Origin of the sequence: Mycobacterium gordonae (assembly GCF_001417955.2) — a bacterium.
In the GTDB taxonomy this organism is placed as follows: domain Bacteria; phylum Actinomycetota; class Actinomycetes; order Mycobacteriales; family Mycobacteriaceae; genus Mycobacterium; species Mycobacterium gordonae_B.
Map to the genome: position 1 here is coordinate 1 of NZ_LKTM01000113.1, position 57,671 is coordinate 57,671.

The 57,671-nt window shown below is 67.4% G+C and carries 51 protein-coding genes and 1 pseudogene (1 of these 52 running past the window's edge); 25 read left to right on the forward strand and 27 right to left on the reverse strand.

Features of this window, described 5'->3' with window-relative positions; genetic code table 11:
- A pseudogene (locus tag AO501_RS12020) lies at positions 1 to 657 on the reverse strand (hypothetical protein); the annotation flags it as partial.
- A 53-nt stretch (positions 658 to 710) separates the two neighbouring features.
- Positions 711 to 1,493 carry a hypothetical protein gene (locus tag AO501_RS12025; RefSeq protein ID WP_055577945.1) on the reverse strand — a complete coding sequence of 261 codons (783 nt, stop codon included), beginning with the start codon at positions 1,491 to 1,493 and terminating at the stop codon, positions 711 to 713.
- A 149-nt stretch (positions 1,494 to 1,642) separates the two neighbouring features.
- Here AO501_RS12025 and AO501_RS12030 point away from each other — a divergent pair, with 149 nt between their 5' ends.
- The gene (locus tag AO501_RS12030; protein ID WP_063892861.1) at positions 1,643 to 2,944 is read left to right on the forward strand and encodes a mannosyltransferase; all 1,302 of its coding nucleotides are present in this window, start codon (positions 1,643 to 1,645) and stop codon (positions 2,942 to 2,944) included.
- On the opposite strand, the gene AO501_RS12035 is transcribed toward AO501_RS12030, so the two are convergent.
- Positions 2,910 to 3,200, reverse strand: a complete 291-nt coding sequence (locus AO501_RS12035; RefSeq protein WP_055577946.1) for a 4a-hydroxytetrahydrobiopterin dehydratase — start codon at positions 3,198 to 3,200, stop codon at positions 2,910 to 2,912. The two genes, AO501_RS12030 and AO501_RS12035, sit on opposite strands and share 35 nt — an antisense overlap.
- A 27-nt stretch (positions 3,201 to 3,227) precedes the next feature.
- Between AO501_RS12035 and AO501_RS12040 the strand changes: the two genes are divergently transcribed.
- Positions 3,228 to 3,623: a (deoxy)nucleoside triphosphate pyrophosphohydrolase gene (locus tag AO501_RS12040; protein ID WP_055578005.1), complete on the forward strand. Its 396-nt coding sequence runs from the start codon at positions 3,228 to 3,230 to the stop codon at positions 3,621 to 3,623.
- A 249-nt stretch (positions 3,624 to 3,872) separates the two neighbouring features.
- On the opposite strand, the gene AO501_RS12045 is transcribed toward AO501_RS12040, so the two are convergent.
- Positions 3,873 to 4,238, reverse strand: coding sequence for a protein kinase domain-containing protein (locus AO501_RS12045; RefSeq protein WP_055577947.1), 366 nt, complete (start codon positions 4,236 to 4,238; stop codon positions 3,873 to 3,875).
- A gap of 68 nt (positions 4,239 to 4,306) precedes the next feature.
- Here AO501_RS12045 and typA point away from each other — a divergent pair, with 68 nt between their 5' ends.
- The 4 genes from typA to AO501_RS12065 all read left to right on the forward strand — a co-directional run bounded on the left by typA (position 4,307) and on the right by AO501_RS12065 (position 11,953).
- Positions 4,307 to 6,196 (forward strand): translational GTPase TypA, encoded by a 1,890-nt coding sequence (gene typA / locus AO501_RS12050; protein WP_055578006.1) that lies wholly within the window; start codon positions 4,307 to 4,309, stop codon positions 6,194 to 6,196.
- A gap of 23 nt (positions 6,197 to 6,219) precedes the next feature.
- Entirely contained in the window at positions 6,220 to 8,124 is a 1,905-nt protein-coding gene (locus tag AO501_RS12055; protein ID WP_055578007.1) for an ABC transporter family substrate-binding protein, read from the forward strand.
- Positions 8,125 to 8,350: 226 nt separating this feature from the next.
- Complete coding sequence (locus AO501_RS40175) at positions 8,351 to 10,582, forward strand: PE domain-containing protein (protein ID WP_055577948.1); 2,232 nt, start codon at positions 8,351 to 8,353, stop codon at positions 10,580 to 10,582.
- Positions 10,583 to 10,837: 255 nt separating this feature from the next.
- On the forward strand, positions 10,838 to 11,953 hold the full coding sequence (locus tag AO501_RS12065; protein WP_055577949.1) for a PE family protein: 1,116 nt from the start codon (positions 10,838 to 10,840) through the stop codon (positions 11,951 to 11,953).
- A gap of 25 nt (positions 11,954 to 11,978) precedes the next feature.
- On the opposite strand, the gene AO501_RS12070 is transcribed toward AO501_RS12065, so the two are convergent.
- The gene (locus AO501_RS12070; protein WP_055577950.1) at positions 11,979 to 12,593 is read right to left on the reverse strand and encodes a TetR/AcrR family transcriptional regulator; all 615 of its coding nucleotides are present in this window, start codon (positions 12,591 to 12,593) and stop codon (positions 11,979 to 11,981) included.
- 83 nt (positions 12,594 to 12,676) lie between these two features.
- On the opposite strand from AO501_RS12070, the gene mshB reads away from it, so the two are divergent.
- Positions 12,677 to 13,576 (forward strand): N-acetyl-1-D-myo-inositol-2-amino-2-deoxy-alpha-D-glucopyranoside deacetylase, encoded by a 900-nt coding sequence (gene mshB / locus AO501_RS12075; RefSeq protein ID WP_055577951.1) that lies wholly within the window; start codon positions 12,677 to 12,679, stop codon positions 13,574 to 13,576.
- Between the two features lie 103 nt (positions 13,577 to 13,679).
- Entirely contained in the window at positions 13,680 to 14,141 is a 462-nt protein-coding gene (locus tag AO501_RS12080) for a hypothetical protein (protein ID WP_055577952.1), read from the forward strand.
- 4 nt (positions 14,142 to 14,145) lie between these two features.
- Here the strand turns inward: AO501_RS12080 and AO501_RS40180 are convergent, their stop codons facing one another.
- Positions 14,146 to 15,024 (reverse strand): PE family protein, encoded by an 879-nt coding sequence (locus AO501_RS40180; protein WP_055577953.1) that lies wholly within the window; start codon positions 15,022 to 15,024, stop codon positions 14,146 to 14,148.
- A gap of 275 nt (positions 15,025 to 15,299) precedes the next feature.
- Between AO501_RS40180 and AO501_RS12090 the strand changes: the two genes are divergently transcribed.
- Entirely contained in the window at positions 15,300 to 17,873 is a 2,574-nt protein-coding gene (locus tag AO501_RS12090) for a bifunctional FO biosynthesis protein CofGH (protein WP_055578008.1), read from the forward strand.
- A gap of 197 nt (positions 17,874 to 18,070) precedes the next feature.
- On the opposite strand, the gene AO501_RS12095 is transcribed toward AO501_RS12090, so the two are convergent.
- From AO501_RS12095 to AO501_RS12105, 3 genes are all read right to left on the reverse strand, one after another.
- Positions 18,071 to 18,403 (reverse strand): hemophore-related protein, encoded by a 333-nt coding sequence (locus AO501_RS12095; protein WP_055577954.1) that lies wholly within the window; start codon positions 18,401 to 18,403, stop codon positions 18,071 to 18,073.
- A gap of 214 nt (positions 18,404 to 18,617) precedes the next feature.
- On the reverse strand, positions 18,618 to 20,642 hold the full coding sequence (locus AO501_RS12100) for an NADPH-dependent 2,4-dienoyl-CoA reductase (protein ID WP_055577955.1): 2,025 nt from the start codon (positions 20,640 to 20,642) through the stop codon (positions 18,618 to 18,620).
- Positions 20,639 to 21,208, reverse strand: a complete 570-nt coding sequence (locus AO501_RS12105) for a PadR family transcriptional regulator (protein ID WP_055577956.1) — start codon at positions 21,206 to 21,208, stop codon at positions 20,639 to 20,641. Before AO501_RS12105 ends, AO501_RS12100 begins: the two co-directional genes overlap by 4 nt.
- Before the next feature lie 189 nt (positions 21,209 to 21,397).
- Here AO501_RS12105 and fdxA point away from each other — a divergent pair, with 189 nt between their 5' ends.
- From fdxA to AO501_RS12125, 4 genes are all read left to right on the forward strand, one after another.
- Positions 21,398 to 21,724, forward strand: a complete 327-nt coding sequence (fdxA, locus tag AO501_RS12110; RefSeq protein WP_055577957.1) for a ferredoxin — start codon at positions 21,398 to 21,400, stop codon at positions 21,722 to 21,724.
- A 20-nt stretch (positions 21,725 to 21,744) separates the two neighbouring features.
- Entirely contained in the window at positions 21,745 to 22,830 is a 1,086-nt protein-coding gene (gene dapC / locus AO501_RS12115; RefSeq protein WP_055577958.1) for a succinyldiaminopimelate transaminase, read from the forward strand.
- 75 nt (positions 22,831 to 22,905) lie between these two features.
- Positions 22,906 to 25,299: an APC family permease gene (locus AO501_RS12120; RefSeq protein WP_055577959.1), complete on the forward strand. Its 2,394-nt coding sequence runs from the start codon at positions 22,906 to 22,908 to the stop codon at positions 25,297 to 25,299.
- Between the two features lie 79 nt (positions 25,300 to 25,378).
- On the forward strand, positions 25,379 to 26,644 hold the full coding sequence (locus AO501_RS12125) for an alpha/beta hydrolase (protein ID WP_055577960.1): 1,266 nt from the start codon (positions 25,379 to 25,381) through the stop codon (positions 26,642 to 26,644).
- Positions 26,645 to 26,656: 12 nt separating this feature from the next.
- Here AO501_RS12125 and AO501_RS12130 read toward each other — a convergent pair whose 3' ends face one another.
- The 7 genes from AO501_RS12130 to AO501_RS12160 form a co-directional block, all read right to left on the reverse strand.
- Positions 26,657 to 26,947 (reverse strand): CDGP domain-containing protein, encoded by a 291-nt coding sequence (locus AO501_RS12130; protein ID WP_055577961.1) that lies wholly within the window; start codon positions 26,945 to 26,947, stop codon positions 26,657 to 26,659.
- Positions 26,948 to 27,026: 79 nt separating this feature from the next.
- Positions 27,027 to 28,136 carry a YeiH family protein gene (locus AO501_RS12135; RefSeq protein WP_055578009.1) on the reverse strand — a complete coding sequence of 370 codons (1,110 nt, stop codon included), beginning with the start codon at positions 28,134 to 28,136 and terminating at the stop codon, positions 27,027 to 27,029.
- 169 nt (positions 28,137 to 28,305) lie between these two features.
- The gene (gene cysC, locus AO501_RS12140) at positions 28,306 to 30,213 is read right to left on the reverse strand and encodes an adenylyl-sulfate kinase (RefSeq protein ID WP_055577962.1); all 1,908 of its coding nucleotides are present in this window, start codon (positions 30,211 to 30,213) and stop codon (positions 28,306 to 28,308) included.
- Positions 30,213 to 31,130: a sulfate adenylyltransferase subunit CysD gene (gene cysD, locus AO501_RS12145; protein ID WP_055577963.1), complete on the reverse strand. Its 918-nt coding sequence runs from the start codon at positions 31,128 to 31,130 to the stop codon at positions 30,213 to 30,215. Before cysD ends, cysC begins: the two co-directional genes overlap by 1 nt.
- A gap of 49 nt (positions 31,131 to 31,179) precedes the next feature.
- A complete protein-coding gene (gene stf0 / locus AO501_RS12150; protein ID WP_055577964.1) occupies positions 31,180 to 31,983 on the reverse strand; it encodes a trehalose 2-sulfotransferase in 804 nt (267 codons plus the stop codon).
- Positions 31,984 to 32,047: 64 nt separating this feature from the next.
- The gene (locus tag AO501_RS12155) at positions 32,048 to 32,449 is read right to left on the reverse strand and encodes a DUF4190 domain-containing protein (protein WP_231752459.1); all 402 of its coding nucleotides are present in this window, start codon (positions 32,447 to 32,449) and stop codon (positions 32,048 to 32,050) included.
- Positions 32,450 to 32,502: 53 nt separating this feature from the next.
- On the reverse strand, positions 32,503 to 34,116 hold the full coding sequence (locus AO501_RS12160; RefSeq protein ID WP_055577966.1) for a PucR family transcriptional regulator: 1,614 nt from the start codon (positions 34,114 to 34,116) through the stop codon (positions 32,503 to 32,505).
- Between the two features lie 82 nt (positions 34,117 to 34,198).
- On the opposite strand from AO501_RS12160, the gene pruA reads away from it, so the two are divergent.
- Positions 34,199 to 35,830 carry an L-glutamate gamma-semialdehyde dehydrogenase gene (gene pruA, locus AO501_RS12165; protein ID WP_055577967.1) on the forward strand — a complete coding sequence of 544 codons (1,632 nt, stop codon included), beginning with the start codon at positions 34,199 to 34,201 and terminating at the stop codon, positions 35,828 to 35,830.
- Positions 35,830 to 36,786 carry a proline dehydrogenase family protein gene (locus AO501_RS12170; protein ID WP_055577968.1) on the forward strand — a complete coding sequence of 319 codons (957 nt, stop codon included), beginning with the start codon at positions 35,830 to 35,832 and terminating at the stop codon, positions 36,784 to 36,786. Before pruA ends, AO501_RS12170 begins: the two co-directional genes overlap by 1 nt.
- A 110-nt stretch (positions 36,787 to 36,896) precedes the next feature.
- Here AO501_RS12170 and AO501_RS12175 read toward each other — a convergent pair whose 3' ends face one another.
- From AO501_RS12175 to AO501_RS12210, 8 genes are read right to left on the reverse strand one after another with little or no spacing between them, the layout of a single operon-like run.
- A complete protein-coding gene (locus AO501_RS12175) occupies positions 36,897 to 37,511 on the reverse strand; it encodes a TetR/AcrR family transcriptional regulator (RefSeq protein ID WP_055577969.1) in 615 nt (204 codons plus the stop codon).
- Positions 37,512 to 37,519: 8 nt separating this feature from the next.
- Positions 37,520 to 38,689 carry a lipid-transfer protein gene (locus AO501_RS12180; protein WP_055577970.1) on the reverse strand — a complete coding sequence of 390 codons (1,170 nt, stop codon included), beginning with the start codon at positions 38,687 to 38,689 and terminating at the stop codon, positions 37,520 to 37,522.
- On the reverse strand, positions 38,689 to 39,141 hold the full coding sequence (locus AO501_RS12185; RefSeq protein ID WP_055577971.1) for a MaoC family dehydratase: 453 nt from the start codon (positions 39,139 to 39,141) through the stop codon (positions 38,689 to 38,691). The genes AO501_RS12180 and AO501_RS12185 overlap by 1 nt, the downstream gene beginning before the upstream one ends.
- On the reverse strand, positions 39,138 to 40,253 hold the full coding sequence (locus AO501_RS12190; RefSeq protein WP_055577972.1) for an acyl-CoA dehydrogenase family protein: 1,116 nt from the start codon (positions 40,251 to 40,253) through the stop codon (positions 39,138 to 39,140). Before AO501_RS12190 ends, AO501_RS12185 begins: the two co-directional genes overlap by 4 nt.
- Before the next feature lie 2 nt (positions 40,254 to 40,255).
- The gene (locus AO501_RS12195; protein WP_055577973.1) at positions 40,256 to 40,654 is read right to left on the reverse strand and encodes a Zn-ribbon domain-containing OB-fold protein; all 399 of its coding nucleotides are present in this window, start codon (positions 40,652 to 40,654) and stop codon (positions 40,256 to 40,258) included.
- Positions 40,654 to 41,196: an FAS1-like dehydratase domain-containing protein gene (locus tag AO501_RS12200; protein WP_055577974.1), complete on the reverse strand. Its 543-nt coding sequence runs from the start codon at positions 41,194 to 41,196 to the stop codon at positions 40,654 to 40,656. The genes AO501_RS12195 and AO501_RS12200 overlap by 1 nt, the downstream gene beginning before the upstream one ends.
- Positions 41,193 to 42,395, reverse strand: a complete 1,203-nt coding sequence (locus AO501_RS12205) for an acyl-CoA dehydrogenase family protein (protein ID WP_082658578.1) — start codon at positions 42,393 to 42,395, stop codon at positions 41,193 to 41,195. The genes AO501_RS12200 and AO501_RS12205 overlap by 4 nt, the downstream gene beginning before the upstream one ends.
- A gap of 4 nt (positions 42,396 to 42,399) precedes the next feature.
- A complete protein-coding gene (locus tag AO501_RS12210) occupies positions 42,400 to 43,602 on the reverse strand; it encodes a cytochrome P450 (RefSeq protein ID WP_055578011.1) in 1,203 nt (400 codons plus the stop codon).
- 170 nt (positions 43,603 to 43,772) lie between these two features.
- Between AO501_RS12210 and AO501_RS12215 the strand changes: the two genes are divergently transcribed.
- The 6 genes from AO501_RS12215 (at position 43,773) to AO501_RS12240 (ending at position 51,054) form a co-directional block, all read left to right on the forward strand.
- Positions 43,773 to 45,239 (forward strand): aldehyde dehydrogenase family protein, encoded by a 1,467-nt coding sequence (locus AO501_RS12215; RefSeq protein ID WP_055577975.1) that lies wholly within the window; start codon positions 43,773 to 43,775, stop codon positions 45,237 to 45,239.
- On the forward strand, positions 45,236 to 47,491 hold the full coding sequence (locus AO501_RS12220; RefSeq protein WP_055577976.1) for a CaiB/BaiF CoA transferase family protein: 2,256 nt from the start codon (positions 45,236 to 45,238) through the stop codon (positions 47,489 to 47,491). The genes AO501_RS12215 and AO501_RS12220 overlap by 4 nt, the downstream gene beginning before the upstream one ends.
- A gap of 100 nt (positions 47,492 to 47,591) precedes the next feature.
- Positions 47,592 to 47,801 (forward strand): hypothetical protein, encoded by a 210-nt coding sequence (locus AO501_RS12225; RefSeq protein WP_055577977.1) that lies wholly within the window; start codon positions 47,592 to 47,594, stop codon positions 47,799 to 47,801.
- A gap of 115 nt (positions 47,802 to 47,916) precedes the next feature.
- Positions 47,917 to 48,825 (forward strand): alpha/beta fold hydrolase, encoded by a 909-nt coding sequence (locus AO501_RS12230; protein WP_055577978.1) that lies wholly within the window; start codon positions 47,917 to 47,919, stop codon positions 48,823 to 48,825.
- Positions 48,826 to 48,827: 2 nt separating this feature from the next.
- Entirely contained in the window at positions 48,828 to 49,640 is an 813-nt protein-coding gene (locus tag AO501_RS12235; protein WP_231752461.1) for an esterase/lipase family protein, read from the forward strand.
- A 10-nt stretch (positions 49,641 to 49,650) separates the two neighbouring features.
- Positions 49,651 to 51,054: an acyl-CoA synthetase gene (locus tag AO501_RS12240; RefSeq protein WP_055577979.1), complete on the forward strand. Its 1,404-nt coding sequence runs from the start codon at positions 49,651 to 49,653 to the stop codon at positions 51,052 to 51,054.
- Between the two features lie 21 nt (positions 51,055 to 51,075).
- On the opposite strand, the gene AO501_RS12245 is transcribed toward AO501_RS12240, so the two are convergent.
- On the reverse strand, positions 51,076 to 51,321 hold the full coding sequence (locus tag AO501_RS12245) for a hypothetical protein (RefSeq protein ID WP_055577980.1): 246 nt from the start codon (positions 51,319 to 51,321) through the stop codon (positions 51,076 to 51,078).
- Positions 51,322 to 51,400: 79 nt separating this feature from the next.
- On the opposite strand from AO501_RS12245, the gene AO501_RS12250 reads away from it, so the two are divergent.
- Both AO501_RS12250 and AO501_RS12255 read left to right on the forward strand, forming a co-directional pair.
- Positions 51,401 to 51,904, forward strand: coding sequence for a MarR family winged helix-turn-helix transcriptional regulator (locus tag AO501_RS12250; protein ID WP_055577981.1), 504 nt, complete (start codon positions 51,401 to 51,403; stop codon positions 51,902 to 51,904).
- Between the two features lie 112 nt (positions 51,905 to 52,016).
- Positions 52,017 to 53,321: an MFS transporter gene (locus AO501_RS12255; protein WP_055577982.1), complete on the forward strand. Its 1,305-nt coding sequence runs from the start codon at positions 52,017 to 52,019 to the stop codon at positions 53,319 to 53,321.
- On the opposite strand, the gene dapD is transcribed toward AO501_RS12255, so the two are convergent.
- Entirely contained in the window at positions 53,282 to 54,235 is a 954-nt protein-coding gene (dapD, locus tag AO501_RS12260) for a 2,3,4,5-tetrahydropyridine-2,6-dicarboxylate N-succinyltransferase (protein ID WP_156452494.1), read from the reverse strand. The genes AO501_RS12255 and dapD overlap by 40 nt on opposite strands.
- 97 nt (positions 54,236 to 54,332) lie before the next feature.
- Here dapD and dapE point away from each other — a divergent pair, with 97 nt between their 5' ends.
- Positions 54,333 to 55,397 carry a succinyl-diaminopimelate desuccinylase gene (dapE, locus tag AO501_RS12265; RefSeq protein WP_055577983.1) on the forward strand — a complete coding sequence of 355 codons (1,065 nt, stop codon included), beginning with the start codon at positions 54,333 to 54,335 and terminating at the stop codon, positions 55,395 to 55,397.
- Here the strand turns inward: dapE and AO501_RS12270 are convergent.
- Positions 55,394 to 57,520 carry a GTPase domain-containing protein gene (locus AO501_RS12270; protein ID WP_055578014.1) on the reverse strand — a complete coding sequence of 709 codons (2,127 nt, stop codon included), beginning with the start codon at positions 57,518 to 57,520 and terminating at the stop codon, positions 55,394 to 55,396. The genes dapE and AO501_RS12270 overlap by 4 nt on opposite strands.
- Positions 57,521 to 57,583: 63 nt before the next feature.
- On the opposite strand from AO501_RS12270, the gene AO501_RS12275 reads away from it, so the two are divergent.
- A protein-coding gene (locus AO501_RS12275; RefSeq protein ID WP_055577984.1) for a TIGR00730 family Rossman fold protein crosses the window boundary here: on the forward strand, positions 57,584 to 57,671 show its beginning. 470 nt of this gene lie beyond the right edge of the window; only the first 88 of its 558 coding nucleotides appear in the window; it begins with the start codon at positions 57,584 to 57,586; the stop codon falls past the right edge of the window.

The following is a 57,671-nucleotide window of genomic DNA, read 5'->3' on the forward strand; positions in this document are numbered from 1 at the left end:
AGCCGGAGTCGCGGCCGCCGGGGCCGCGGCCGGAGCGGGTGCGGCGGCAGGCGCCGGAGCCGGTGCGGGCGCCGGAGCGGGTAGCGCCGCGGGTGCGGCGGCCGGTGCCGGCGCGGGCAGAGCGCGCGGCGCCGGTTCCGGTCCGGGAGGTGGCGGGTCGACCGGCCGGGGGGTGACCACGGAGGGGACGTCGCCCTCGGGAGCCGGGCCCGCCGCGTGATGCGGGTCGACGCCCGTCGGCAGATGCGGAAGCGTGCCGGGCTCGACGCCGGGAGGCGGGACATGCGGCACCTGGGCGCCCTCGGGCGGGGTGCCGCCGGGGGGTACCTGGCTGCTCAAATGCGGGCTTCCGCCGGGGTCGGCGACGAACTGATTGACCGACGAGGCGACGTTCTTGGCCTCGCTGGGTGCCGACGGATTGTGGGTGAATGCCTGCGCCGCGGCCATCAGAAGCTGCGTCGCCTGCGCCGGATTACCGGCCGCCTGCTGGATTATCGGACTCAACTCGGTCAACGCCGGCAGCCCCGGTAGCTGTTGAGCGGGGTTGGGCGGCGGTGTCGCCGGGTCGGCTGCCGCGCTCGGACTGAGCATGAGCGCGGCAGCCGAAGTGACGACGACTGCGGCCAAACCTTTGGACAGACTCCAAGTGCTTGCCACGGTGTTTTCTCCCGGGTTGTTGGTGTTAGGTCAGTCGTCGGTGACTACTGGTCTCAGGGCAGGGCCGCGAGCAGCGTCTGCGGCCCGCTGGCTCCCGGCGCACCGGCGCCGGACAGCCCAGGAATCCCTGAGGTGATAGCCGGCAACGCGGCCTGAGCGAGTCCCGGGATCGCCGTGGCCAGACCCGGCAACGAAGAGGCGGGAGTCGCGGGCACGGCGGGTGCCGCAGGAGCCGTGACACCCGGAATCGGCGCGGTGACCCCCGGTATCGGAAGCGACGCCGGAGCCGGTGCGGCCGGTGCGGCCGGGGCGGTGAGGCCAGGCAGCGGTGCGTTCACTCCGGGGATCGACGGGACCGATGCCGGTGCGGGTGCGGCCGGAGCGGCCGGGGCCGCCAGGCTGGGCAGCGGTGCGTTCACTCCCGGAATCGACGGAACCGACGCGGGCGCCGGCGCGGCCGGAGCGGCGGGCGCGGTGAGGCCGGGGAGCGGAGCGTTCACCCCGGGGATGGATGGAGTAGCCGCCGGCGCGGTGGCGGGAGCCGGAGCGGTCGCCCCGGGCACCACCGACGGCAGGTTCAGCCCACCGGGAGCGGCCGGCGCCGGGTCCGGAGCGCGCAGCACACCCTGGGGTGCCGGAGGCGTTGCGCCCAGAGCGGTTGCCAGGTTCTGCAGTATCTGCGGGGCGTTGGCCGCCGACGCGATGAGTTGTTGAGGGATGTTGGTCTCCGCCGGAGCGGGGGCGGGGTCGGCGTGGGCGATGCCGCCGGTCAGTAGTGCGGCAGACGAGCCGACCAGAACGGCGGCGGCTCGGACGTAAGTCCAGATGGTTGGCATGACTCTCCCTGAAGGTTCGATGACTGGTCCCAGAGCCGAAGCTAGCCTGGTACAGAAGTGACTCAAGTGACACGTGTGGCATTTATGGGATCGTTACCGATACGAGTGGCGGCGGTGACCGCCGACCTGGGAATCGTGTTCGCGCCGTTATAAAAGGCTCGCAGCGCCGGCGGGTCGGTAAAGTCGGGCCGGTAAATACGACTTCGGCCGCCGACGCGGCAGCAACTTCCCGGCGCCGTCGCAGCTTGCTGCAGACGCTGGCGCTGCCGCTGCTGATCCTCAGCATCGCCGCGCGATTCGGGTGGACCTATCTCGCGCCCAACGGAGCGAACTTCGTCGACCTGCATGTCTACGTCGGCGGTGCCGCCGCCCTGGATCACCCCGGCACCCTGTACAGCTACGTGTACGCCGACCAGACGCCGGACTTCCCGCTGCCGTTCACCTATCCGCCGTTTGCTGCAGTGATCCTCTACCCGCTGCATTTCGTGCCGTTCGGCGTGCTGGCGTTCCTCTGGCACGTCGCAATCGTGGCGGCGTTGTACGGCGTGGTGCGGGTCAGCCAACGATTGATCGGCACCGCCGCGGACCGGACGGCGGCGATGCTGTGGACCGCGGTCAGCATCTGGATCGAACCGTTGCGCAGCAACTTCGACTACGGGCAGATCAACGTGTTCCTGGTGCTCGCAGTGCTGTATGCGGTGTACACCACGCGGTGGTGGCTGTCCGGGGCGTTGGTGGGGGTGGCGGCCGCCGTCAAGCTGACCCCCGCGGTCGCCGGCATCTACCTGCTGGGCGCGCGCCGCTGGTCGGCGGCGTTGTTCTCGCTGGCGGTGTTTCTCTGCACGATCGGGGTGTCGCTGTTGGTGGTCGGCGATCAGGCCCGTTACTACTTCACCGACCTGCTGGGCGACGCGCACCGGGTGGGCCCGATCGCCACTTCGTTCAATCAGTCCTGGCGGGGCGCGATTTCGCGCATCGTCGGCCACGACGCCGGGTACGGGCCGCTGGTGCTGGCCGCTCTCGTCGTCACGGCGGTCGTCGCCGTCCTGGCATGGCGCGCTCTGGACAACTCCGACGCCCTGGGACGGCTGCTGGTGGTCGAACTGTTCGGGCTGCTGCTCTCGCCCATTTCGTGGACGCACCACTGGGTGTGGTTGGTGCCGTTGATGATCTGGCTGATCCACGGACCGCTGCGAGAACGTCTGGGGGCGAGGATCCTCGGTTGGGGCTGGCTGGTGCTCACGGTGATCGGCGTGCCGTGGCTGCTGAGCTTCGAGCAGCCGACCATCTGGGTGATCAGCCGCCCGTGGTACCTGGCCTGGGCCGGGTCGGTGTACGTGGTCGCGGCGCTGGCGACGTTGGGTTGGGTGGCAACGACACGGTCGGCGCGGCGGGTCGCGCCGGCATCAGGCCCGGCTACTGCGACGAAGCCGCTGCCACAATCCCGTTGATGTCACGCGCCATATCGATGTCCTTCTGGGTGATGCCGCCCTCAGAGTGCGTCACCAGAACGAAAGTCACTGTCCGCCAACGGATATCAATATCCGGATGATGATCCTGGGCTTCCGCGTGTTCGCCCACCCGGCGCACGGCGTCAATGCCGGCCAAGAAGGCCGGAAATTTGATGGAGCGCCGCAACGCGCCGTCGGCGCGTTCCCAGCCTTCTGGTAGTGCGGCGTCTACTTGCTCATCGGTGAGAACGGCCATAACGCCGACGGTATACCGTCAGTGGCCATGCCGACCCAGATCGTTGTCGCCGGGGCCGTCTTCCGGGGGGCGTCGGTGTTGGTGGCGCAACGTCTGCGGCCTCCGGAATTGGCCGGCCGCTGGGAACTGCCCGGCGGCAAAGTGGCCGCGGGGGAGTCCGAGAGCGCCGCACTGGCTCGCGAACTCGCCGAAGAGCTGGGCATCGACGTCACCGTCGGCGGGCGCCTCGGCGATGACGTTCACCTCACCGACACGACGGTGCTGCGGGCCTACCACGTGCACTTGGTTCGGGGTGAACCGCAGCCGAATGATCATGGGGCGCTGCGCTGGGTGAGCATCGATGAACTGCCCGATGTCGATTGGGTGCCGGCAGATCGCGGGTGGGTGGGAGCCCTCACCCAAGCTCTCTGCGGGCTAAGGTGATCGACCCTCTCGACGGGCGGTCAGCCACGTAAGCTCAGTATCGCCATCACCAGGCCCGGGAAAGCGCCATAGAGAAGAGTCGCACCGCTGAGATAGAAGTCGCCGACGACGCCTTTGAGCACCTCATCGAACATTGGCAACATCAGGATCGTAAAACCAACGGCCACAATTCCTTTGGCAGGTAAACGTGGTCGTCGCCGGTCACCAAGGCGTTGGAGGCTTGACGTCGCGGTGGACCAGCCCGTTTTTCTATAGGCCGTGTTGAGCTGCGGCGGCGAGCTGCTGGATCACCCGGACTGCTCGCGGCGGAGACAATCGTCCCTCCCGGCGCAGAACGGTTCGGAGATCAACGCCTTCGATGATCGGCATCACCAGATAGAGGTGTCCGTCGGTCTCTCCGGTGTCGTCGATGGGAACGATGTGGGGCTCGGTGAGCGGCGCCGCGATCGTCGCCTCGCGGCGAAAACGGTCCCGATAGCCGTCCAGGGCGCCCAGATGAGGAGGTAGCACCTTCACGGCCACATCGCGCCCGATGACCGTGCCGTGGGCCTTGTACACCTGGCCCATCCCGCCTTCGCCGATCAATCCGAGCAGACGGTGACGACCGAAGGCCATCTCGTCCGTACGGGGGGATGCTGGTGCTCAGTTCGCTATTAGCGGGCCCCGCTGCCACAATCACCGACGTGCCATTCCGCAATGTCGCCATCGTCGCCCACGTCGACCACGGCAAAACAACCCTGGTCGACGCGATGCTGCGACAGTCCGGTGCGCTGACCCACCGTGGTGACGACACCCAGGAACGCATCATGGACAGCGGTGACCTGGAGAAGGAAAAGGGCATCACCATCCTGGCCAAGAACACGGCCGTGCACCGTCACAACGCGGACGGAACGCTGACAGTAATAAATGTCATCGACACGCCCGGGCACGCCGACTTCGGCGGTGAGGTGGAACGCGGTCTGTCCATGGTGGACGGGGTGTTGCTGCTCGTCGACGCGTCGGAGGGTCCGCTGCCGCAGACCCGGTTCGTGCTGCGCAAGGCGCTGCAGGCACATCTGCCGGTGATCCTCGTGGTCAACAAGACTGACCGGCCCGACGCCCGGATCAGCGAGGTCGTCGACGCCAGCCACGATCTGCTCCTCGACGTCGCCTCCGACCTCGACCCCGAAGCGGCCGCGGCGGCCGAGCACGCGCTGGGCCTGCCGACGCTGTACGCCTCCGGGCGCGCCGGCATCGCCAGCACCGAGCAACCCGCCGACGGTGAGGCGCCGGCCGGCGACAACCTCGACCCACTGTTCGAGGTGCTGATGGAGCACATACCGGCGCCCTCGGGTGACCCGGAAGCGCCGTTGCAGGCCCTGGTCACCAACCTCGACGCGTCGGCCTTCCTGGGCCGGCTGGCCCTGATCCGCATCTACAACGGCAAGCTGCGCAAAGGCCAGCAGGTGGCGTGGATGCGTGAGGTGGACGGGGTGCCCGTCATCACCAACGCCAAGATCACCGAACTGCTGGCCACCGAGGGTGTCGAGCGCAGCCCGACAGAGGAGGCGACAGCAGGAGACATCGTGGCGGTCGCGGGGCTGCCCGAGATCATGATCGGCGACACCCTGGCCGACCCCGACCATGCCCACGCCCTGCCCCGAATCCACGTCGACGAACCGGCTATCTCGGTGACCATCGGCACCAACACCTCGCCGCTGGCCGGCAAGGTGTCCGGGCACAAGCTGACGGCACGCATGGTCCGCAACCGGCTGGACACCGAGCTGATCGGCAACGTCTCGATCCGGGTCGTCGACATCGGCCGGCCCGACGCCTGGGAGGTGCAGGGTCGCGGCGAGCTGGCGCTGGCAGTGCTGGTCGAGACGATGCGGCGGGAGGGTTTCGAGCTCACGGTCGGCAAGCCGCAGGTAGTCACCCGGACGATCGACGGCAAGCTGCACGAGCCGTTCGAAGCGATGACGATCGACTGCCCCGAGGAATTCGTCGGCGCGATCACGCAGCTGATGGCCGCCCGTAAGGGCCGCATGGAGGAGATGACCAACCACGCGGCCGGTTGGGTCCGGATGGACTTCATCGTGCCCAGCCGTGGCCTGATCGGCTTCCGCACCGACTTCCTCACGCTGACCCGCGGCACCGGCATCGCCAACGCGGTGTTCGACGGCTACCGGCCGTGGGCCGGCGAGATCCGAGCCCGCCACACCGGCTCACTGGTGTCCGACCGCACCGGAGTCATCACCCCGTTCGCGCTGATCGCGCTCGCCGACCGGGGCCAGTTCTTCGTCGAACCCGGTCAGGACACGTACGAGGGCATGGTCGTGGGGATCAACCCGCGGGCCGAAGACCTCGATATCAACGTCACCCGGGAGAAGAAGCTCACCAATATGCGTTCGTCGACGGCCGACGTCATCGAGACGCTGGCCAAGCCGCTCGAACTCGATCTGGAGCAGGCGATGGAGTTCTGCGCCCAGGACGAATGCGTCGAGGTGACTCCGGAGATCGTCCGGGTACGCAAGGTCGAGTTGGACGCCACCTCACGTGCCCGCAGCCGCTCGCGCGCCAAGGCTCGCGGGTAGGCCGCGTGCGCCTCGATACCCTGATTGGCGTGCTGCACCGAGCCCGTCACGTCCTGGTGGCGATCGGCGTGCTGGTAGCGGCCATCGGGCTGGTGTTGTCGGGGTGCACGGTGAGTCCGCCGCCGGCTCCGCAGAGCACCGATACCCCGCACAACACGCCGCCCCCGCCGCAGCATCCTTCCCAGATCATCATGGGAATCGACTCGATCGGGGCCGGCTTCAACCCACACCTGCTCTCGGACCTGTCTCCGGTGAACGCGGCGATCAGCGCCCTGGTGCTGCCCAGCGCGTTCCGCCCGGTGCCTGACCCCAATTCGTCGACAGGGTCGCGCTGGGAGATGGACCCCACCCTGCTGATGTCGGCGGACGTGACCAGCGAGAATCCGTTCACCGTCACCTACAAGATCCGGCCAGAGGCGCAGTGGACCGACAACGCCCCGATCGCCGCCGACGACTTCTGGTACCTGTGGCGGCAGATGGTGAGCCAGCCCGGCGTGGTGGATCCGGCCGGATATGACCTCATCACGAACGTCCAGTCCCTCGAAGGGGGCAAGCAAGCCGTCGTCACCTTCGCCCAGCCATACCCGGCGTGGCGCGAGTTGTTCAACAACCTGTTGCCGGCGCACATCGTCAAGGACGTGCCGGGCGGATTCTCCTCCGGGTTGGCGCGCGCCCTGCCGGTCACCGGCGGGCAATTCCGGGTGGAGAACATCGACCCCCAGCGCGACGAGATCCTGATCGCCCGCAACGATCGCTATTGGGGACCGCCCGCCAAACCGGCGCTCATTCAGTTCCGGCGCGCCGGCGCCCCGGCCGCTCTGGCCGACTCGGTGCGCAACGGCGACACCCAGGTGGCCCAGGTGCACGGCGGGTCGGCCGCTTTCGCCCAACTGTCGGCCATCCCCGATGTGCGGACCGCCCGGATCGTGACGCCCCGGGTGATGCAGCTGACGCTGCGGGCGAACGAACCCAAGCTGGCCGACGCACAGGTCCGCAAGGCTATTTTGGGTCTGGTCGACGTCGACCTGCTGGCTGCGGTGGGTGCCGGCAGCGACAACACCGTCACCCTGGCTCAGGCGCAGATTCGCTCGCCCAGTGACCCCGGCTATGTGCCGACCGCGCCGCCGGCCCTGAGCACCACGGCGGCGATGGGCCTTCTGGAAGCCGCCGGCTTCCAGATCGAAAGCAGCACTTCGGTTTCGCCGGCCCCGACTTCCGCGACGGCGCCGGTGAGCACCGGTCCGCCGGAAGTCATCCGGGGCCGAATCAGCAAGGACGGCAAGCAGTTGTCGTTGGTGATCGGGGTGGCTGTCAACGATCCCACGTCGGTGGCCGTTGCCAACACCGCCGCGGACCAGCTGCGCAATGTCGGTATCGCCGCGAGCGTGCTGGCCCTGGATCCCGTGACGCTCTATCGCGACGCGCTGATCAACCATCAGGTGGACGCGCTGGTGGGTTGGCATCAGGCCGGTGGAAACCTGGCCACTTCCTTGGCTTCCCGGTTCGGGTGCCCGGCGCTGGAAGCGACGGAAGTGCCCGCGCCGAATGCCCCTCCGACTACTACCAGTACGTCGTCGACGTCTCCCGTCGCGACGACTCAGGCGGCCCCGGATACCACCTCGGCGCCGACGACGCCGAGTCGCCAGCCCGAACCGGGCGCGCTGGTGAAGGCGCCGTCGAACCTCACCGGCATCTGCGACCGCAGCGTCGAGTCGAACATCGACGCCGCCCTCAACGGGTCTAAGAACATCAATGACGTGATCACCGCGGTAGAGCCGCGGCTGTGGAACATGTCGACCGTGCTGCCCATCCTGCAGGACACCACGATCGTCGGTGCCGGCCCCAGTGTGCAGAACGTCAGCCTGACCGGCGCGGTGCCGGTCGGCATCGTTGGTGACGCCGGGCAGTGGGTCAAGACCGGGCAATAGCCCGAATTCCGTGCCATACAGATCATTTCGGCATGATCTTGAAACCGGGCGCACGGCGGGCCGCTTAGTGGGCAACGGCCAATTGGGCCTGCGACAAATTGTTACAAAAATCTACGTTTAGAAAGCGCACGCTCCGGTCAACCCCCGCGATACGCTTCGGTCGGGGGTAGAGGGCACCTGATCGGGCCGGGGTAAGCCAGCAATCATTGCGGTGAGGGGTCGGTCCATGTCATTTGTCTTTGTCGAGCCACAAATAATTTCGGCGTTCGGCGCAGATCTGTCCGGTATCGGGTCGGCGCTCGGCGCTGCCAATGCCGCAGCGGCTGCGTCGACTACGGGCGTACTAGCCGCGGCCGCCGACGAAGTGTCGGTGCAAATCGCCGCACTCTTCTCGGAGAATGCGGCCGGGTATCAACAGATCAGCGCACAGGTCGCGGCGTCCTATGAACGTTTCGTGCAGGCCGTGACCGCAGGTGCCGGCGCTTATGCTGCGGCAGAGGCGAATACGGTGCAGACCTTGGTCAACGGACTCGCGGCCCCGACGGTGTCATTCGAGGGGATCGGCCAGGCGTGGGCCGGCTTCACCGCCAACGTCGTCAATGCACAGGTGTCGTTCAATCAGTCGCTGGTGGGCACCGAGGTGGCGCTGCGACAGGCCCTGTTCGGCGGCGGGAACGCCGTGTCCAACGCTGTCGACGTCGGCTTGAACGTCGCGAACTCGTTCGTTGGTGGGGGCCAGCAGGCCGTCAATCTGCTTCTCGGAGCACAGGTTCCGGCCGACTTCAACACAAGCTTGGTCATCAACAGCGCTCTTGACGCCAACGTGGGGCCGGGCCTGCTCTCCGGCGCCTTCAGCGGTGGGCTCTCGGGCCTGGGCGCTCAGCTGAATGCTGCCCTGTCGGGCAATGTCAGCGGTGGCTTGCCGGACTTCACGGCACTCGGTAATACGTTCGCGGCCAACGTGAATGCCGGACTCACGAGTCTCGCCCAGACCGGTGGGGTGTTGGCGACCAGCCTGAGCTCAGGCCTGGCCGGGCTCGCGCAGACCGGCGGTTCGTTGGCGGCGAATATCAACGCCGCGCTTTCCGGGCTGCCGAGCTTCGACGTGACGCTGCCGGCGCTGACGGGCGGGTTCACCGCGAATCTGCCTGCGCTGGTTGCCAATCTGACCGGTGGATTCCCCGCCCTGGGGGCTCAGATCAGCACCGCGCTGAACGGGGCCTTGTCAGGGAACTTCGCGCTGCCGAACTTCGCGCTGCCGAACTTCAACTTCGCGTTGCCGAACTTCAACTTCGCGCTGCCGAACTTCAACTTCGCGTTGCCGAACTTCGCGTTGCCGAACTTCAACTTCGCGCTGCCGAACCTGAACTTCACGTTGCCCAACAACTTCACGTTGCCCAACTTCAACTTCGCGCTGCCGAACTTCGCGGCACTCACGCAGGCCGGCGCGACGCTGGCCGGCAACCTGAGCGCCGGACTGGCCAACCTGAACCTCACCCTGCCGGCGCTCGGCGGTCAGATCAGTGCGGCGCTGAGCGGCGCCGTCAATGGCGATACGGCTGGGCTCAACGCGCTGATCAATGGGGTGGCTGCCCTTCCGACGACCGGACTGGCCGGCTTCGAGCAACTGCAGAGCGGCATTCTGGGTGGGTTGGTCGACAACGAGATCGCTTTCAACGAGGCGCTTGTGGCCAACCAGGTCGCGCTGTTGGGTGCACCGGCCCTGGCCGGCCCCGTCGGCTATGCCGTCAACGCAGCCAACCTGCTGGTCGGTACCGGCGAGCAATTCGTCAACGCTATCGTCGGTGCCCCGGCTACCAACCTGACCAGCAGCCTGATCGTCAACGGCGCGCTGGAGTCGCCCGGCTTCCCCATCGGCGGTGGCCTGACCGGTGTTGCCCACCAGTTGCTTTCGCTGAACACGGCGCTCGGCGGCGTACCGGGGCTGGAGACGTCTTTATTGACCCAGCTGAACCTCACCCCCGACAGCTTGGGGGCGTTGGTGGACAGCCAATTGGCCTTCAACGCCAACCTCGTCGCCAACGAGCAGTTGTTCCAGACAATGGTCTTCGGGACCGGCGGCGCCCTCAACGGCGCGGTGAACAATGCCTTCAACGGCCTGAACCTGTTGCTGGTCGGTACCCCGCAGGGGGCCATCAACGCTCTGCTCGGCGCCCCGGCGGTAGACCTGACGGGCAGCCTGCTGGTCACCGCGCCGGGAGATGTCTTCGGTGGCGTCACCGCCGGGGGCCTACTGGGCGCGTTCGAGCAGAAGTGGCTGTTCGACGCGGCAGTCCTGAGCAGCCTGTTCTCCCCGATCCAGGTGACGCTCACCGGCGGACTGCCGAGCCTGCTCGCCAACATCAACGCCACGCTGACGGGCGCACTGACCGGCACCGGCACGGTCGGCGGATCGATCGGTGGCACGATCGGCGGCAACGTCGGCGGCGGCGGCTAACCGCCGCGTTTGATTGCATCCCCTGATCGGCCCGTCATCCCTTGTGGTGACGGGCCGATCGGATTCGCCGCCGGGTTCGCTCGGCGAAGCATTGTCCCCGTTGCGAACAGGTGTGCGTTTATCCAGGCGAGTTCATAGAAAGCGCCTGAGCGACTCCTGCCGCGCAGCTACCATCGACCCATCCTGAAATTGCGCACGATCGGCCGGGGAGGGCCTTCGTAGCCAGCGTCGTATCAGGAACGGGGAGGTTTTGCGTTGTCTTATTTGAACGTTCTGCCGGAGTATCTGGCATCGGCGGCAACCGATTTGGCCGGCATCGGCTCGTCCATCGGCGCTGCCGGTTCGTCGGCGGCGGCCGCTACGACGGCGGTGTTGCCGGCCGGCGCCGATGAGATATCCGCCGCCATCTCAGCGCTATTCGGCGCGCACGGCCAGGCTTTTCAGGCTCTCAACGCCCAAGCCGTGCAGTTCCATGAGCAGTTTGTGCAGACCATGCGAAGCACAGCGGCCGCGTTCGCGAGCGCGGAAGCCGCCAATGTGTCACCGCTGCAGGCGGTTGCGGCAGCGGCATCCCCGATGGAGCAGCTGGAGCAGGCGCAGATTGCTTTCGGTTCCAATCTGGTGGCCAACGAGCTCACATTCAACAACACGCTGGTGAGCAACGAACTCGCCTTGGAGCGAACCTTTTTCGGCACCGACACCGCTCTCAACGGTGTGATCAACCGCGGCTTCAACGCCGGTAACCTGTTGGTGGGCACCGGCGAACAGGCCTTCAATGCCCTTGTGGGCGTCCAAGTTCCGCCCAACTTCACTTCGAGTCTCTTGACCGGCAGCGCGGCACAGGTCTTCAACAGCGGCGCCATCGGTGGTCCGCTGGGCGCCTTCGATCAAAGCTTGGCCGCCGGTGCGAACTTCGCCGGCTTGTTCGTGGGCAGTCCGCCCGGGCAGGCTCTGCTGAGTGCGCTTCCGGCCCCCGCGCAGTCGCTGTTGAGCTCACCGGCCAGCTTCCTGCAACAGGTACAAACGGCCCAGATCAACTTCAGCGCCAACCTGGTCAATAGTGAAATGGCCTTCAACCACAACCTGGTCGCCAACGAGATCGCCTGGGAGCAGCAGTTTTTCCACACTGACAGCGCTTTGAACGGTGCGCTGAACCGTGGCTTCAATGTCGGGAATCTGTTGGTGGGCAACGGCGAACAAGCCGTAAACCTGTTCTTCGGGCCGCAGGTGCCGTCGAACTTCACCCAGGACCTGTTGTTGGGCACTGCGGCTCAGCCGTTCAACGGCGGCCAGATCGGCGGCCTGCTGGGTGCTTTCGACCAGAGCATGGAGGCCGGGCTGGATCTCGCCGGATTGATCACGGGTACCTGAGGGCGCCCAAGAGCTACGGCGCAGCTCAATTAGTATGCGCTGCAGTTGATTTCGGTGGTATCACGGTATCCACGATCAGGGTTAGTTCGCGGCGGGTCGGCGGTGTCCCGGTGAGCATGAAGTGCTGGTTGATCAGGGCCGATCCGATGCGGGCCGTCAGCGGCGTGATGGTCGCAGGATCGATATCACCGTCGTGCACCGCGGTCTTCAGTATCGACTCGACGATCTTCACCCGCGGCACCACCACCGCGTCGACGAAGATCGCCCGCAGTTCGGGCTCGTGGATCAGCTGACTGATGATCTCCAGGCCCGGAAAGTCCGTCTTGCCTGCCAGCACATCGCGATGAGCCGTGAAGACCGCGAGCAGGTTCTCCCGGGCCGACCGGCCGGCGCGCGGCTCGGGCAACGGCGGCACGTTATGTGTCATGGCAGCCTGCACCAGGTCGTGCTTACTCGCCCAGCGCCGGTACAACGCGGCCTTGCCGGTGTGGGCGCGCGCCGCGATTCCCTCCATGGTCAGGCCCCCGTAGCCGACCGCGGCAAGCTCTGCCAAAGTCGCCGAATAGAGTGCCCGTTCAAGAACTTCGCCGCGCCGACGGCTGCGGCTGGCACTCGGTGTGGTCCTGGTCCCCTGCGGCATTGGTCGATAGTAGCCGTTAGCGTTCCTATCGTTCACTAAAGGCGGTTTTTCGGTCGTCGGCCGGTCGGCGGTAGGGTTCGTCCATGCCTGAGACGCCGCGGCTGTTGTTTGTGCATGCACATCCCGACGACGAAAGCCTGGCCAACGGCGCCACCATCGCGCACTACACCGCACGTGGGGCGCAGGTGCACGTCGTGACCTGCACGCTGGGCGAGGAGGGCGAGGTCGTCGGTGACCGATGGGCCCAACTCGCCGTCGACCACGCGGATCAGCTTGGCGGTTACCGCATTAGCGAGCTCAGCCGGGCGTTGCATGCGCTGGGCGTCAGTGGGCCTGTTTATCTGGGTGGCGCGGGACGCTGGCGCGACTCCGGCATGGCCGGCACCGAACCGCGGGGCCGGCGCCGTTTCGTCGACGCCGACGAGCGGGAAGCCGTCGGCGCCCTGGTTGCGCTGATCCGCGAGTTGCGCCCGCACGTGGTGGTGACCTACGACCCCAACGGTGGCTACGGCCATCCGGACCACATCCGAACCCACGCCGTCACCACCGCGGCAGTGGCCGCGGCCGGCCGCCCGGACGACTACCCGGGCAACCCGTGGCCGGTGCCCAAGTTCTACTGGACGGTGCTGGCCAGGGACGCCATGGCTGCCGGTTTGCGGGCGCTGGTGCCCGAGGACCTGCGACCGGAGTGGACACTGCCGCCTGAGGACATTCCGTTCACCTTCCTCGACGACGACATCAACGCCGTTGTCGAGGCCGGTGCGGACGCGCACGCCGCCAAGGTCGCCGCGCTGGCCGCGCACGCCACCCAACTCACCGTCGGCGCGACCGGACGGGCCTGTGCCCTGTCGAATAACCTTGCCCTGCCTATCCTCTCGCAAGAGCACTACATTCTCGTCGAGGGTGTGGCGGGGGAGCGCGACGAGCGTGGGTGGGAGACGGATTTGCTTGCCGGTCTGGGCATCACCGGTTCTGGCAACTAGGCTTTGACACAGGCCGCCTCGAAGAGGAAGAGGAAGGAACGCGCATGGACCCCGATCTGGACCCTAACCTGCAGCACTGGCAGGACCGACTCGACAGCCTGCAGTGGGTACTCGGTTCCATCGTCTCGCAGATCGACAGCGTCCCAACCTGACCGACATCAAGCCACGCGCCGTCTCGATCGAGGAGACCGGCGCGACAGACCCTGCTATTCGTTTCGTTGTCTTGGCGCTGCTGGCCGTCGACGGGGTGCTCTCCGCTCTGGCCGGGGCGCTGCTCCTGCCCTCCTATATCGGCTCGGTGCCGTTTCCGATCAGCGCGTTGATCAGCGGGTTGGTCAACGCCGCCCTGGTGTGGGCCGCAAGCCGGTGGACCACCTCGCCCAGAATGGCCGCTCTGCCGTTGTGGACCTGGTTGCTCACTGTGGCAGTGGCAAGCCTGGGCGGTCCGGGCGGCGACATCATCCTGGGTGGCCAGGGCGTGATGGCGTACGCGGCGCTGGTGTTGATCGTGCTGGGCGTCGCGCCCCCGGTATGGGTGTTGCTGCGGCGACGGGGCCGTCCCTGAGTCGTTACGGCAAGAACGGCGGCAACGGGGGCAGCGGTGGCAGGAAGCTCCAGAACCAGTACCACTCCGTGTAAAGGAATTGATTGATCGACGCCGATGTCGCCGACAAGAAGTTGCTCAGGCCCTGGCTGAAGGAGATCGTTCCGGACAGCCAGTCAAGTGTGTTGAAAAGGCCGGCCTGCACCATGGGCTCGAACAGGTTGTACAGGAAGTTGATCTGCGGTGCCAGAATCCCGACGTAGGGCAACCAGCCCGCGGCGTAGGCGGCCAGGTTGAAGCCGTACTGAACGTACGGCTCGACGACGTTGTAGAAGTTCTCGATCGCGGTGGCCCACGACACGGGGATCACCGCCGCAGGCGCCGCCGCGGCGGCCAGGGGGCCCGCTAGTGCCCGGGTGGCCGTCAGGCCGGCGAGTCCGCCGGTTGGCGTCAGTCCCAGCACGCCGAGCAGGTTGCCGGCAGGCACACTCTGCAACGCACCCTGCACCTGGGTTGCCGCCCGGGCGGCCGCCGCAGCCAGATTCGGCGCCGCAGGCCCGACCAGTGGGTGGCCCAGCAATTGCTGCGCCGGCGCGTTGACCGCATCGGCCAGGGCCCGCGCAGCGCTGCTCTCGGCTCCGGCGTAGGACGCGGCACTCGAGCCGAGAGCCTGGACGAACTTCTCGTGGAACGCCGAGATCTGGGAGCTCAGCTGCTGGTATCCCTCAGCATGAGACGAGAATAGCGCCGCTACCTGCGCGGATACCTGATCCGCCGCGGCTGCCACCACGCCGGTGGTGGGCAGCGACGCCGCGGCGTTTGCCGAGCTGATCTCCGAGCCGATGCCCGCGATATTGGAGGCGGCGGCCTTCAGCGCCTCCGGATCCGCGTGCAGAAAGGACATCGCACTCACCCCCTACTCGATACCAGGTCGGCAAGGCCCGGCGATGCTATCGCCGGGCGGGACAGGCACCGATTTTATCCCGATCGTCGCCGCTAATTGCCCCAGTTGGCCAAATGGACCCGCTGGTGCGGCATGCTGGTCAGTCGCGTGCCGGCGGTCGCCTGCCGCTACTGTTGCGAAGTGGGACCGGGGACTGCCCGGGCTCTCACGGCATGGAACGTTCTCACAGGGTGGGACGGGCGGATGAAATCAGTGAGTGGGGAAGTTACACCAACGTGCCAGTAACACCGGGGCCATTGGAGCCGACGGTCTTGCCCAGTCCCGTCGTGCCACCCAGAGTCAGTAGCTCGGCGTTGCGCCGGGTGCTGCGCCGGGCCCGGGACGGTGTCGTCCTCAACATCGACGAAGCCGCCATCGCGATGACGGCGCGCGGCGAGGATCTGGCCGACCTGTGTGCCAGCGCGGCGCGCGTCCGGGACGCGGGCCTGGAATCTGCCGGGCGTCGCGGTGGGGGCGGCCGGCTGCCGATCAGCTACTCGCGCAAGGTCTTCCTCCCGATCACTCACCTGTGCCGGGACACCTGCCACTACTGCACGTTCGTCACCGTTCCGGGCAAGCTGCGGGCCCAGGGCATGGGCATGTACATGGAGCCCGACGAGATCCTCGACGTCGCGCGCCGCGGTGCCGAGCTCGGTTGCAAGGAAGCGTTATTCACGCTCGGCGACCGGCCCGAGGACCGCTGGCCGCAAGCGCGCGAATGGCTCGACGAGCGCGGCTACGACTCGACCCTGTCCTACGTGCGGGCCATGGCGATCCGGGTACTCGAAGAAACCGGTCTGCTGCCGCATCTGAACCCGGGGGTCATGACCTGGTCGGAGATGTCGCGGCTCAAGCCGGTGGCGCCGTCGATGGGCATGATGCTGGAAACGACGTCGCGCAGGCTGTTCGAGACCAAGGGTCTGGCGCACTACGGCAGTCCCGACAAGGACCCGGCGGTTCGGCTGCGCGCGTTGACCGATGCCGGCCGGCTGTCCATTCCGTTCACCACCGGGCTGTTGGTGGGTATCGGTGAGACGCTGGCGGAGCGAGCCGATACGTTGCACGCGATTCGCAAGTCGCACAAGGAGTTCGGCCATATTCAGGAAGTGATAGTGCAAAACTTCCGGGCCAAGGAGCACACCGCCATGGCGGACGTCCCGGATGCCGGCATCGAGGATTATCTCGCGACGGTGGCGGTGGCCCGGCTGGTGCTGGGGCCAGGAATGCGAATCCAGGCACCACCGAACCTGGTGTCGCGCGACGAATGCCTGGCGCTGGTCGCGGCCGGGGTGGACGACTGGGGTGGGGTTTCGCCGCTGACGCCCGATCACGTCAACCCCGAACGTCCCTGGCCGGCGCTGGACGACCTGGCCGCCGTCACCGCGGAGGCCGGGTACGACTTGGTGCAGCGATTGACCGCGCAGCCCAGATACGTGCTGGCGGGCGCTGCATGGATCGATCCACGGGTGCGCGGACATGTTGTGGCACTTGCCGATCCGGACACCGGTTTCGCCCGCGACGTCAATCCGGTCGGCGCACCGTGGCAGGAGCCCGACGAGGTGGCTTCTTCGGGCCGGGTGGACCTGGGCGCAGCGATCGACACCGAAGGCCGCAACACCGAAACACGCAGCGATCTCGACAGCGCCTTCGGCGACTGGGAATCCATTCGTTCCCGCGTCCACGAGCTGGCCTCGCGCGCGCCGGAACGCATTGACACCGATGTGCTGGCCGCGCTGCGCTCGGCGGAACGCGACCCGGGCGGCTGCGCCGACGACGAATACCTCGCCCTGGCCACCGCCACCGGGCCTGCGCTGGAAGCCGTTGCTGCACTTGCTGATTCGCTGCGCCGCGAAGTGGTCGGCGACGACGTCACCTATGTCGTGAACCGCAACATCAACTTCACCAACATCTGCTACACCGGCTGCCGGTTCTGTGCCTTCGCCCAACGCAAGGGGGACGCCGACGCCTACTCCTTGTCGGCGCAGGAAGTCGCCGACCGCGCCTGGGAGGCGCACGTGGCCGGGGCCACCGAGATCTGCATGCAGGGCGGCATCGACCCCGAGTTGCCGGTCACCGGCTACGCCGATCTGGTGCGCGCGGTCAAGGCGCGGGTGCCGTCGATGCACGTGCACGCGTTCTCCCCGATGGAGATCGCCAACGGCGTCACCAAGAGCGGGCTGAGCATTCGCGAGTGGTTGACCGGGCTGCGCGAGGCCGGCCTGGACACCATCCCGGGCACCGCAGCGGAGATCCTGGACGACGAGGTGCGGTGGGTGCTCACCAAGGGCAAGCTGCCGACGTCGCTGTGGGTGGAGATCGTGACCACCGCGCACGAGGTGGGCCTGCGCTCGTCGTCGACGATGATGTACGGCCACGTCGACACCCCGAAGCACTGGGTGGGGCATCTGAACGTGCTGCGTGACATCCAGGACCGCACGGGCGGGTTCACCGAGTTCGTACCGCTGCCGTTCGTGCACCAGAATTCGCCGCTTTATCTGGCCGGTGCCGCACGGCCGGGGCCGACCCATCGCGACAATCGCGCGGTGCACGCATTGGCACGGATCATGCTGCACGGGCGCATCGCCCACATTCAGACCAGCTGGGTCAAGCTCGGAGTGCAACGCACCCAGGTGATGCTCAACGGCGGTGCCAACGACTTGGGCGGCACGTTGATGGAGGAAACGATCTCGCGGATGGCCGGTTCTGAACACGGCTCGGCGAAGTCGGCGGCCGAGCTGGCCGCCATCGCGGAGGGAATCGGGCGGCCGGCGCGCCAGCGCACCACGACATATGCGGCGTTGGTTGCCTAGTCCCCGCGTCATGCCCCGCGCGATTTCCTGCTCCGGGGACGTCGTCCAAGTGACCCGTCGCGGATCTGTAGCCCCGTCAGTCCGGAAACCGCGGGCCGGGTCCACCGGCTGCTACTGAGCGGGCACAAAAGACCGCGAGCGCAACACCGGCGCTACCCCGGAGGGCAGCGCCGCGGCGTTACGCTCGCGGGTCGAACTCAGTAGTTGTTGCAGACGCCGGCGACTTCACCGACAACGCCGATGTACTGCGCAGCCCCAGGCATAGCCTGCAGCTGGGCTGCCATCTGCGCCCGCGCGGGCGGCGGCGAAGCCAGGAACCGCTGCAGGTAGCTCTGCGCGATCGGCGACGAGTTGAACTGCGCGGCCGCACCCGGGTTGGTTGCGTTCAGCGCGGCGATCACCTGCGGGTATGTGCAGGTGGTGTTGACGACTCCGTCGAACGGATCTGCCGAGGCGACACCGGCTCCCAAACCCAACGACACGGCGGCGGCGCCGGCGGCGACACCCATTCCGATAAACGACAGCCTCATATTGTGGACACCTTCCCCAACTATTGCACCGTTACCTTCAACGGCGACGACATCTGCCCAGCGGTTGCCGTCTCCGGTCAAGGCTACCAGGCCCCCTGGACTTGCTCCTACGCAAATTGATATCGCACGGCAGTGTGCGGATGTAACTATTCCCTGGTCAGAAGCGTGTAAACCGCGGTTTCGCGGTGAGCGAAATCGAGGGACCGGGTACCGCTCACAACCGGGACGCCAATTCGGTGCCCTGCCTGATGGCGCGCTTGGCATCCAGTTCGGCGGCCAGCGCGGCGCCGCCGATGACGTGCGCTGCCACCCCGATGCGGTGTAAATCCTTTTCCAGGTCGCGCACCGACTCCTGTCCGGCGCACAGCACCACGTTGTCCACCGGTAGTAGCCGGGGCCGGTCCCTACCGATGCGGATGTGCAGCCCGTCGTCGCTGATGCGTTCGTAACTGACCCCGGAGAATTGGCGGACTCCCTTGGCTCGCAGCGATGCTCGGTGCACCCAGCCGCTGGTCTTGCCCAGCCGGGTGCCCTGGGGGCCCGTGCTGCGCTGCAAGAGGTACACCTCCCGCGCCGGCGGTGCCGGCAGCGCCGTGGTCAGGCACCCGCGCGCCGAGTGTGCTGCGGTGGGGTCGAGTACGCCCCATTCGGCTCGCCACTCTTTGACGTCCAGAGTCGGCGACTGATCGGTGACCAACAATTCGCTGACGTCGAACCCGATGCCGCCTGCCCCGATCACCGCGACGGATCTGCCGACCGTCCCGACCCCGGTGATCGCCTGGGCGTAGGTCAGTACCTTGGGGTGCTCGACGCCCGGGATGCGGGGGAGGCGCGGCGCGACGCCGGTGGCCAGTACGACATCGTCGTATCCGGTGAGGTCGGTGGCGGCGACCCGGGTGCCGAGCCGGACGTCGACGCCGTGTTTGGCGAGCATCGCCGAGTAGTAACGGATGGTTTCGCTGAACTCCTCCTTGCCGGGGATCCGGCGGGCGAGGTCGAACTGGCCGCCGATGAAATCGTTGCCGTCGAAAAGCGTGACCTGGTGTCCGCGCTGGGCGGCGCCGACGGCCGCGGCAAGCCCGGCCGGACCCGCGCCCACGACGGCCACCGAGTGCGCCCGCCGCGTCGGCGACAGCGTCAAGGTGGTCTCGTGCCCGGCCCGGGGATTGAGCAGACACGACACCGTCTTCTTCGCGAAAGCGTGGTCCAGGCAGGCCTGGTTGCAGGCGATGCAGGTGTTGATCTCGTTCGTCCGCTCGGTCTGCGCCTTGAGCACCCAGTCCGGGTCGCTCAACAACGGGCGGGCCATCGAGATCAGCTGTACCGGCGTCTCCGCGAGGATTCGCTCCGCGGCCTGCGGCATGTTGATCCGGTTGGATGCCATGACCGGAATGCCGACGTGCCCGGCCAGGGTGCCGCTGATGTCGACGAAGCCACTGTTGGGCACCGAGGTGACGATCGTCGGAATCCGCGCTTCATGCCAGCCGAAGCCGGAGTTGATGATGGTTGCTCCGGCGGTCTCCACTTCCGTTGCCAGCGCCACGATTTCGTCCCAGGTTTGACCGTCTTCGACGTAGTCGGCCATCGACATCCGGTAGCAGATGACGAAGTCGGGCCCGACCGCGGCGCGGGTGCGGCGCACGATTTCGACCGGGAACCGGCGCCGATTGGCCGGTGTGCCACCCCACGAGTCGGCGCGTTTGTTGGTGCGCGGCGCCAGGAACTGATTGATCAGATAGCCTTCGCTGCCCATGATCTCGACGCCGTCGTAGCCCGCGTCGGCGGCCAACTGTGCGCAGCGGACGAAATCGGAGATGGTCGACTCGACACCGCGCCCACTGAGAGCCCGAGGCCGAAAAGGGTTGATGGGCGCCTTGATTGACGATGCACCGACCGAAAGCGGGTGGTAGGCGTAGCGCCCGGCGTGCAGGATCTGCAGCAGTATCTTGGCGCCCTCGTCGTGTACCGCACGGGTTATCTGCCGATGGCGCCGGGCTTCGGCCGGGGAGACCAGCTGTGCGGCGAACGGCAGCAGCCATCCGGTGCGGTTGGGTGCGTAGCCGCCGGTGATGATGAGTCCGACGCCGCCGCGGGCCCGTTCGGCGAAGTACTCCGCGAGCCGGTCGGTGTGGCCGGCGCGGTCTTCCAGCCCGGTGTGCATGGAACCCATGACGACCCGGTTGCGCAGGGTCGTGCAGCCAAGGTCCAACGGAGACAACAGGTTCGGGTACGACGTCATGACTTCTCTCGCAGTGCTAGGGCCACCTCGTCGAGCCACTCGACGGCGCTTTCCTCGGCGCGGATGCCGCCGCGCAGGACGAGGTACTGGTGCAACGCGGCATCGCGCAACACAGACGGGTCGGGGAAGCCGCGCCGCTGCAGTGAGCGGTAGGTGTCCAGTGACGCGGCGCGCTCCGCACGCAGGGCGTCGACCTGGGCCCGCACGGCGTCGATGTCGCCGTAGACCGCTCCTCGCAGCTTCACCGCGATGTCGCGGGTGCCGTTGTCGCTCAACGCGGTACCGCGGCCGGGCCGGGGCCGTCGCAGTGGCTCTGCGATCCAGCGCGCCAATTCTTGGCGGCCGCAGGCGGAGACGGTGTAGACCCTTTTGTCGGGGCGGCCGTGCTGAGCCACCGTGGTGGCCCGGACCCAGTCCTTGTCCTCCATGGCGCGCAGTGTCCGGTAGATCTGCTGGTGCGTTGCGTTCCAGAAATAGCCGATCGAGCGATCGAAGCGGCGAGCCAACTCGTAGCCGGAACCGGCCTGTTCGCACAGCGAGACCAGGATCGCGTGAGGCAGTGCCACCCGCGAAACGTTAGGTGCGGCGGCCGCTACTATGCAACTGAGTTCATAGGGTGGGCCGACCCTCGGGCGTGCCAATTGCCCGACTTGTATCTGCAACGTTTAGTATCAGTAACCGAACGCTCACCTTAGAAGCCCCTGGGGTGACGCGACCTGCAGCCCGTTCATGGAGGACACGTTGAGGAGACGTCCGTGACGTACACGATTTCCCAGCCTTGCGTCGACATCAAGGACAAGGCTTGCATCGAAGAGTGCCCGGTGGACTGTATCTACGAGGGTGCCCGGATGCTGTACATCCACCCCGACGAATGCGTCGACTGTGGAGCATGTGAACCGGTCTGCCCCGTCGAAGCGATCTACTACGAAGACGACGTGCCCGACCAGTGGAGCCAGTACACCCAGATCAACGCCGACTTCTTCGTCGAGTTGGGGTCGCCGGGTGGCGCGGCGAAGGTCGGCCTGACCGAGAACGACCCGCAAGTGGTCAAGGACCTGCCGCCGCAGGGCGAGGACGACTGAGCGCGCCACAGCAACGCCGGGTGTCGGCGACGCTGCCGGAGTTTCCGTGGGACACTCTGGCCGCGGCCAAAGCCATGGCCGCGTCCCATCCGGACGGCATCGTCGACCTGTCGGTGGGCACCCCGGTGGACCCGGTCGCGCCGCTGATCCGGGAAGCCCTGGCGGCGGCCAGTTCGGCGCCGGGCTACCCCGCCACCGCGGGGACCACGCCGTTGCGCGAGTCTGCCGTCGCGGCACTGGCCCGCCGATTCGGCGTCACCGGCCTCTCCGAGGCGGCGGTTCTTCCGGTGATCGGCACCAAGGAATTGATCGCCTGGTTGCCGACCCTGCTGGGGCTGGGCGGCGCCGACGTCGTCGTCGTGCCGGAACTGGCTTATCCCACCTACGACGTGGGTGCGCGACTCGCCGGGACACAGATCGTGCGGGCGGATTCGCTGACCCAGCTCGGCCCCCAGTCCCCGGCGCTGATCTACCTCAATTCGCCGAGCAATCCCACGGGCCGCGTCCTGGGCCTCGACCACCTGCGCAAGGTGGTGGATTGGGCTCGCGAGCGGGGCGTGCTGGTGGCCTCCGACGAGTGCTATCTGGGGTTGGCCTGGGAGGCCGAGCCGCTCTCAGTACTGCACCCCTCGGTGTGCGAAGGCGATCACACCGGGTTGCTGGCCATCCATTCGCTGTCGAAGAGCTCCTCGCTGGCGGGTTATCGGGCGGGCTTCGTCGCCGGGGACAGCGATCTGGTCGCCGAACTGCTGGCCGTGCGCAAGCACGCCGGGATGATCGTGCCGACCCCGGTGCAGGCCGCCATGGTGGCCGCACTCGACGACGACGAGCACGAGAAGGTGCAGCGGGAACGGTATGCGCAACGCCGCGCCGTGCTGCTGCCGGCGCTGCTGGCCGCCGGATTCTCGGTGGATCATTCGGAGGCGGGTCTGTATTTGTGGGCCAGCCGTGGCCAGGGCTGCCGGGACACCGTCGGGTGGCTCGCCGAACGCGGCATCCTGGTGGCGCCCGGTGATTTCTACGGCCCCGGCGGCGCCCGGCACGTCCGCGTCGCGCTGACCGCCACCGACGAGCGAATCAACGCCGCCGCCGCCCGCCTGAGCTAGCCTTCTTACCGCGAGCAGACGCGAAATCGCGTCAATTGCGCCGTATTTGTGCGATTTTGTGTCTGCTCGCCAGTGATGAGGGGGTGCAGGTTGGCGAGTCCGGCGGGCAAGTCGGTGAGCAGGTTGCGGATCCCGCTGACCCTCGGCGATGTCCTCAAACGGGTGTTTCTGGGCAAGCCGTTGATCACCGAGCAGCTGGCCGGCGAGCGGTTATCCAACGGCGTGGCCCTCGGTGCCCTGTCACCGGACGCCATCTCGTCGACCGCCTACGGCCCGGAACAGATCCTGATCGAATTGCTGCCCAACGCCGGGCTGGCGGCGTTCGCGCTGTTGCTGCCCGTGACCGGGGTCATCCTGCTGATCCTCCTGTTGGTTGCGGCGTCCTACCGACAGGTGGTGATGGCCTACACCCGGGCGGGCGGCTCCTACATCGTGGCGCGCGACAACTTCGGGCCCCGGGTCGCGCAGATCGCCGCGGCGGCGCTGTTGATCGACTATGTGGTGACCGTGGCGGTGCAGTCGGCGGCCGGAACGGTGGCCGTGGTCTCGGCGCTTCCCGCGCTGGGACCGTACAGCCTGGAGATCACGGTCGGCGTGGTGATCCTGATCTGCTATCTGAACCTGCGCGGAATGCGGGAAGCCGGAACGCCTTTCGCGGCGGCGACCTATTTCTTCATCGTCATGGTCGCCAGCACCATCGTGGTCGGCGTTGTCCGCCACCTGTTCTGGGGTTTGCCGGTGTACGACCCCGGGCAACTGCCCGGGACGGTGCCGGTGCATCAGGGCAACGGCCTGGTGATGGGCGCGACGATTCTGGTGTTGTTGCGTGCCTTCGCCAACGGCGGTTCGTCGCTGACGGGCGTGGAGGCCATTTCCAACACCGTTGATCTGTTCCAGAAACCGCAGGGCCGCAACGCGCGCCGAGTGCTGACCGCGATGGCGTGCATCCTCGGTTTCCTGTTGGCCGGTGTCGCGTATCTCGCGTACGCCACCCACGCCACGCCGTACCTGACCGAATATCCCTCGGTGCTGTCCCAGATCGGTCGTGCGGTCTTCGGCAACGGCGTCATCGGGAACGTCTTCTTCTTCCTGGTGCAGGCGTCCACCGCGGCAATTCTGTACACGGGCGCCAACACCAGCTTCAACGGCTTCCCCGCGCTGGCCAGTTTCGTGGCCGAAGATCGTTTTCTGCCAAGGCAATTGATGAAGCGTGGGCATCGCCTGGTGTTCTCCAACGGCATCATCGCGCTCACCGCGCTGTCGGTGGTGCTCTTGGTGACCACCGGCGGTTCGGTCAGCGCGCTGGTGCCGTTCTATGCGATAGGCGTGTTCACCGGTTTCTCCATGGCCGGTTATGGGATGACCAAACATCACCTGACACACCGGGAACCGGGCTGGCGGCACCGGCTGGCGATCAACCTCTCGGCGGGCATCCTGTCGACGATCGTGGTGGGCATCTTCGCGGTGGCCAAATTCACCGAAGGCGCCTGGCTGGTGGTCGTGGTCTTTCCGCTGCTGGTGTTCATGCTGATCCGGCTCAACCGCGAATACCGGGCTGAGGCAGCCATTCTCGAGATGTTCCGCGCCGATCGCCCGGAAATGGTGAGGTATGCCCGGCACCGGGTGTACATCTTCGTGAACTCGGTCGACCTCGCGGTGATCGAAGGACTGCGCTACGGCAAGGGATTACGGGCCGACGAGTTGATCGCGGTGCACTTCATGGTCGACGCGGCCCACGCCGCACACCTTCGAAAGCGCTGGGATGAGTTCGGTCTCGACACGCGGCTGCGCATCGTGGACTGCCCGGATCGGCGGATCAACCGGGCCGCCCAGCTGCTGGTCGCCAAAACGAGCAAGGAGCATCCGGACACCAACGTGACGGTGCTGCTGCCGCGCCGGACCTACGCGCCGCTGCTGGGACGGCTGCTGCACGACCGCACCGCGGACAAGATCGCCCGCGCGGTGAGTCTCATCCCCGATGCCGCGGCCACCATCGTCCCCTACGACGTCGAATCCCGGATCAAGGAGGCCTACCCCGACCGCTTCGAGCAGCGGATCGCGCGACGGCTCGACAAGATCGAAGCCTGGGTCTCCCAGGGCGAGGACCGCAACGTCGAGGCTTACGAGCACCCCGAGCGGCCCGAATCGGTGATCACGGTGGCCGGACTGATACCCGGGCAACGGGCCTCCATCGAAGGCCGGGTCCGCGAGGTCGAGGACGTCAACGAACGCCGGCGCACCGTACGGCGGATCGTGCTCGGAGATGACACCGGAGATCTCACCGTCACGTTCCGTTCCGGTCACGGGGGCGCCGACATTCAGCCCGGGCAGGTGCTGCGCATCACCGGCAAGGCCCGGCAGACCGGGAACCGGCCGATCACCATGGTCGACCCCGCCTATGAGGTGCTGCAGCAGCCGCAGGAGACACACGACGCCGGCGGCGCCGGCGAGGCGGGGGAAACTGGTTGAGAGGGGTACACGGCGGGCAGTTAGGTTGGTTAAGGAGTATCGGGCCGGCGACGGCCGAGGTCGACGGGAGGGGAAGTCGATGAAGCGAATTGCGGCGGTAATCGTGTCTCTGGCTGGTGTGCTGTTCGCCGTGAACGGCTACCGCCCGGTCAGCAAGCGCGGCTACCTGGCAGGACATGCGTTCGGTTACGGCCTTTTCGCGACCGAGCTTCCTGTGCCGGCGCTCGCCGCGCAATTTGCCGCGCTTGCCGCGGTAACACCCCGGGTGCCGCCCCGCACGCGCCTGGTCAGCTGGCTGCTGGCGACGATATCCGGGCTGGGGCTACTCGGGCTGCACCGCAGCGGGCGGTCGGCGGACGAGGTGCTGACGTCGGCGCTGGACGAAGGATTGGGACCCGACCGGCGCACCGAGGCGGGCGACCTGTGGAAGCGGCCGGCCTCCGACGGCGCCACCGCCAAGAAACCCGGTCCGGCCCGCATGCTGCGCGTCTGGCGCCACTACGCCCACGACGTCGATATCAGCTACGGAGAATTCGGTTCGCGCAACCACCTCGACATCTGGCGGCGTCCTGACCTCGACCGCGGCGAACCGGCCCCGGTGCTGTTGCAGGTCCATGGCGGGGCCTGGATGGTCGGCAACAAGCGCGGGCAGGCACACCCGCTGATGAGCCATCTCGCGGAGCTCGGCTGGATCTGTGTGTCGGTCAACTACCGGCTCAGCCCGCGCTCGACCTGGCCCGACCAGATCGTCGACGTCAAGCGGGCGATCGCCTGGACGAAGCAGAACATCGCGGAGTACGGCGGCGATCCGGACTGGATTGCGATCACCGGCGGGTCGGCCGGGGGTCACCTGTCTTCCCTTGCGGCACTGACGCCCAATGAGCCGCGGTTCCAGATCGGCTTCGAAGAGGCGGACACGCGGGTGCAGGCGGCGATCCCGTTCTACGGGTTCTACGACTTCACCCGGGACGACGCGGTGCACCCGATGATGCCGGCCATGATGGGTAAGCGGGTATTCAAGCTGAGCCGCAACGAGATTGCCGAGCCCTTCCGTCTCGCCTCGCCGATCACCCACGTCTCCGAGGATGCGCCGCCGTTCTTCGTGCTGCACGGCACCAACGACTCGCTGATCCCGGTTGAGCAGGCGCGCAGTTTCACCAAGCGCCTGCGGGAGGTCAGCCGCAACCCGGTGGTGTATGCCGAGTTGCCCCGGGCGCAGCACGCTTTCGACATTTTCGGTTCGGCCCGGGCCGCGCACACCGCGGTGGCCGTGGAGCAGTTCCTGGCCGAGGTCTACGCCCGCGACCGGGTGGGGGTGTCCCGTGACGGACGGCGAGTCGGCTAGCTACGCGACCTGTCAGCCGTCGATGTGCATCGGTGGGTCGGTGAAGGCGAAGTCGCCGGAATTCTGGCCCGGGCCCATCGTGTCGCAGCGCTTGTCCGGCACCAGATACGAACTGGCTCCGTTCGGAACCAGGCGGGTGGTTGCCACGCACCGTTGCCAGGTGCCGTCGGGCTGGACGGGTCCGTCGCACTTGCTGAGATAGGGGCCGCCGTACAGGCAGCCGGCGCTGGCCGGCGGGGCCGAAGCGATCAGGCCCCCGGCCATCAGCATGACCGCCAGTCCTCCGACGATGCCGTACCTCATCATGGTTTCTCCCGTCGACGGCCCGGTTGGTTACCACCGACGTTACCGCTGATGAGGCGGTTTCTGGGGATTGTGTGTGCTAGCCGCCTACGCCCCAATGCAGCACGCGCGAGGTGAACAGCACCAGCCCCAGCGAGACCGAGGCTACGACCGTCAGACCGATCACGGCGACAACCAGTGGGCGCCAACCGGTCCGGGTGATCTGCCGGATGTCGGTGTTGAGCCCGACGCCGGCGAAGGTGAGCAGGAACGCCCACTTCGAGGCGTTTGCCAGGTTCGCCGTCTGGCCCTTGCTCAGCCAGCCCAGCGTCGCGACCGCCGACACAGCCAGGAAGCCCAGGACGAACTTCGGGAACTTGTCCCAGATGAACGCCGCCTTGGCCGACACGCCCGGGGCGATCTGGTCGGCCTCACCGCGCGCTGCCCAGAACAGCGCGAAACCCAGCACCACGAATCCGATCAGCGCGTTGCGGGTGGACTTGACCAGGACGGCGATCTTTCCGGCGTGGTCGGAATACAGGTACCCGGTGGCCGTGGTCTCGGCGGTGTTGTCCACCGAAAGACCGGCCCACAAGCCGAATTCGTTGTCGGTGAGCCCGATGGCGTGCCCGAGTGGCGGGAGGGTGAACAGGGCCACGGCACCGAGCGCCAGGATGGCGGCGATGGCATAGCTGACGTCGGAATTGCGGGCCCGGATCGCGCCTCTGGCGGCCACGATGGCCGACACCCCGCAGATCGAGGTGCCGATCGCGAGCAATGATCCCAGCTTGCCGGACAGTCCGAAGGCGCGGGCCGCGGCCAGAATGATCGTTCCCGCCACCAGCATGTCGACCAGGATCTGAACCAGGCTGGCGCCGCCCAGCTTGGCGATGTCCCCGAGCACGAAGCGGGAGCCGAGCAAGACAATGCCGATCTTGAGCCAGAATTCGTAGGTCGCCACGCCGGGGCGGAAGACCGGATGCAATCCGATGGTGTTGGCGATCAGCAGTCCGATCAGGATGGCCCACAACACATATTCGATGTCCGGCACGGTCCAGTGCTGGTGCCGGGCCAATGCGTTCCACCAGATCTGGGCGTACTTGCCCAGCACGCCGACGGCGATCAGCAGCAGTAGCCCAGGGATGTAGTCGAGCGGACGGGTGCCGGCGACGCCGGCTGACCTCTCCTCGGATTCGACGCGAGTCACCAGGGAATCCGGGGAAGCACGTCGGCGACCGCGAGCACCGCGACGATACCGGCCACCAGGGTGGCCCACCAATCGGCTGAAAGCCTCCGCCAGCTGCCGGCCTTGCTCATGCCGGAATTCTTGCGCGGCAACGCCCGTCGACCAAGTGATCGGATCGCGATGAGTTTCAGTGCTACCGCGGCGGCCGGGGACTCACCTCGTTGAGCAGGCTGATGACCTGAGCGGCCAGTTCGTCGATATCGGCGTTGGTGGTGTCCAGCACCAGGTCGGGATTCTCCGGCGGCTCGTAGGGCGCATCGACTCCGGTCAGGCCCTTGAGTTCGCCGCTGCGGGCCCGCGCGTACAGGCCTTTGGGGTCCCGTTTTTCGCACTCGGACAGCGAGGTGGCGACATGCACTTCCAGGAACGGAAGTTTGGCCGCTTCGCTGAGGGCACGGGCGGTCTCGCGGTCGGACTTCAGCGGCGACACCAGCGATGCCAGCGCCACCACGCCGGCGTCAGCCAACAGTCGCGTCAAATGTCCTACCCGCCTGATGTTCTCGGTCCGGTCGCCGGGGGAGAAGCCGAGGTCGTCGGACAGGCCGTGGCGCAGGTTGTCGCCGTCGAGCAGGTAGGCCACCCGGCCCGATTCGACCAGTGCGCGCTCGACGGCCACCGCGACGGTCGATTTGCCCGATGCCGGCAGGCCGGTGAACCAGATCGTCGCGCCCGGCTGGCCGGTGGCGGTCCAGCGGTGCTTGCGGTCCAGAGCCGAGGGGTGCCAACGGATGTCGGTGCGCTGATGGCTACCCGGCTTGACCTCGCGCGCCTCGACGATGGTCCCGGCGCCGACGGTGTCGTTGGTGGTCTCGTCGATCAGGATGAAGGCGCCGCTGTCCCGGTTCTCGTCGTAGGGATCGGCGATGATGACCGAGCTGGTGCGCAGCGTCACTGTGCCGATGTCGTTGAGTACCAACTCAACTGGACCGTCAAGCTCGTCGAGTGTCTCCGGGTCGAGTCGCGAGTGCAACTCCTGCACGGTCGCCCGCACGCTCTTGGTGGTCTGCTTGAGGGCCAGGCGGTCCCCGGCCCGCAGCGGGGAATCGACGAACCAGCACACGATCGCGTCAAGCTCACGAGCCAGCACCGGGGGCACCGCGTCTTCGGCCCCGCTGATGAAGACGTCACCCCGGCCCACATCGATATCGTCGGCGAGCTCGATCGAAACCGAAAGCGGTGCAACGGCTGTCGTTCGGTCGTCGTCGAGGGTGTCCAGGGCGATCACGGTGGAGCGGGTGCCGGCCGGCAGCGAGATCACCGGGTCGCCGACGCTCAGCGTCCCCGCGGCGAGCCGGCCGGTGTAGCGGCGGCGCACCTCCGCGGTGGGCCGCGACACCCACTGCACGGGCAGCCGCAGCCACGACGCCTCGGCCTGCGGGGCCACCAGTTCGACGTTCTCCAGATACTCCAGCAGGGTGGGCCCGGTGTACCACGTCGTGTTCTCCGAGCGATGTACGACGTTGTCGCCGAGCTTGGCGGCCAGCGGGATCACCGTCAGGTCGACCTCGCCGAGCCGCGCCGCGACGTGGCCCAGTTCTTCCTCGACTTTGGCGAAACCGTCCTGGTCGAAGTCGATGAGGTCGATCTTGTTCACCGCGGCGACGAAGTGCTTGATGCCCAGCAGTTTTGCGATGCGCGCATGTCTGCGGGTCTGACGCAGCACGCCGGCGCGCGCGTCGACCAGCAAGATCGCCACGTGCGCGTTGGAGGCACCCGTGAACATGTTGCGGGTGTAGCGCTCGTGGCCGGGGGTGTCGGCCAGGATGTAGCTGCGCTTCTCGGTGGAGAAGAAGCGGTAGGCGACGTCGATGGTGATGCCCTGCTCGCGCTCGGCTCGCAGACCGTCGGACAGCGCCGCGAGGTCGGCGATGCCCTCCTCGTCGGTGACCGCCTCCAGGTGATCCAGTGGCAGGCTGTCGGTGTCGTGCAGCAGCCTGCCGATCAACGTGCTCTTGCCGTCGTCCACCGATCCCGCGGTGGCGATGCGCAGCAATTGGCGCGTAACACCTTTGGTCGGTGCGAGCTGATCCTCGACGGTCATCAGAAGTATCCCTCTCGCTTGCGGTCTTCCATCGCGGCGGCCGACGTGCGGTCGTCGGCGCGGGTCTCGCCGCGCTCGGACACCGTGGCCGCCGAGATCTCGCTGATGACGCGGGTGATGTCGGTGGCCTCCGAACGCACCGCCCCGGTGATGGTCAGGTCGCCGACGGTGCGGTAGCGCACCCACTCCACCGCGGCCGTTTCGCCGTCCTGCGGGCTGGCATACTCCGACACCGCCAGCAGAATGCCGTCCCGCTGGAACACCTCGCGTTCATGGGCGTAGTAGATCGACGGTATCTCAAGGTTTTCCAGCTCGATGTAACGCCAGACGTCGAGCTCGGTCCAGTTGCTCAATGGGAACACCCGGACCTGCTCGCCCTTCTTGATCCGGCCGTTGTAGAGGGTCCAGGGCTCGGGGCGCTGGGCCCGCGGATCCCACTGGCCGAACTCGTCGCGGAAGCTCAGTATCCGCTCCTTGGCGCGGGCGCGTTCCTCATCGCGGCGGGCGCCGCCGAAAGCCGCGTCGAAACCGCCCTCTTCGAGCGCGTCGAGCAGCGTGCGGGTCTGGGCGCGGTTGCGCGAGGCGGTCGGCCCGGGGTCGGGCACGCGGCCCTTATCGATGGACTCCTGCACCGACGCGACGATCAGCTTGTGCCCCTGTCCGGTCACCCTGCGGTCGCGGAACTCGATCACCTCGGGGAAGTTGTGCCCGGTGTCCACGTGCATCACCGGGAAGGGCAGCGGCAGCGGCCGAAAAGCCTTTTCCGCCAATCGAAGTAGGACGATCGAGTCTTTGCCGGCCGAGAAGAGCAGGACCGGTCGCTCCAGCTCGGCGACGACTTCGCGGATGATGTGCACCGCCTCGGCTTCGAGTAGGCGCAGTTCGTCGACGTGAGTGGTGTCTATCGCTCGGGTCATCGGAGCCGCTCTTTCTCATCACTTCGTTCTGCGTCGTCGTCGGCTCGGGTCACGTTGGCAGTCCCTCTCTTTCGGCGTCCGCCCGGTAGCGGTCCACCCACTCGTCGGAGCGCTGGTCGGCCTGGCGTTGCAGCACCGGCTCGGGTGCCAGTCGCCGGTCCAGGCCGAGTTGCTCGAGGATGTCGCCAACCACTTCAGTCAGATTGCGCCACAGCACCGGATATGAGATCTCGATAGGTTTGACGTTCTCTTCGGCGAACCAGGCCTTCCAGCCCTCCTCCTGCGCCTGCAGCATTCTCACCACGTGCGCGATGGCGCCGGCGTGGTAGGTGGCTCGTGCGTCGCGCACCGGGTCCGGCCTACCTCGCCACACCCGGGTCTGCACCGCCCGCCAGAACGACACGGCCTGCGACACCACGTCGGGCCGGTGGATATGGATCAGCAGCGGATCCTCGCCGACCACGTCCCGGATCGCGGCCAGCAGTCCTTCGCCGGACCGCTCTTTGAGACCCGAGACCCGGTCCAGCAGCAGCGGGGTCTGATTCCACATCAGCTTGCCGCCCCACACCCCGTTGGGTGTGCGGCCGACGGTGCGGATGTAGTCACGCCAGATCTCGGCCGGCGCGAGGTCGGGCTTGCCCTCGTCCAGCGGGTCCAACAGCTTCAGGATCGACTCGTCCTCGACGCCGGCGAACCACTCACGCGGTTGCGGGGACTGGCTGGTGGTAGGCAGGTATTGGAAGAACTCTTGGGGCTCGCCGGCCACACCGGTCGCACGCAGCGATTCGACCAGCAGGGTGCTGCCGCTGCGCTGGGATGCCAGCACCAGATACGACGACGGATGATCGGCCACCCACGAAGCCTAACCGCACGGAAATGTGGTGCAACACTTGCGGTTACCTTCAGCGTGATGTTAACTATTGCGCCGCTGTGGGCCACGCTTCGGTGCTGACCGACGGGCGCAGGGAACTGTAATTGTCCTCATCGCGGTCGTGCCGGTGGGTCGACCCGAAGATGAACGCGGCGACCAGGAAAGCCAATGTCAGGGTACTGACCACGAGGCCGGCAATCGCGAGACCGCGACCGCCTTCACCGGTCCGCCTGACCTGGCCGAGCCCCACCACGCCGAATATCAGGCCGAGGATACTTCCCAGGCCACAGGTGAAGAATCCCGCGATCGCGGCGACGAACGACGCGATTGCCAGTGCGTTCGTCCTCGGCGCCACATAGGGCGGCGGGGGATAGCCGTATGCGCCGTAACCGCCCGGCACCGGTGGTGGATATCCCGGTGGCGGAAAGTTGGGCGGTTGTTCCGTCACGGGGACCTCCACACGGTTCGCAGCCAGCGTGCACTGGTGCAGCGCCTCAAACTCTACTCCGCGTGCCGATCTCGGAATACTCTCCCGCCCGCGGGCTGGCCCGGCCGCTCGATGGCCCGGAGGCCTAACGAAAAGACCAGGCGCACATCAGGATCGGCCAGGGAGGTGGACATCAGCTGTTCGATTCGCCGTACCCGGTAGCGGACCGTGTTGGGATGTACCTGCAGCCAACTCGCTGCGGCGGCGATGTCGCCGAAGCAGTCCAGGTAGGCGTGCAGCGTCTCCGCCAGCACCGGATCCTGTGCGTTGAGCTGACGTATTCGCGGGTCGACCAGCCGCTCGTCGGCCCCGATCAGGGTGACGATCTCGTCGAGCAGCACCGTGGTGCGCGCCTCGGCCAGCGAGGTCACCCGGCCGAATGAGACCGGGTGACGCTCGGCGCTGTCCAGCACCCGGTCCACCTCGGCACGAGCAGCGGCCACGGCGGCCAGACCATGGACCGGCGCCGCGATGGCCGCCCGCAATTCGACGTTCAACTCGGTGCGAAGCGCACCGATCGTGCCGCGCACCCATGAGGCGACCGACCGGGTCTTCGAGATCCGCGGAAGCAAGGCGTAGATGCGGGAACCGTTCGACGCCACCTGCGCGTCCCGCCGAAAAGCACTGGCGCTCAACGCGACAACGTCGGCAAGCCGGGCCTGACGGTCACTGCCGCTGATGGTGTCCCAACCGATCACCGCGCCGATTCCGTCGATCGGCAACCCGAGGTCGCGCGCGTGCTCGGATACGTCGCCCGGGTCGCCCTGACCCAGTCCGAGGAGTTGCTGCACCTGCCGGACATGCGGGGCCGGCCGGGCCGCCAGCCGGGCCATGATCCTGGCGGCCAGCACCGCGGCGCCCCGCAACATCTCCTCGGCGTCCTCGGCCAGTGGCTGCGAACCCTGCTGCACCCAGATGGTCCCCGCGAAGGTGGGCGGGCGCGATCGATGGATGCCGATGGCCAGCCGCGGGCGCAATCCCAGCTCGGGCCGTGCTTTGACGCGCACCACGTCGCCACCGGATCGCAGCTCGTCGAAGATGCCCCACTGGCCGATCCATTGCAGGTGCTCCGGTGGCCCGGCGCGGCCCAGGATCGAAAGCCGCCGCAACTCATCGGCCTCGTCGCTGGAGGCCGAGTAGGCCAGTACATGGGACTGGGCGTCCTCGATGCTGACCATGCCGTGGATGCGGTCGGCCAGGGACTGGGCCAGACCGAACAGGTCGGTGCCGGAGTCCTCGTGCGGGTCGGCACGGTCCCCGTGGTGCTCCAGGACGTGGTTGACCAGCTGATAGATCCGCTCCCACCGGGCCTGGGGTTCGACGGCCACCACGGCGGCACCGACTCTGGCGGCCTTGGCCACCAGCTCATCGGAGGGGTGCTTGACGAAGATCGCCACCGGCACGCTGACCTGGTTGCCGATCCAGCGCACCGCGTCGTCGTCGGTCACCCCGACGAAGAAGAACACGTCGGCCGAACCGGCGGCCCGTGCCAGGCCCAGCCGGACGTCATCGGTGTCGATCATCGCGGCTGATGCCACGGGGAGATCCAGGCCGCGGGGCGCCTGCACCAGGCTGACCATGGTGGCGTCCAGCGCGAGAAGTAGCTGACCGAGCGCGATCCCCGCCATTTGTCGGATTCTACTAGCTTAATCGCTATATCTTGTCTGATCAGCCAACCGATCGGTGCGCCCGCCCGGGGATTCTGACGGAATGGACGCGATCACCCAGGTACCCCTGCCGGCCAACGAGCCGGTGCACAACTACGCACCGAAGTCTCCGGAACGCACCCGCCTGCGCGCCGCACTGACAGACCTGACCGACCACCCGATCGACCTGCCGCACGTGATCGCGGGCGAACACCGGATGGGCGCCGGTGAGCGGATCAATGTGGTCAAGCCGCATCGACACGCCGCCACGTTGGGGACGCTGACCAACGCCGGACACGCGGACGCTGTTGCCGCCATCGAGGCGGCCTGTGCCGCCAAAGCAGCGTGGGCGGAAACGCCGTTCGAGGAACGCGCCGCGGTGTTCCTGCGGGCGGCCGACCTGCTGGCCGGACCGTGGCGGGAAAGGATCGCGGCCGCCACCATGCTGGGTCAGTCGAAGTCGGTGTATCAGGCCGAAATCGACGCACCGTGCGAGCAGATCGACTTCTGGCGGTTCAATGTCGCATTCGCTCAGCAGATTTTGGCGCAGCAGCCCATCAGCGGGCCGGGGGAGTGGAACCGCAGCGACTACCGGCCGCTGGACGGCTTCGTCTACGCGATCACGCCGTTCAACTTCACCTCCATCGCCGCCAACCTGCCGACTGCTCCGGCGCTGATGGGCAACACGGTGATCTGGAAGCCGTCGATCACGCAGACGCTGTCGGCCTACCTGACCATGCAACTGCTGGAGGAGGCGGGGTTGCCGCCCGGTGTGATCAATCTGCTGACCGGAGACGGGTTGGCGGTATCGGATGTGGCGCTTCATGATTCGCGGCTGGCCGGAATTCACTTCACCGGATCGACAGCGACGTTCCAGCACCTGTGGCAGCAGGTCGGTGCGAATATCGCTGGTTACCAGAGTTATCCGCGTCTGGTGGGAGAGACGGGTGGAAAGGACTTCGTGCTGGCCCATCCGTCGGCACGTCCGGATGTGTTGACCACGGCCCTGATTCGGGGTGCGTTTGATTACCAGGGGCAGAAATGCTCGGCGGCTTCGCGGGCGTTTATCGCCCACTCGGTGTGGCAGCGGATGGGCGACGATTTTCTGGGCAGCGCGGGGTCGCTGCGCTACGGCGACGTCACCGACCTGTCCAACTTCGGCGGCGCCCTGATCGACCGGCGTGCCTTCACCAAGAACGTCGACGCCATCGAGCGGGCCAAGGGCGCCGCCGGTGTCACTATCGCCGTGGGTGGCGAATACGACGACAGCGAAGGCTATTTCGTGCGCCCCACCGTACTGCTGTCCGACGACCCGACCTATGAGGCGTTCGCCACCGAGTACTTCGGGCCGCTGCTGGCGGTGCACGTGTACCCCGACGACCAGTACGACCGGATACTCGATGTGATCGACACCGGGTCGCGGTACGCGCTGACCGGAGCGGTGATCGCCGACGACCGCCAGGCCGTGCTGACCGCCCAGCGCCGGTTGCGTTTCGCCGCAGGCAATTTCTACGTCAACGACAAGCCGACCGGTGCCGTGGTGGGGCGTCAGCCCTTCGGTGGTTCACGTGGCTCCGGCACCAACGACAAGGCGGGTTCACCGCTGAACCTGTTGCGCTGGACATCGGCGCGCACCCTGAAGGAGACGTTCGTGCCGGCGACCGACCACACCTACCCGCACATGGCGGCGGAGTGATGTCCGGGGTATTCGCGCACACGATGCGCCCGGCGATGCTGGCGGCCAGCCGGGCCGACAGGTTGCGGCATGTCGTGGAACGCTCCGCCTTGACCCAACGGGTGGTGCGCCGGTTCGTGCCGGGGGAGACGTTGAGCGGTGTGCTGGAAGTAGTTGCCGCGCTGCGTGATTCCGGGCGCTCTATCAGCATCGACTATCTGGGCGAGAACGTCGCCGACGCCGACGGCGCGGCGGCCACCGTGCAGGCGTACCTCGACCTGCTCGACGCGCTGGGACGCCGTGACGACCGCGTGTTCGACGGGGTGCGTCCGCTGGAGGTGTCGGTGAAGCTGTCGGCGCTGGGGCAGTCGCTGGATCGTGACGGCCAGAAGATCGCGCTGGACAATGCCCGCACCATCTGCGAGCGGGCCGAGGCGGTCGGCGCCTGGGTCACGGTGGACGCCGAGGACCACACCACCACCGATTCGACGCTGTCGATCTCGGGTGACCTTCGGGTCGATTTCCCCTGGCTGGGAACGGTGTTGCAGGCTTATCTGCGCCGTACGCCCGGTGACTGCGCCGAGTTGGCGTCCGTGGGTGCACGGGTTCGACTGTGCAAGGGCGCTTATGACGAACCGGCTTCGGTGGCCTATCGGGCCGCCGCCGACGTCACCGATTCCTATCTGCGCTGCCTGCGCGTGCTGATGGCCGGCCGCGGGTATCCGATGGTGGCTTCCCACGATCCGGCGATCATCGATGCGGTATCTGCCCTGGCAAGCGAATTCGGCTGCGATGCTTACGAATACCAGATGCTGTACGGGATCCGGGACGACGAGCAGTTGCGGTTAGCGGGCGATGGCAACCGGGTGCGGGTGTATGTGCCCTTCGGCACGCAGTGGTACGGCTACTTCATGCGGCGACTGGCCGAGCGGCCGGCGAACCTGGCGTTCTTCCTGAGGGCGCTATCGGCGCATTGAGTGTGCGCCCACTGCGTCGAGTGTGCGGCCACTGCGCTGGAATCGCGATCTGGGCACAGTCACTGCACACTCAAAGCCGTAGCTGCACAGTCGATATGGTCGGGCAGCCTTCAGCGTGGTCGGGACGCGCCGCGGACCGGACGCTCGCTGGCGAAGCCGCGCACTGCGAAAGCGCTGACGAACTCGGCGACCACGGCAGGGTTGTCGATGTCCCGCACCGGTGATGCGGTGCTGAACAGGGAGAACAATATGCGCGCGAACCATTCTCCGGCCGCCTGCACATCGAGGTCTTTGCGTACCTCGCCGGTGAGCTTGGCAGCCGAGAGATAGGGCGCGAAGAAGTCGATGCATTCGCGCAGCAGCACCGCGGCGTCCTTGGTGAGCAGCAGGCTGATCGCGTCTTCGTCGAAGTACTCCTCGGAGGCGATGGCGCGCCGCGCCTGGCTGACGAAAACCGCTGCGTTGCAGAGTTTCTCCTCCAGTGAACCGCCGCGGGCCATGGCGCGGGACATCTCCCGGTAGAACTGCTCGGAGGCGTGCTCGGCGCAGGCTTCCAGGATCGCCCCTTTGTCCCGGAAGTACTCGTAGATCGTGCTTCGCGAGACATTGGCCTCCCGCGCGATGTCGACGATCGTCGTCTTCAGCAGCCCGTGTTGACGGAAACACGCATACGCGGCATCGAGGATGAGTTCGCGCGTATCGGTCCCAGTGGGCGCTTGAGTCATGACAGCACCTAGTCGGCGCCGGCCAGGATGAGGCCGCTGGTGGGTACACCCGTGCCAGAGGTGACCAGAACGTGTTCGACATGCTGCACCTGGTTGTAGGACGTGCCGCGGATCTGACGAACGCCTTCGGTGATGCCGTTCATGCCGTGGATGTACGCCTCGCCGAGCAACCCGCCGTTGGTGTTGATCGGGAATTCGCCACCCAGCGAGAGCCTTTCGATGGTGGCGAAATCCTTCGCCTCGCCTCGGCCGCAGAAGCCCAGCTCTTCCAGTTGGGTGAACACGAATGGGGTGAAATGGTCGTAGATGAACGCGGTCTGGATGTCGGCGGGCTTGAGGCCCGAGTCGCGCCACAGCCGCTCGGCGACGACGCCCATCTCGGGCAGCCCGGTGATGTCGTCGCGGTAGTAACTCGTCATCATCTCGCCGTTGGCCGCCGCGCCTTGGGCGGCGGCGGTGATGACGGCCGGGGGCTGGCGCAGGTCCCGCGCGCGTTCGGCGCTGGTGATCACCAGCGCGACGCCGCCGTCGCTCTCCTGGCAGCAATCCAGCAGGCGCAGCACCGGTTCGATGATCCAGCGCGAATTCTGATGGTCCTCCAGCGTGATCGGGCGCTCGTAGAACCACGCGTCGGGGTTGCGGGCGGCGTGCGCACGGTCGACGACGGCGATGCGCCCGAAGTGTTCGTTGGTGACCCCGTAGGTCGACATGTAGCGCTGGGCGTGCATCGCCACCCACGCCGCCGGGGTGAGCAGTCCGAACGGCGCGTAGTGCGCCATGAACAGCGGGGTCCCCAGGTCGGTGCGGCCGCTGCCGCCGAAGCGGAAGCCGGAGCGCTCGTTGAAGGCGCGCCAGCACACCACCGCGTCGGCGACGCCGGTCGCGACAGCCATCGCGGCGTGCACGACGGTGCCCGCCGCCGCGCCGCCGCCGTGGTGAACCCGGCTGAAGAAGCTCAGGTCGCCGATGCCGACGTTGCGGGCGATGTCGATCTCGTCGCTGGAGTCCATGGTGAAGGTGACCATGCCGTCGACGTCGCTGGGAGCCAGACCGGCGTCGTCGAGCGCGGCGCTGACCGCTTCGCACGCCAGTTGCAGTTCGCTGCGCCCGGATTCCTTCGAGAACTCCGTCTGGCCGATGCCCACGATGGCGGCCGCGCCGGGCAGGGTTCCGCTCATCAGGCGGCTCCGTCCAGCAGGCTGAGCACCGCGGTTCCCGAGACGTGGTTGCCGAGGCTGTTGGCCGCCTGGAACGTCACTTCGACGAAGTTCTCTCCGTCAGTGCCTTCGGTCTTGCCGGTCACCGTGCCCGTGAAGCGCAGCGGGTCGTCCGGAAAACACGGCACGCCAAGGCGAATCGACAACTTCTTGACCATCGCGTCGGGCCCGGCCCAATCGGTGAGGAATCGCACGCAGTAACCGTTGCTGGTCAGGATGTTCATGAACAGGTTGGGCGAACCCTGCTTATTGGCGTAGTCGCGGTCGTGATGCACGGGCATGAAGTCCCGGGAAGCGATCGCACCGGCGACGATCATCGTTGTGGTGATCGGGATTTCCATCGGGGTGACTTCGTCGCCCTCGGAGATGTCCTGCCACCTGAGAGTGGTGGTGCGGCTGTCGGTGGTGGTCATGCGGGTCCTTCCGAATCCGTCGCGCCATACGTCGCGCCAAGGTGGGCAAGCTGCTGGGACGCCGGGCCGAGGGTGAGTTCGTTGTGCTTGGCCCACAGGAAATAGCGGTGCAGGGGATACGTGGTGTCGATCCCGATGCCGCCATGCACGTGTTGCGCCGTGGCGGCCACCCGGGCGCCTGCCTCGGCCGCCCAGAATTTGGCGATGCGGGCCGCGCGGTCGGCGGGTCGCCCGTTGGCCAGCAGCCACGCCGCATGCCAGGTGGTCCACCGGATCGCTTCGACATCGATGAAGGCGTCGGCCATCCGCTGCTGCACGGCCTGAAAGCTGCCTATCGGCCGGCCGAACTGCTCACGCTCGCTGGTATAGCGGGCGGCGATATGCAGCGCCCGGTCGACGACGCCGAGCTGAATGGCGCACAGCGCGATCAGGGCACGGGTGTAGAGCGACTCGATGTCACCGTCAAGCCGGTCTTGCCCGGAAACCGCTGCACCGTCCAGAAATACGTCGGCATGCGGCTCGCGGCTGGTGGTCGGCACCGGCCGCACCTCGACGCCGTGAGCGTCGGTGGCCACCAGGAAAATCGCTGCGTCGCCGTCCTCGGTAGTGGCCGGAATCAGCAGGGTGTCGGCCAGTTGCGCGGCGGGGACCAGTTCCTTCGCCCCGTCGAGGCGCCATGTCGTTCCATCGCGCCGGGCGGTGGTCGCCGGAAACCTCGGATCGGAGCGACCCGGTTCGGCCAGGCCCGCGGTGAGGATGCGGTCGCCGGCCACCACGTCGGGCAGGTAGCGGCGCTGTTGGTCCGGACTACCGTGGCGGGCAATGGGATCGGCACCCAGCGCCAGAGTGGCGTAGGCCGGCACCGGGGCCACGGCCCATCCGACCTCGGCCAGCAGCACCCCGAGTTCCAGGAAGCCGCCGCCGTTTCCGCCCACCGATTCCGGCAGCGCGGTGCCGAGCAGGTCGATGGCGCCCAGTTCCTTCCACAGCGCCTCGTCATAACGGACGCCGGCTTCGAGTTCGGTCAGCCGGTCGGGGGTGGCGCGCCGCTCGAACAACTCGCGGGCCAGCTTGGCGACCGTCTCCTGCTCTTCGGTGAAGGTGAAGTCCATGGCTAGCTACTCGGCCGGAACTGGTGCAGCACCAGATCGTTGTCGAAATTCTGGAAGTAGACCTCGACCGGCATTCCGACGGTGACGTCGGCGGGGTCGATGTCGGTCAGGTTGGAGACCAACCGGATGCCTTCCTCGAGTTGCACCAGCGCCACCACGTAGGGGTAGTCGAAGAACGGGAACCGTGGCTCGTGCGGCATCACGTAGCTGTAGACGGTGCCCCGGCCTGATGACTCGATGGGCTCCCACTCCAGCGAGCGGCAGTGCGGACACATCGGCCGGGGCGGGTGGCGCAGCGCACCGCAGCCGCTGCAGCGCTGGATCAGGAGCTTGTTGTCCCGCAACCCGTTCCAGAAGAACTCGGTGTCGGGGCTGATCGTCGGCGGCAGTCGGGTGGCCATCAGTTGGCCGGCCTGAATCGAAGGACCCGGAATCGTTGCCGGCCAAGCACTTCACCGTGCTGATCGGTATAGGTGGTCAACCAGGTCAGAAAGAAACCGGTGCCCAACGCCGTCGTCTTCTCGTCGGAGACCGATTCGTACACGGCAGTCGAGCTGATCACATCGCCCAGCTTCGGATAGCGTTCGATCTCGAACTCCGAATTGGTGGCCACCGTGCTGGTGTAGCCGGCCTCGTCCAGGAAAGCCGTTGGATTGGACTTGATTTCGACCGGGGCGCCGCCGCGGTCACCGATACCCTCCAGCTTCGGGGAGGGCATGATCCAGGTCTGCAGCATGACCGGCGGCGACACGATGCCACCGAACCTCGACGTCGCCGCGAAATCCGGGTCGATGTAGACGGGATTGAAATCAGCGAGCGCATAGGCCCAGTGCCGGATCATCGGCTGATTGACCGGATCGGGCGCCAGCTGGGGCTTTCCGGTTCCGCCGGTGGGCTGGCCGACCAGTGCCCGCACCTTGGCTTGCAGCTCAGCGTCTGTCACTGAGATCCTCCTGATTTCTCGGTTGCTCGAAGATCACGCGGTGCCCGTGGCATGCCCAGGCCGGCCATGGCGATGATGTCACGCTGAATCTCGTTGGCGCCGCCCCCGAAGGTGTTGATGACGGCCTGCCGATAGGCGGATTCCAGCGCGCCTCGCAGCGGCGCCTGCGCCCCGCGCCGTATCCCGTTGCCGTCCAACACTTCCAGCAGCTGCCGGGCTACTTGCTGGGTGAGTTCGGTGCCGAACACCTTGGCCGCCGACGCTTCACCCATGTTGAGGATGCCCTTGGTCATCGCGGCGTTCACTCGCAGGTTGACCAGTTTGTAGGCGGCGACCTGTGCTTCGACCCGGGCCAGAGCCTGCTGCACCCAGGGCTGGTCGATCACCCTGGCGCCGTCGAGTTCGGTGTCGGTGGCCCACCGTAGGGTCCTTTCGAACAGCGGCTCGAGCGCGCCGAGGTTGCCCAGCGCGGCGCGTTCGAAGTTCAGCTGGGTGGTGATCAGCTGCCACCCCTGGTTCTCTTCGCCGACCAGCGCGCTCACCGGTACCCGGACGTTGTCGTAGAACGTGTAAAAGGTGGAGATGCCGGGCATGGTGTGCAGGGGTTGCCAGGAGAAACCGGGCGAGGAGGTGGGCACGATGAGGATCGAAATACCTTTGTGCTTCTTGGCATTCGGATCGGTGCGGACCGCCAGCCAGATGTAGTCGGCATAGGCGGCGCCGCTGGTGAACATCTTCTGGCCGTTGATCACGTACTCGTCACCGTCACGGACCGCGGTGGTGCGCACCGACGCCAGATCACTGCCCGCCCCGGGTTCGGAGTAACCGATGGCGAACTCGACGCTGCCGTCGAGGATGGCCGGCAGAAACCGTCGCTTCTGTTCCTCGGTGCCTTGCTGCATCAGCGTCGGGCCCACCGTATTGAGCGTCACCAACGGGATCGGTGCGCCCACCCGGCGGGCCTCCTCGGAGAAGATGAATTGCTCGATCGCCGAGAAGCCGCGTCCGCCATACTCTTCAGGCCACCCGACGCCGAGCAGATCGGCCTGCGCCAGCGCGCGCACGGTGTCGCGCACCGCGGGACCGCCTTCGATGTTGTCGCCGATCGCCGCTATGCGCTCAGGCGTCATCACCCGCTCCAGCGTCGCGCGCATCTCGGCGCGCAACTGCTCCTGCTCGGGTGTGTACTCGAGGTGCACCGGCTCAGACCCCCAGCCGCACGGGCATCCGCTTGACCCCCGGCACCATGGTGGCTTTCATGCGGTCGACGTCGCCGACCAGTTCGAGCCGGGGATAGCGACGCAACAACTCCTCGAAGAACACGGTGGCTTCCAGCCGTGCCAATTGCGCTCCGATGCACGAGTGTTCGCCGCACCCGAACGCGATGTGCGGGTTGGGGTGACGCGTCACCTTGAACTCTTCGGAGTCGGCGCCGAACACATCCTCGTCCCGGTTGGCCGACCCGTACAGCATGGTGACCACCTGACCCGCGCGGATCAGCCGGCCACGAATCTCGGTATCGGTCGTCGCCACCCGCGACATGCTGACCACCGGGCTGGTCCACCGCAGCATCTCCTCGACGGCGCCGGGGATCAGCGTCGGGTCCTCGATCAGCAACCGGCATTGGTCGGGGTGCTCGATCAATGCGAGGGTGCCCAGGGCGATCAGGTTGCGGGTGGTCTCGTTTCCGGCGACGAGTAGCAGGAACGAGAAATTCAGCAGGTCCTCGTCGGTGAGCCGGTGTTCGTCGATCTCGGCTTCGGCCAGTACCGACAGCAGGTCATTACGCGGTTCGACACGGCGTGCGGCGATGAGCTTCTGAAAGTATTCGAACAGCTGACCGATCGCCACGAATGCGTCGAGTTCGATCTCGGGATCGGCCGTGCCGGTGGCGGCGTCCGACCAGGCGCGGAACTGCTCCCAGTCCTGTGCCGGAGCGCCGATCAGCTCGGCGATCATCCTGGTGGGCAACGGAGCCGCGATCTCCTCGGCGAATTCGTGCACGGAGCCGGGTTCCACCTGATCGAGGATGCCGCGCACGATTTCGCGGATCTTCGGTTCGAGCACCGCCACACGCCGCCTGGTGAAGCCCGAGTTGATCAGCTTGCGCATCTGCCGGTGCCGCGGCGGATCGGTGAAGATGAGGTTGCCCTCCTGAACCGGGTTGAGCACGTTCGGATCCGGTATCGAGATGCCTTTGGTCGAGGTGAAGAGCGCCGGGTTGCTCGAGACGTAGCGGATGTCCTCGTACTTCAACAGGGCCCAGAATTCGGTCACGTCGTTCCAGTGCACCGGGGAGGTCGCGCGCAGCTCCCGGTACGCCGGGTAGGGGTCACCGGCATAGAAATCGGGGGAGTGCAGCGGAGCATCGGTGAGCACGGCGAGCCTCCCTGCGATCCGACACATCGACATGAAGTGTCCTGTGGATCGTGTCTACTCTGAGGCGCGCACCGATGTCAACATACGGGCAACACATTGAAATGGAGCGCAATTCAACGCGGGGCTATGATTGACCCCGAGTCTCGGCGGGTGTACACCAGGTTGGTAGATGACCGACTTTTAGGGTGAGGAAGCAGATGGCCGAACTACCGCCCACCGGACTGATCGACACCTATCAGCTCTACATCGACGGCCGTTGGGTGGAGCCAGAAAACGGCCGCTACGACGACATCTCGCCGTCCACCGAGCAGGTCATCGCCACCGCGCCGGACGCGAGCGTCGGCCAGGTCAGTGCCGCGGTCGATGCCGCGCGCCGGGCATTCGACGAAGGGCCGTGGGCCACCATGAGTGCGGAGGAGCGCGGAAACTGCCTGAGCCAGCTCGGCGACGCACTGCTGAAGTACGCGGACGACTTCTTCGCGCTGTCCCAGGTGGAGTGGGGCTGCACCGCCAACGAGCGGATGATGCAGATCGACGGCGGGGCGTTCATGTCCATGCACTCCGCGCAACTTGCCACGCAACTGGCCGACGAGACGGTCACCGGGATCGGTGCCGGAAAGACGGTGCTGCGTCACGTCCCGCTGGGCGTCGTATCGGTCCTGACGCCGTGGAACTTCCCGCACCTGCTCAATGTCATGAAGCTCAATCACGCGCTGACCGCGGGCAACACCGTCGTCCTCAAGCCGTCCCCGCTGACACCGCTGGCCGGGTTGGCCCTCGCCCGAATCATCGACGAGCACACCGACTTTCCGCCCGGCGTGATCAATGTCGTCACCCCGTCGGGCATCGAGGCGGCCCAACTGCTCACCACCGATCCGCGGATCGACATGGTCAGCTTCACCGGCAGTACCGTTGTCGGCCGCCAGGTCATGTCCGCGGCGGGAGACTCGCTGAAGCGGCTGCTGCTGGAGCTCGGTGGCAAGTCCGCCTGCATCATCCTCGACGACGCCGAGGTCACCGACGATATGTTGCAGCAGATGCTGTTCGACTGTTGCTCACTGCATTCCGGGCAGGCCTGCATTCTGCAGAGCAGGCTCTTGGTACCCGATTCGCTGCACGACGACGTCGTGGAACGACTGGTCACATTGGCGCGGGCGGTGAATGTCGGCGACCCGACCGACCTCGACGTGCAGATGGGTCCGTTGATCAGCGACGCGCAGCGCGGCCGGGTCGAAGCGCACGTCGCCGGGGCGTTAGGCGAGGGCGCCAGCCTGGCCACCGGCGGCGGCCGCCCGGCCGGCCTGGACACCGGCTTCTACTTCGAGCCGACGATCCTGACCGGCGTCGAGCCTGACTTCGCGATCGCGCAGGAAGAAGTCTTCGGGCCGGTGCTGAGCGTGCTGCGGTACCGCGACGAGGACGACGCGGTCGCGATCGCCAACAACTCCAGTTACGGCCTGTCCGGCTCGGTGTGGGGTGGCGACGTGGATCGCGCGGTGGGCGTCGCCCGCCGCATCCGGACCGGGCAGGTCGCGGTCAACGGGTGCGGGCCCGGCGCCGCGCCCTTCGGTGGTTTCAAGCTCAGCGGTCTGGGTCGCGAGGGCGGCGGCATCGGCGGGGTTTACCAGTACATGGAGCAAATGGCGATCGGGGTTCCCGCGTGAGTGGACCCCTCACGGGGCTCCATGTCGTCGAAATCGCCACTCAGATCTCCGGGCCTTACGCCGCAAAGCTTTTCGTCGATCTGGGCGCTGAGGTCATCAAAATCGAAGCGCCCGAGGGCGATCCGTTGCGGCGCTGGGGGCCCTTCCCCGTCGGCGTAACCGGGGAACAGGGCGGGTTGTTCGAGTACCTCAACGCCGGCAAGTGCGGCGCCACACTCGATCTCGGGACACCGGCCGGGCAGGAGGCCGCCCGCGAGCTGATCGCCGGCGCGCATGTCCTGATCGAGAACCTACCCCCCGGCACGCTTGCGGCGTCGGGGCTGGTGCCCGCGTCGTCGAACCTGGTCCAGGTCAGCATTTCTCACTTCGGACAGACCGGCCCGTGGCGGGACCGGTCCGCCACCCCGCTGACCATGCAGGCGGTGTCTGGCTGGATCAGTGCGCGCGACCCGCGGCGCGCGCCGGTGCAGGCCGGCGCACGGATATCGGAGTACATCGCGGGCGCCTACGCCGCGCTGGGCGCGTTGACGGCGCTGCGGCTCGGCGGTCCCGGCCGCGTGGTCGACGTGTCCGAGTTCGAGTCGCTGCTGTCCACGCTGCCATACCCGATGTTGATGGCCGAGCGGATGCGCAGTCTGGGGCTGCCGCCGAATGTGCGGTCCGCGCCGATGCTGGGCGTGGTGGCCGCGGCCGACGGCTGGGTGGGAATCAACTGTCTGACCGGGCAACACTGGCTCGACGTGTGCGCGATGCTCGGGCTGACCGAGTACGCCGAACACCAGATCGCGATCATGCTCGGCGGTCCCGAACGCGCGGCGTTCTTCGCCGAGGCGGAGCCGCTGCTGGCAGAGCGCACCGTCGCCGAGACCGTCGAGCTGTGTCAAGCCATGCGCATCCCGGCCGCACCGGTCAACGACGGCGCCACCGTGCTGGACTGCCCGCAGTACGCCAAGCGGGGCTTCTTCCTCGAGACCGCCGGTTTCCGCCGACCCGGCGCGCCGTTCCGGATGTCGAAGACCCCGGTCGGGCCGTCCCGTCCGGCGCCCCGGCCCGGTGCAAGGGCCGCATGGTCCGGTCGCGCCGAGTCTTTCTCGCCGGCACCGGATTTGATGCCCTTCGCCGGGCTGCGGGTGCTGGACCTGAGCACCTTCTGGGCCGGTGCCTATCTCACCTGCTACCTGGGCGCCTTCGGCGCCGACGTCGTCAAGGTCGAGTCGATCCAGCGACCCGACGGGCACCGCTATTCGGGCGCCTATCCCTTCGAAGGCGAGGACTGGTACGAGCGCAGCGCCCTGTGGCAGGCCACCAACCTCAACAAGAGGGACATCACCCTGGACCTGACGTCGCAGCGGGGACGTGAGATCGCCCGCCGCCTGGCCGCCGACGCCGACATCGTCGTGGAGAACTTCTCCCCGCGCGTGGTGGAACAGTTCGGTCTGGACTACGCGTCGCTGATCGCGATAAAGCCGGACGTGATCGCGGTCCGCATGCCGGGCTTCGGGCTGGAAGGCCCGTGGCGCGACTACGTCGGGTGGGCGCTGAACATCGAACAGACGTCCGGGATGACCGCCGCCACCGGCTATCCCGACGGGCCGCCGTGCAATCTGCAGGGGCCGGCCGATCCCGTCGTCGGTGTGCACGCCGCGGTGGCGCTGCTGGCAGCCCTGGAGCACCGGCGCCGGACCGGCGAGGGCCAATTGATCGAGATCGCCCAGATCGAGGTCGCCGCGTGCGTCACCGCCGAACCGGTTATCGAGTACTCGATGACCGGCGCGGTCCGGCCTCGTGCGGGCAACCGGATGAGGGGCTACCTGCAGGGTGTGTACCCGACGGTCGACGAGGACGTGTGGGTCGCGGTGTCGGTACCCGATGAGGGGGTGCTCGATCACGACATGTTCGACGAGCTGGTCGGGAGTTGGACCGGCACCCAGACGGCCGATAAAGTCGTTGAAACGCTTCGCGCGCAAGGAATCCCGGCCGAGCGGCTGGCCACCGGCGATCGGATGTACGACTTCGCGCAACTCGACGCCCGGCGGTTCTACGAAGAGTTCAACCATCCGGTCACCGGGCCGCGGCGATATCCCGGCTGGCCGTTTCGCATAGTGCCGGGACCGGCCGGCCACCACCGCACGGGCGCGGCGACATTGGGCCGGCACAACGACGAGATCCTGCGCGGCCTGGGCCTGTCCGACGACGACCTGGCCGCCCTGCGGGAGCAACGGGTGATCGGGGAGCGGGTGCTCGGCGGCTGACGTTCCAGCGCCGAGCGTGAAGCTGGCTGCACAGTCGGCGGCGAGGGTGAAGCCAGCCGCACGCTCGGCGTGCGGGTTGGGCGCGATCTAACGTGACGGAGTGACGTGGAAGAGATGCGAGGGTAAGGCCATTGCGGACAGTGCCCTCGGCGAAGACGCGCGGGACGCGCAGCTGGAGGACTACATCCGCATGCAGAACCCGCAGCTGACCGACATCCGACTGGCGGGTGCCACGCCGTTGGAGGAGTCGGATTCCAGCGTGCAGCCGCCCCGGCGGTGGTATCGCGTCGTCTACCTGGCCAACGACTGACGAGGCTCTGAACTGCGCCGATCCGTAATCTGATGCAAAAGTGTATCGGATATCACGTTCCGAAACGGGGCGAAAGGGGTGCATCGCGACCCGTCCGCATGACAAGCTGCACGGCATGGTTGTCGCGATCGCCCGCCCCAAGATCGAAGGAAGCATCGCCGTCGGTGAAGACCGCCAGATCGGTTTCGCCGAATTCGGCGCGCCGCAGGGACGCGCGGTCTTCTGGCTGCACGGCACACCGGGCGCGCGCCGGCAGATCCCGACCGAGGCCCGCGTCTACGCCGACCACCACAATGTCCGTCTGATCGGCGTCGACCGGCCCGGGATCGGCTCGTCGACCCCCTATCAGTACGAGGCCGTCGCCGCGTTCGCCGACGACCTGCGCGCAATCGCCGACACCCTGGGCATCGACAAGATGGCCGTCGTCGGATTGTCCGGCGGGGGTCCGTACGCGCTCGCCTGCGCCGCCGGGCTGGCCGATCGGGTCGTCGCTGCCGGAGTGCTCGGCGGTGTGGCGCCGACCCAGGGCCCCGACGCGATCAGCGGCGGCCTGATGAACCTCGGGCTGCGGGTCGCGCCGTTGCTGAGGCTGGGCGGTAATCCGCTGCGGCTGGGGGCGAGCCTGATGATCCGCGCCGCGCGCCCGATCGCGTCCCCGGCGCTCGACGTCTACGCCCTGCTCTCACCCGAGGCCGACCGGCATCTGCTCACCCGGCCCGAATTCAAGGCGATGTTCCTCGACGACCTGCTCAACGGCAGCCGCAAGCAGCTCGCGGCGCCGTTCAACGACGTGATCGTCTTCGCCCGCGACTGGGGATTCCGGCTCGACGAAGTCACGGTCCCGGTCCGCTGGTGGCACGGCGACCACGACCACATCATCCCGTTCTCCCACGGCGAGCACGTCGTGTCGCGGTTGCCCAACGCCGAGCTGTTCCATCTCCCCGGCGAAAGTCATCTCGCCGGTCTGGGCCGCGGCGAGGAGATTCTGGCCACCCTGATGAAGGTCTGGGACGAGGAGGCTTGATCATGCTGGCCGACGCCGCCGACCCGGGCGTGGACCGTCCCGTGTGGTCCGGCCACACCACTGCCGTGGCCCCGGGAGTGGGCCTCTGGCTCACCGACGTCCCGCGCGCCGTGATCGAGTACGGCCAATTGGTCGCCGCGCTGCCGCTGCGGCGCGCGCTCCCGGCCGGCGACGGGCATCCCGTGCTGGTGCTGCCCGGCCTGCTCGCCGGCGACGGCACCACCTGGACCCTGCGCCGCCTGCTGACCCGCCTCGGTTATCAGGCGCACGGGTGGGGGCTCGGCGTCAACGTCGGGCCGACGACCAAGGTGGTCGCCGGTATGACCGCGCTTCTCGACGAGCTGCACGACCGGTATAACGCTCCGGTCAGCCTGATCGGCTGGAGCCTGGGCGGCATCTTCGCGCGCCGGCTGGCCCGCCGCAGTCCGTCGGCGGTCCGCCAGGTGATCACCCTCGGCAGCCCGTACCGCATGCAGCACGAAGGCCAATCCCGGGCCGCGCGCCACTTCAACCTGTTCGCGCGCCTGCACGCGGAACGGCACGAGCTGCCGCTGTCGATGGAGAACGAGCCCCTGCAGGTGCCGGCGACGTCGATCTACTCGCGCTATGACGGCATGGTCGCGTGGCAGACGTGTGTCGATGCCGCGTCCGACCGTGCGGAGAACATCGAGGTGCTCAGCAGTCACATCGGGTACGGCCATCACCCGGCCACCGTCTGGGCGATCGCGGACCGGCTGGCGCAACCGGCCGGCAGTTGGGCCCCTTTCAGGCCGCCGGCGGCACTGCGTCCGTTGTTCCCCAAGCCGCACGGGTAGCCTCCCAGACGTGTTGCTGAGCTCGCTGAATCCCTCGGCCGTCACCGCCACCGACATCCCCGACGCGGTCAGCATCGACGGGTTCACCCTCAGTCGCAGTGATCTGGTCGGCGCCGCGACGTCGGTCGCCGAACGGGTGGCCGGCGCCAACAGGGTGGCCGTGTTGGCCGCACCGACCGCATCGACGGTGCTGGCGATCACCGGGTGCCTGATCGCCGGTGTGCCCGTCGTCCCGGTGCCGGCCGACGTCGGCGTGGCCGAGCGCCGCCACATGCTCACCGACTCCGGCGCCCAGGCATGGCTCGGGCCGACGCCGGAGGATCCAGAAGGCTTGCCGCACATCCCGGTTCGGCTGCACGCGCGATCCTGGCACCGGTACGCCGAGCCGTCACCGGAGTCGGTGGCGATGGTGGTGTACACATCGGGCACCACCGGATTGCCCAAGGGCGTGCAAGTCAGCCGGCGAGCGATCGCCGCAGACCTCGACGCGCTGGCCGACGCGTGGGAGTGGACACCGGACGACGTGTTGGTGCACGGGTTGCCGCTCTATCACATCCACGGTCTGGTGCTCGGCATGCTCGGGTCCCTGCGGGTGGGAAATCGCTTCGTGCACACCGGAAAACCGACGCCGGGCGGCTACGCTGCCGCTCGCGGGACGTTGTACTTCGGGGTGCCGACGGTGTGGTCGCGGGTGGCGGCCGACGCCGCCGCCGCCGAAGCGCTGCGGCCGGCCCGTCTGCTGGTATCCGGCAGCGCGGCGCTGCCCGTCCCGGTGTTCGAGCGACTCGAGCAGTTGACCGGGCACCGGCTCATCGAACGCTACGGCGCATCGGAGTCGCTGATCACGTTGTCCACGCGCGCCGACGGGGAACGGCGTCCGGGCTGGGTGGGTCTGCCCTTGGCCGGCGTGCAGACGCGGCTGATCGACGACCACGGTGAGCCGGTGCCCCACGACGCGGAAACCGTCGGCAAGCTCCTCGTTCGGGGCCCGACGCTGTTCAACGGCTACCTGAACCGGCCCGAGGCCACCGCCGAGGCGTTCGACCCCGACGGCTGGTACCGCACCGGCGACGTGGCGGTTGTGGACAGTGGCGGCATGCACCGCATCGTGGGGCGCGAGTCCGTCGACCTGATCAAGTCCGGCGGCTACCGGATCGGCGCGGGGGAGATCGAGACCGTGCTGCTCGGGCATCCCGGTGTGGACGAAGTCGCGGTGGTCGGGCCGCCGGATGAGGACCTGGGGCAGCGGATCGTTGCGTACGTGGTCGGCTCCGCGGATGCAGACGAGCTGATCAACTTTGTCGCGCAACAGCTTTCGGTGCACAAGCGGCCGCGCGAGGTGCGCTTCGTCTCCTCGCTGCCCCGCAACGCGCTGGGCAAGGTGCTGAAAAAGCAGTTGCTCGCCGAAGGTTGACCGGCGTGACCCTGGCTGCGGCTACGGGACCAGTGCCCAGAATGGATGGGTGACCGACCAGACCGGGTGGGTCAGATCGTCGGTGTAGTGGTAGATCGGGTGCGTCGGCGGCGGAGTGGGGCGCATCGGCGCGACCGGTGAATGCATCGGTCCGATGTTGGGCTGGCCGGGGGCGGCCGCGGCCACCGCGGGACCTCCCAGGGCGGCCGCCAGGGACAGTCCGGCGGCACACAGCACCCCCGCCGACAAGGTACGGATGTTCGACATTTCGTGCTCCCTTCTCAAATAATTGTCAATCGTAGTTGACAATCACCACGTTAGGCCCTGGTCCGGTAGCTTGTCAATAATGGTTGACGAGCAGACGTCGCGCTCACCGCAGACCGAACTCGGTCAGAACATGCGGATGGCCTGGTGGAGTTACGTCACTCGGCTCGACACCGATATGGAAGCGGCCGGGTTCCCGGAGCGACGCTTCGCGATGAACTACGTGTTCGCCCTTTATGCGCAGCCCGGGCCGATGACGATCTCGGAGATCGGACGACAATTCGACGTCTCGCGCCAGGCGGCCAGCAAACTCGTCGGCGAACTGCGCCGCGACGGCTACGTGGAGACCGAGGTATCGGCGACCGACCAGCGCGAGAAGGTGGTGGTGCTAACGCCGAAGGCGATCGAGTACGTCACCGCCCGCCGGCGCGCGGCGGCCGAGCTCGACCACGCAATCGCCGGGCGCGTCGGGGAATCCGGTCTCGCCGAGTTGCAGCGGCTGCTGCACGCGGTCGGCGACGTGGCGACGGCAGGAATCGACTACGACCCCAGCAACGTGTACAAATCACCCAGGCTCTGGGGATAGCACGCGCCGTAAGCCCCAGCATTTTCGCAGCATTTTCACGGCGTCTGGCGGGTTTGACGCCATAGTCTCGACCGCTATGCGTTCCTTCGCTGCCGACCCCTGCGCCTCGCCCATGCGACGGGTGGCCCTCGCCTGCCTGGTCGGCTCGACGGTCGAGTACTACGACTTCTTCATCTACGGCACCGCCGCAGCGCTGGTGTTTCCCACCGTTTTCTATCCGCATCTGAGCCCGATGATGGCCACGGTCGCGTCGATGGGAACATTCGCCACCGCCTTCCTGTCCCGCCCACTCGGTGCCGCCGTCTTCGGGCATTTCGGAGATCGACTGGGACGCAAGAGAACTCTGGTCGCCACCTTGTTGATCATGGCGCTTTCCACCGTGACGGTCGGCCTGGTGCCCGGGAGCGCGACGGTGGGCGTGGCGGCTCCGCTGATCCTGATCACCTTGCGGCTGCTGCAGGGATTCGCGGTCGGCGGTGAGTGGGCAGGATCGGCCCTGCTGAGCGCGGAGACGGCTCCGGCGGGCCGGCGCGGCCGCTACGGCATGTTCACCGTCGTCGGCGGCGGGATCGCGCTGATGCTGACCAGCCTGACCTTCCTCGGGGTGAATTTCACCATCGGCGAGGGCAGTTCGGCGTTCATGACATGGGGGTGGCGCATCCCGTTCCTGTTCAGCGGGGTCCTGATCGCGATCGCCCTCTACGTGCGCCTGAACCTCAGCGAAACGCCGGTATTTGCCCGGCAGGAGTCCCATAATCTCACGGCCCCAACGCCTTTCGCGGAAGTGTTGCATCTGCAGCGGCGTGAGGTGGTGCTGGCCGCCGGCTCCGTCCTGGGCTGTTTCGGCCTGGTCTACCTCGCCAGCACTTACCTGACCGCCTATGCCCACACGCATCTGGGCTACTCGCGCAACGTCATCCTGCTGGTCGGCGCGCTGGGCGGGTTGACGTGCATTGCCTCGGCAGTGCTCACGTCGACGCTGTGCGATCGGTTCGGGCGGCGCCGGGTCCTTCTGGTGTGCTGGTCGGTGGGTGTTCCGTGGGCGTTGCTGGTGATGCCGCTCATCGACTCGGGAAACGTCACCCTGTTCGCGGTCGCGATCGCCGGGTTGTTCGTCGTCGACGGCGCGGTGTTCGGCCCCGTCGCCTCGTTCGTCCCGGAACTGTTCCCGACCCGGTACCGCTATACCGGCACCGCGCTGGCGATCAACCTCGCCGGCGTCCTCGGCGGTGCGGTACCCCCGCTGATCGCCGGTCCGCTGTCAGCGGATTACGGGAGCTGGGCGATCGGCCTGATGATGGCGACCCTGGCGCTGGTCAGCCTGGCCGCGACCTATCTGCTGCCCGAAACCCACGGAATCATCCTTGCCGAGCCGGCTCAGTTGGCGTGCAGTTCCGCGTTGAGCTCGATGCCCTGACCGTCGCGCGACACCACCTCCACCGCACCGGTCAGCGAATTGCGGCGGAAGAGCAGGTTGTTGCCGCCCGACAGCTCCCGGGCCTTGACCGATTCGCCTTCCGGCGTGCTGACCTTGGTGCCGGCGGTGATGTACAGGCCCGCCTCCACCACGCAGTCGTCGCCCAGTGAGATGCCCAATCCGGCGTTGGCTCCCAGTAGGCAACGCTCGCCGATCGAAATGACCTCGGCGCCTCCGCCGGACAACGTGCCCATGATGGACGCGCCGCCGCCGATGTCGGAACCGTCACCCACCACGACGCCCGCCGAGATGCGGCCCTCCACCATGGACGCGCCCAGGGTTCCGGCATTGAAGTTGACGAAGCCCTCGTGCATGACCGTGGTCCCCGGGGCCAGGTGGGCGCCGAGCCGGACCCGGTCGGCGTCGGCGATGCGCACCCCCGAAGGCAGCACGTAGTCGACCATGCGGGGGAATTTGTCGACGCCGTAGACCGTCACCGGTCCGAGTCGGCGCAACCGCGCCCGCACCGCTTCGAAGCCTTCGACCGCGCAAGGGCCCCGGTTCGTCCACACCACATTGGTCAATACTCCGAACAAGCCGCCGGCGTTCAGCCCGTGCGGCGCCACCAGGCGATGCGACAACAGATGCAGGCGCAGGTAGGCGTCGTAGGCGTCGGCGGCCGCATCGTCCAGCGAGCCGATCGCCGTGCGGATCGCGATCGTCTCGGTCTGCCGGTCGTCGTCGCGCCCGACGAGCGCACCCAGCACCGCCGGCAGATCCGACAATGCCAGCCGCGTGGTCGCGGTGGTCTCCGATTCGATCAGTTCGGGTTCGGGGAACCATGCGTCCAGGACAGATCCGTCGGAGGCGAGGGTCGCCAGGCCAATACCTGCAGCTCCAGTCACGGTCGTCAAGGCTACTTTGGCCGGCGAGCAGACGCGGAATCGCATCCAACAGCCCCTGCGAGTGCGACTTCGCGTCTCCTCGCGGGGCTGGCCCTAGGCTGGAGCTGTGCTGGATCTGCGCGGAGACCCTGTCGAGCTGACCGCGGCGCTGGTCGACATTCCCAGCGAGTCGCGGGACGAGGCGCGCATCGCCGACGAGGTCGAGGCCGCGCTGCGCGAGCAGACATCCGGGTTCGAGATCATCCGCAACGGCAACGCGGTGCTGGCCCGCACGGCGCGCCGGAAGCCGTCTCGCGTGCTGCTGGCCGGGCATCTGGACACCGTCCCGGTGGCCGACAACCTGCCCAGCCGGATCGAGGACGGCGAACTGCATGGCTGCGGTACCTCGGATATGAAGTCCGGCGACGCCGTCTTCCTGCACCTCGCCGCAACGGTCGCCGAGCCGGCGCACGACCTGACCCTGGTCTTCTACGACTGCGAGGAAATCGAGTCCGCGGCCAACGGTTTGGGCCGCCTGGAGCGCGAGCTGCCGGACTGGCTGACCGCCGACGTGGCGATCCTGGGCGAGCCCACCGGGGGATTCATCGAGGCGGGTTGCCAGGGCACGTTGCGCGTCGTGGTCAGTGCTGCTGGAACCCGCGCGCACTCGGCGCGATCCTGGTTGGGGGACAACGCGATTCACAAGCTGGGTGCCGTGCTGGACCGGTTGGCCGCGTATCGGCCGCGCAGCGTCGACATCGACGGTTGTGTTTACCGCGAAGGCCTTTCGGCCGTGCGCATCGACGGTGGCGTCGCTGGCAACGTCATTCCCGACGCGGCCTCGGTTACGGTCAATTTTCGCTTCGCGCCGGACCGCTCCCCTGAGGAGGCGTTGCAGCACGTGCACGAGGTGCTCGACGGACTGGCCGTGTCGATTGAACTGACCGACTCCGCGGCCGGTGCCTTGCCGGGTCTGTCGGCGCCGGCTGCGAAGTCGCTGGTCGAGGCCGCCGGGGGACAGGTGCGGGCGAAGTACGGCTGGACGGACGTCTCCCGGTTTGCGGCGCGGGGCATCCCGGCGCTGAACTACGGGCCGGGCGACCCGAACCTGGCGCACAAGCGCGACGAGCGGGTGCCGGTCGCCGCGATCACCGCAGCGGTGGACATGCTGCGGGGATATCTGACCGGTTAGGCGCTGAACTGCCTGGCCTGCGCCGCCGCATCCGCGGCCGCGGCGCCCATCCCGATCGCCGCCAGGTCATCGGCAACGGCCTTCAGCGCGTCCGCATCACCGGCAACCAGAGCGCTGGCGTGTCTGGATACGAGATGCCCTACCGGGCAATTGATTTCAGCGACCAGGCGAGTGGCCGGGTCGGCAGCTCGCCGGTCGCCCAGGCGGATGGCGTCATGCCAGGCGAGCAGCGCCACCGCCGACTGTCCGGCCCGCTCGGCCGCGCGGGCCGCTTCGCGAGCCGCCGTGACCGCGCTGGTCTGATCACGCGCGGCCGCCCGGGTCCAGGCGCGCGCCACCCCGAGTTCGGGGGCAAACAGGGCCGACTTGGTCCCATGCCGGGATTCCGCGCGGCGCAATGCTTTGGCAGAGCCGGGAATATCGCCTTGGCGGGCGATCGCCGTCGTCAGCAACATCAGCGACAACGGACCCCAGGAATAGCCGGTGCGTTCCAGCTCGGCGGCAGCAGGATCCAAAAGTTCTGCGGCCGCGACGAATTCACCCTTCACCAGCAACACGTAAGCCAGCAGCACCTCGCCGATCGCGCGGCCCGGCTGTTGCAATTCGGCGAAATCGGTGAACTGCTGTGCCAGTGTCTGCGCTTCGTCTACTTCGCCCGCCATCAACAGCGAGGTGATCTGGCCAAGTCCCACCGTGAACCGCAGCAGTCCGGGATGTTCGGCGGCCGCAGCCTGTCCGGCGAGCCGCTCGACGTCGTCGAACCGGCCCATCCGGGCCGAGGACAAGGCTGCTGCGCTGGCCGCCCAGGACACCGCCAGGTCACTCGCCGCAGATCCGGACAGCACCTCGTTAGCCAAAGTCGTTGCACGTTGCAGGTTTCCGGCATTCATCGCGAATGTGGCACTTAGTCCGTCCAGCACCGTGCGCGCCGCCGGGTCGGTCAGCCGACCGCGGGTGGTCTGCAGGAAAGCGGTGGCTTTCTCTGGTTCGCCGAGCATGAAGAATTGGTTGGCGGCCCGCGGCACCGCCCACGCCATCAACTCCGACTCCGACAGTTGCGCCGGTTCCACCGCCGCCAGCACCGCTCCTGCTTCGCGGCCGCGTCCCTGCCAGCCCAGTGCCTGCCCCAGCACCAGACGGGACTGCAGTCCGCCGGACTGATCGACGGCGGCCCGCGCCAACCGTTCGGCCAGCAGCAGATCGCCCAGCCGCAGCGCCTGTTGCGCGGCCTCGGCCACCTCTTCCACCGGTTGGGGTGCGTCGCAGTCCAGTGCCAGGGACGCCAACCGCAGCCGGTCGCTGAGGTGCTCGGCCGGATGCTGCGCCAGGAGCTTCACCAACTCGGTGCGTCGTCGTCGTACGCCGTCGGCGCCCAGTGCCGCCCGCGCGCGCACCGCGAAAAGCGGGTGCGCGGTGTAGACCATCGGGCGCTGGTCGTCGTGGTTGCGTATCCGGGTCTCGGCGGCCCCCAACTCCTCGGCTTGACCTACCGCGCCGTGACCGGCCAGGACGTTCAGGTCGTCGAGCGTCAGCGGCTCCAGGATCGACAGGAACTCGACCACTGCCCGCGCCGGTTCCGGTAATTCCGCGAGGAACTCGTCGACCTCGGCCGCGGTCGTGGTCCCTGCGGGAGGCTCCAGGTCGATGCGGTCCAGTAGGCCGTCGGTCCACATCGCCGCGATCGCCGGCGGGGCCGCATCAGCGCGGGCGGTGACGATCATCCGGGCCGCCCGGGTGAGCGCCAACTGATACACCAGAGTGGCCGACAGGATGTCCAGGTCGTGCGCCTCGTCGACGATGAGGAGCAGATCACCTTGCGCGGCGGCGCGGGTCAGTGAGGTGCGGGCGGCGCGCAACAGCGCGGCCGGCTTGCCGATGTCGGCGATGTCGATCAGATGACCGAAGGCGCCGAACGGAACCACCCGCTCGGCCGGGGTGCCGATGACCCAGCGGGTAGTCGTGCCCGGGTGTTGCGCGCAGAACTCCTCAGCGGCCAGCCGAGCCAGGGTTGACTTGCCGACGCCGTCGGGTCCGAGTACCACCGCACCACCCTTGTCGGCCAACGCGGCGGTCAGCCGCTGTAGAGCGGCCGTGTGCTGGGGGACGTTCCAACGAATCGGCACCATTGCGAGTCTATGGCCCGCGTTCGGTACGCGGCTTCCGCAGGGTTGGTCTACGTTTCGGATATGTCTTCCGCAACCAGCGGCCAGCGGACGGTCGCGGTGTACTGCGCGGCGTCGCCGATGCATCCGGAGTTGCTGGAGCTCGCGGCGT

Coding starts and splice junctions, on each gene's coding strand:
- AO501_RS12235 (WP_231752461.1), top strand. CDS start 48,828: ATGCTGGCCGACGCCGCCGACCCGGGCGTGGACCGTCCCGTGTGGTCC.
- pruA (WP_055577967.1), top strand. CDS start 34,199: ATGGACGCGATCACCCAGGTACCCCTGCCGGCCAACGAGCCGGTGCAC.
- AO501_RS12230 (WP_055577978.1), top strand. CDS start 47,917: ATGGTTGTCGCGATCGCCCGCCCCAAGATCGAAGGAAGCATCGCCGTC.
- AO501_RS12245 (WP_055577980.1), bottom strand. CDS start 51,321: ATGTCGAACATCCGTACCTTGTCGGCGGGGGTGCTGTGTGCCGCCGGA.
- AO501_RS40180 (WP_055577953.1), bottom strand. CDS start 15,024: ATGTCCTTTCTGCACGCGGATCCGGAGGCGCTGAAGGCCGCCGCCTCC.
- AO501_RS12250 (WP_055577981.1), top strand. CDS start 51,401: ATGGTTGACGAGCAGACGTCGCGCTCACCGCAGACCGAACTCGGTCAG.
- AO501_RS12210 (WP_055578011.1), bottom strand. CDS start 43,602: ATGTGTCGGATCGCAGGGAGGCTCGCCGTGCTCACCGATGCTCCGCTG.
- AO501_RS12175 (WP_055577969.1), bottom strand. CDS start 37,511: ATGACTCAAGCGCCCACTGGGACCGATACGCGCGAACTCATCCTCGAT.
- AO501_RS40175 (WP_055577948.1), top strand. CDS start 8,351: ATGTCATTTGTCTTTGTCGAGCCACAAATAATTTCGGCGTTCGGCGCA.
- mshB (WP_055577951.1), top strand. CDS start 12,677: ATGCCTGAGACGCCGCGGCTGTTGTTTGTGCATGCACATCCCGACGAC.
- AO501_RS12195 (WP_055577973.1), bottom strand. CDS start 40,654: ATGGCCACCCGACTGCCGCCGACGATCAGCCCCGACACCGAGTTCTTC.
- AO501_RS12185 (WP_055577971.1), bottom strand. CDS start 39,141: ATGACCACCACCGACAGCCGCACCACCACTCTCAGGTGGCAGGACATC.
- AO501_RS12040 (WP_055578005.1), top strand. CDS start 3,228: ATGCCGACCCAGATCGTTGTCGCCGGGGCCGTCTTCCGGGGGGCGTCG.
- AO501_RS12100 (WP_055577955.1), bottom strand. CDS start 20,642: ATGACGTCGTACCCGAACCTGTTGTCTCCGTTGGACCTTGGCTGCACG.
- AO501_RS12035 (WP_055577946.1), bottom strand. CDS start 3,200: ATGGCCGTTCTCACCGATGAGCAAGTAGACGCCGCACTACCAGAAGGC.
- AO501_RS12025 (WP_055577945.1), bottom strand. CDS start 1,493: ATGCCAACCATCTGGACTTACGTCCGAGCCGCCGCCGTTCTGGTCGGC.
- AO501_RS12190 (WP_055577972.1), bottom strand. CDS start 40,253: ATGGACTTCACCTTCACCGAAGAGCAGGAGACGGTCGCCAAGCTGGCC.
- AO501_RS12045 (WP_055577947.1), bottom strand. CDS start 4,238: ATGGCCTTCGGTCGTCACCGTCTGCTCGGATTGATCGGCGAAGGCGGG.
- AO501_RS12180 (WP_055577970.1), bottom strand. CDS start 38,689: ATGAGCGGAACCCTGCCCGGCGCGGCCGCCATCGTGGGCATCGGCCAG.
- cysD (WP_055577963.1), bottom strand. CDS start 31,130: ATGACCCGAGCGATAGACACCACTCACGTCGACGAACTGCGCCTACTC.
- AO501_RS12120 (WP_055577959.1), top strand. CDS start 22,906: ATGAGGGGGTGCAGGTTGGCGAGTCCGGCGGGCAAGTCGGTGAGCAGG.
- AO501_RS12130 (WP_055577961.1), bottom strand. CDS start 26,947: ATGAGGTACGGCATCGTCGGAGGACTGGCGGTCATGCTGATGGCCGGG.
- AO501_RS12215 (WP_055577975.1), top strand. CDS start 43,773: ATGGCCGAACTACCGCCCACCGGACTGATCGACACCTATCAGCTCTAC.
- AO501_RS12125 (WP_055577960.1), top strand. CDS start 25,379: ATGAAGCGAATTGCGGCGGTAATCGTGTCTCTGGCTGGTGTGCTGTTC.
- AO501_RS12160 (WP_055577966.1), bottom strand. CDS start 34,116: ATGGCGGGGATCGCGCTCGGTCAGCTACTTCTCGCGCTGGACGCCACC.
- AO501_RS12095 (WP_055577954.1), bottom strand. CDS start 18,403: ATGAGGCTGTCGTTTATCGGAATGGGTGTCGCCGCCGGCGCCGCCGCC.
- AO501_RS12255 (WP_055577982.1), top strand. CDS start 52,017: ATGCGACGGGTGGCCCTCGCCTGCCTGGTCGGCTCGACGGTCGAGTAC.
- cysC (WP_055577962.1), bottom strand. CDS start 30,213: ATGACCGTCGAGGATCAGCTCGCACCGACCAAAGGTGTTACGCGCCAA.
- AO501_RS12070 (WP_055577950.1), bottom strand. CDS start 12,593: ATGCCGCAGGGGACCAGGACCACACCGAGTGCCAGCCGCAGCCGTCGG.
- AO501_RS12170 (WP_055577968.1), top strand. CDS start 35,830: ATGTCCGGGGTATTCGCGCACACGATGCGCCCGGCGATGCTGGCGGCC.